A 57671-nucleotide genomic window follows, 5' to 3' on the forward strand; every position below is an offset into this window, starting at 1 on the left:
TCGCCCAACTGATAATCGGGACAAGGGCCCGAACGACCGGCTACAAAAGCGCCCATCGCACTGGCAAACGCGAGGGCTTTCGGCGGGTCCGCACCATCGGCAAATTGCGATAACAAACCGGCCAGAAAGGCATCCCCCGCACCGATAGTATCCGCCAGTTTCACCGCAAAGCCGGGATGTTCATAAATAACCCCATCGTGGTTCAACATCGCGCCATCACCACCCCGCGTCACCACGACATTGGGGATCTTGAACCTGTCCTGCAGCACCCGCACCCGGTCGGTCGCATTTCGATACGGCGCAAACCAGCCGGTGATCAATTCCAGTTCAGCAAGATTGAGCTTCAAGAGGTGGAGACCAGCCATCAGACTTTCAAGCGTCGATAGCTCATAATGCGGGGGACGAAGGTTGATATCGAATACCCTGCGAGGCGCATGCTCCAGCATCCGGTAGAGGGTCTTGCGGCTTACCCGGCTGCGCGAGGCAAGACTGCCAAAAACAAAATAAGTGGCTCCGGTGAGCAACGGAACAAAGCCTTCCTCCCATTGGATATTGTCCCAGGCGACAGGTCGCGGGAAATCATAAGTAACTTCATGGTCTTTACCCACCATCGCATGAACAGTGCCGGTAGGCAGTTCAAAATCTATCTGGAAAAAATCCGTTGTTACCTGGTTGGCTTCCATCAGCCCGACAAGACCCTGCCCATTAGGGTCCTCTCCCACCCTGGTGACAAGGGCCGGCTCAAGGCCTAGCTTCTTCAAATGATAGGCAACGTTCATCGGGGCGCCTCCCGGGAATTTGCCTTGCGGCAGGATGTCCCATAAGATCTCGCCAAAGCAGACTACTGGGTAATGTGGTTGGGTCTGGTTCAAAGCAATCGTTTTTGGTTAGGTTATGTCGATCCGGCGCTGCTCTCAATGCAGCACCAGCGTATGTTCTATCTGTTCCAGCGACCGGCCTTTCGTCTCGGGCATCAGCTTCCATACGAACAGCAGCTGGATACACATCATCAGGCAAAAGAACAGGAAAGTGTTGCCGCCACCGGCCTTCTCGGCTAAAGAAGGAAAAGAAAAAGCAATCATCGCCGCCATGATCCAATGGGTCGTGCTGCCCAGCGTCTGCCCCTTCGCCCGCACCTGGTTGGGGAATATCTCCGAGATGAATACCCAGATGACGGCGCCCTGCGAAAAAGCGAAAAAAGCGATATAAACAAAAAGGAAAACAGGCACGGCCCTGAAATTGGCCGAGTAAAAGGAATAGGAAACAAGGGCCAGCGTGGCGATAAGCCCGAAAGACCCGATCAGCATCAGGGACCGCCTGCCCATCTTGTCGATGAAATTCATGGCCACCAGCGTAAATATAAAATTCACCGCGCCAAGACCGGCCGTCGACAACAGGGCAGAACCCGCCCCAAGACCCGTCATATCGAAGATGCGGGGTGCATAATATATAATAGCATTGATGCCGGAAACCTGGTTGAACACGGCAAACAATACAGCAAGCATCACCGGGGTCCTGAAGCGCTTCGAGAAAAGGGAGGCCTTGGACAGGACAGCCTTCTCTTCCTTGTCCGTCTGCTGGATGTCTTCGATCACCTGTCCGGCCGTGTCGGCATTGATAAGCTCCATAATCTTCTTCGCCTCCGCTACTTTGCCCTTTCTCGTGATCAGCCAGCGGGGACTCTCAGGAACAAAAGGCAACAGCAACAAAAACAACGCAGACGGAATCGCCTGAACACCCAGCATAAGACGCCACGAATGTTCTCCCGTCCGCCCGATGAGATAATTGGAGAGATAAGACACCACAATCCCCAGCACTACATTGAACTGAAACAGCCCGACCAGTCTCCCCCTCCTCGCGGCAGGGGATATCTCCGATATATAAATAGGCGCGGTCACGGAGGATGCGCCAACGCCAAAACCACCCAGAAAACGAAACAGTAAGAAAACAGGCCACGAGCCGGATAGCGCCGTCCCAAGGGAAGACACCAGGTAAAGAAAAGCTATCCCATAGAGTGTCTTCTTCCGCCCCAGTAAATCTGCCGGTATGGCCCCCAGCAACGCACCGATCACCGTACCGATAAGGGCAATAGAAATGGTAAAGCCGTGCTGGACGGCATTGAGGTTCCAGAATTGCTGAATCGATCTTTCCGCGCCGGAGATAACAGCCGTGTCGAATCCAAAAAGAAACCCGCCAAGGGCGATCACGACAGACCAGAGTATTACTTTTTTCCTGTTCATATGGCAACAACTTGGTCCCAAGATAGCCGGAGGAAAAAAGAATCCCTTTTAAAATGATACCGAAATCGACCGAAATCGTATCAACTCATTGTCAGCAGATTAGCAACTGGCCGCAGAAGGCCTGTCTAATATTGTTTCCTGGTTTTTCGATCCTGTTCGGGCTTAAAGTCGCATTCTAAAAAAAATGATACGGAATTGCAGGCCCGATAAAAAAAATAAACCCAACTTTATCTATATGATTGGCTTGCTTAAGAAAACGGGCCGGCTTCGCGTAAAGCCGGCATATTGGTTTATTGTGCTGCTGCCCGCTATTACTATGCTCTTTCCCTCCTGCTCGGGCTCCAATTCCGAAAAAAAATACCGCATCGGCTTCGCACAATGTACCGGCACAGAGAATTGGAAGCAGGCTACCCTGGAAGGGATGCGCCGCGAACTGTCCTTTCACCCGGGCACAGAACTCATTTATAGAAGCGCCAATGACAACAGTGACCTCCAGGTCAAACAGATCAGGGAGCTCATCGCGCAAAACATCGATATCCTGCTGGTCTCCCCCAACGAAGCCACACCGCTCACCGCCGTAGTGGAAGAAGCTTACAACAGTGGCATCCCGGTCGTCATCATCGACCGCAAAATATCTTCTGATCTCTATACCAGCTTTGTCGGCATCAACAACTTCGAACTGGGCAAAATGGCCGGCAACTACGTAGCCCACCTTTTTCATGATACCACCAATATTATAGAGGTCATCGGGCTAAAAGGTTCGACCCCCTCCACCGACCGCCGGTTGGGATTCGAAGAAGGCATCCGCATCAACCCGGCCATCCGCATCAAGACCCGGCTGTACGGCGACTGGCTCAAAGACCCGGCAAAAGAAGAATTCCTCAAAATTCGCGACCGCCTGTCGCCCACCGACGTCGTCTTCGCGCAAAACGACCTCATGGCCCTGGGCGCCTTTGAAGTGTATAAACAGCTGGGCATGGAAAAATCCGTCCGGTTCTTCGGCGTGGACGGTCTGCCTGGGCCGGGTGGCGGGATCCAGCTGGTGTCGGATAAGATCCTCCAGGCCACCTTCCTCAACCCCACAGGCGGGGAGGAAGCCATCGACGTGGCCTTCCGCATCCTGGGAAAACAACCCTTCAACAGGGAAAATATCCTGCCTTCCGTAGTCATCGATTCCACCAACGTCCGGATCATGAAGCTACAGACAGACCGCATCGACAACCAGCAAAAAGACATCGAAAAACAATACGACCTGCTCCAGGAGCAGCAACGCATATACCGCAACCAGCGCAATCTGCTCTATGCCGCCATCGGCGGACTCGTCCTCGCCGTTGTCCTGGGTAGCATCGCCTTCCACTCGCTGCGCAATAACCGCAAGATCAACCGCCGCCTGGAATCGCAGAACCAGGAGATCCTGCTCCAGCAAACCCAGTTATTGGAGATGACGGAGAAGGCAAAGGAAGCGTCTACCGCAAAATTCAATTTCTTCACCAACATCTCCCACGAGTTCAAGACGCCACTCACCCTCATCCTCGGCCCGCTGGAAGACGCCCTGTCCATCCCCAAGCTGCATTTCATGGTAAAAAACGATCTGCAGCTCATCCATCGCAACGTCATGCGCCTCCTTCGGCTCATCAACCAACTAATGGATTTCCGTAAGATCGAAGAGAATAAAATGCGGCTTGCCGCTTCCCGCAACAACCTGGGGGAATTCGTGACGGAGATCGCCAGCTCCTTCCAGACGCTGGCCCGTAAGAAATCCATCTCCTTCAACATCGTCAATAAAGCCCGCGGCCTGGAGGCCTGGTTCGACGTCAACATGCTCGACAAGGTACTGTTCAACCTCCTGTCCAATGCCTTCAAATTCACGCATGACGGCGGCTCCATCGAAGTCACCGTCGATAGGGAGCCCGACGGAAAAACGGCCATCATCATAGTGGAAGATTCGGGAGTCGGGATGACGCACGAAGAGGCCGAGCATGCCTTCGAACCCTTCTTCCAGGGTAATCGATCCGCCATTAACAGCACGGGGCTTGGCCTGTCACTCTCAAAGGAACTCATCTCTCTCCACCAGGGCGATATAATCCTTAGCACCGAAAAGTGGAAAGGTACGAAGTTCACGATCAGACTTCCCCTGGGCAACACGCATCTAAAGTCCGGCGAGATCGTCGAAGAGCAGCCTTCAAACACCGCCTACGAAGATCTCCGCATCTATACGACCGACATCGAACCCGTCGTCCGCGAGGAAGAAACGGCTGTCCGCAACGGCAAGGAACATTCCCTGCTGCTCATCGAAGACAATGAAGACCTCCGCACCTTCCTGAAAGGAAGACTGGGCAACGCCTATGAGATGCACGAGGCAGGCGATGCCGCAACGGGTCTTGCGCTTGCCTATGATATCGTTCCCGATCTCATCATCGCCGATATTATCCTGCCGGGTCAGGACGGCCTCCACCTGACAGAGACACTAAAGCAGGACATCCGCAGTTCGCATATCCCCATCATCCTGCTGACGGCAAAAGGTTCTATGGAAGACCAGATAAAGGGCATCCGGCTAAAAGCAGACGCATTCATCGTAAAGCCTTTCAACCTGGAATACCTGGAAGAGACCATCAACAACCTGTTGAATAACCGGTCCATCCTCCGCGAGCACTACACAAGCGAATTGCCCACCGTATCGAGGTCTAATTCCTCGACAAAGATCGACCGGAAGTTTATCAACGAATTCATCGCCATCGTGGAGAACAACCTTTCGAATGAAGAATTTTCGGTAGATGACATCTGCAGGGAGATCCGGGTGTCGAGGGTACAGCTCTACCGGAAGGTAAAAGCCCTCATCGGGTATAACGTAAACGACTATATCCTCACCGTCCGCCTGCAAAAAGCAAAATTCCTGCTGGCAAAAGAAGACTTGTCCATCGCCGAGATAGCTTTCAAAGTCGGATTCTCATCACAGGCTTATTTTTCGACAGTGTTCAAATCCAAATTCGCACTGACCCCATCGGACTACCGGGAAAGGAAAAAGGGTGGCTGATCCTACAGTTTCTCCAGCAGCACCGCCTGCCTAGGGCCCTCATTTCCCCCAACACTTAAATAATAAATACCAGCCCCAAGCCCCGACATATCCAGCGTCAGATAGTTGTCTCCTGCCACCAGCACAGCGATTCGCTGCCTCACGGGACGGCCGGATGCATCACTAACCACCAGCGCGCACCTTGCAGTTTCCATCATCTTAATATAAACCGTCCTCTTCCCCTCGACGCCTACACTCGGCCATACCGCCAGCTTCCCCGTCGTGGAAGACGTCCGGGCGAACACCACGATCCGACTGTACTGCTCACTGCCGTCATCCAACACACTCAACAGGCGATAATACAACAACCTGCCCGCCGCATTTTCATCGACAAAGGAATACCCACTCTGTCCCGGGCTGGCATCTACCGTCCCGGCGGCTATAAAAGTAACCCCGTCACCCGATCGCTGCACCTGAAACCGGGCAATTTGCCCGTTCGCATCCACCGACCAGGAAAGGCCGGCCGAATTTGTACCGGCAGGAGTAGCCGAAAAGTCCAGCACGGAAAAAGCCAGGACAAAGGCCGGACCTTCATAAGCGCCCATATTCGCATAGGTATTTCCGACATAGGGTCGGTGAACATCCGCAATATCGTCTGCCGGGATGGTAGCCTGGTCCGCGTCTGCCGCAGGCGAGCCGTTACCAAGATGGAGCCCGTCATCGGTCGTAGCCCAGATGCCGTCGCTTCCCGCATAATTACCCGAGTTGTAGAACAGCGGGTTCGACGCGATATTGCCCGTTATCGATCCGCCGGAAAAACCAAGCGCCGCTTGAAAATCATTGTATTTCACCTTGAAGCCACCGGTAGAACCGGCGCCCACGGCAAACCCATCCGGACTGTTGCCCCAGGTAACATTGCCATAGTATTTGGGATTACCCCCACCGGCATCATAGATACCTGCACCCGCAGTCGTCGCACCGTTATTATAGAAAGTACAGTTCTCCATCGTCTCCGAGGTAGCGTTGTTATAGAAACCGCCGCCATAGCCGGTGCAGGAGTTGTCCACGAACACACAGTTGATGATCGATCCCGTCTGCGAATTATGATAGATGGCCCCGCCATTCGAACCGGCGCCCTTGGCGATGTTCGCCTGGAAGACGGTATTGCTGTCAGGGTTGGCAGAGTTATCCCAGATAGCCGCCCCGTTCGATCCATTGGTAACATTACCCAGGAACCAGCAGTGCGAAATGGTCGGGTTCGCCCCGCTGACATCCTCATACAACCCGCCACCGCCATTGCCGCTGCTGGCCGTAGCCGTATTATTGGAAAGCGTATCGTATGCAAGGCTCGGGCTTCCGCCGACGATATACATCCCGCCACCGGAAGGCGCGACATTATTCGATAAATGCGTATTGGTCACGATAAAGGTGTTGCCGCTGGCGCAGGCAAAACCGCCGCCAAACACAGAAGCATTGTTCTGGGAAAAAGTAGTATTCCGCATCACAAAGCTGCTCTGACCGTTGCTCAGAAACCCGCCGCCATAGGAAACCGAGGAATTCTTCGAGAAGGTACAGCCGATCAGCGTATCTCCCGATCCGCTCGAAGCATAAAAACCGCCACCGCCATTGTCGACTGCCGTAGCGCTGGCCGAATTACCTACAAAATTGCAGTAATGAAAGGGAACATTGGAGAGGGAATTGAGGGCGATACCGCCGCCGTTGCCGGTCGCCGTACAGGTATCGAAGGCGCAGCTGGTAAACAGATACGTTCCACTATTGTAGATATATACACCGCCCCCATCACTGGACGTGGAATTATGACTGAAAGTACAATTGGTAAAGGTAGCGGTACTGCTGGTGTTATAGACCCCGCCGCCAGTGCTGGTGGCGACGTTGTTGGTAATAATACAATTGGAATAGGTGACGGTCGTCCCCGAATTGTAGATCCCGCCGCCGGTACTGTTCTGGCCAGCGCCGTTGGCATTCCCGTTCTCGATGGTAAACCCATCCAGAATGGTGCCGGCGGTATTCCCCGTAGAGACCACCACATTGTAGGTGTTATCCGTACTATTCCCAACAATGCCGATATCTCCCGACAAAATGGTGATATTGGTAGCAGCATTTCGCTGGCTCAGCAGTGTTTCCGTCCCGGCAAACCCGCCATAAACAGCTACTCCGCTTTTCAGCACAAAAGAAATTGTCCGGCTGGTCCCGGTGGTAGGGTAATACGTCGTACCGCTGCCACTGCCCACCACCCACACCTGGTCGCCCGAGGCCGCACCGGCAATGATAGTCGCCAATTGGGTGGATGCCGCCGCGTTGGCCCAGCTGCCGCTGCCGGTGCCCGTGCCACCCGGCTTCACATACCAGGTAGTCGCCGCTGCCCTGACACTCATAAGTAAGGTCACGATCATTGCGAATAAGGCCGTTTTCATAGAATTGGTATTTAGGGGTTGATAAAGTCTTACGTAGGTAAAAATAATTACAACCCCTCTCAAACGCAAGCCCACAGAGGGTTTTAACACATAAAAGACTTATCTGGTGTGTCGCGTCCCACCCTTACAGATTTCCTGTCAATTCAACATTTATAAGTCTATAAAGATTATAAATGATTCCCTTATCACCGGATCAAATTACTTTGAGCGCGCATCAAAACATCGGGAATGCAATCGGTTTACAGAATCTCGCATTTTTCACCGAACTTGGCGCCCAAAACCGGACGGAGTCCGGTTTGCCCGAAGGGCCGACATAAAATATCAAATCGACCGCCATGTATCGTTCCAACAAGTTTCGTCTCTTTTTTTTCCTACTCCTCCTGCTCTCTTCAACCACTATCGCCCAACCCCTCCCCTTCCGCGACGCCTCCCTCCCCCAGACAGACAGGGTAAAAGACCTCCTTTCCCGCCTCACGCTCGAAGAGAAAATTTCCCTCCTGGGCTATCGCAGCAAAGCAGTCGACCGCCTCTCCATCCCAGCCTACAACTGGTGGAACGAAGGACTCCACGGCGTCGCCCGGGCAGGCGAAGCCACCGTATTCCCCCAGGCCATCGGCAACGCCGCCACCTTCGACAACGCCCTCCTGCACAAAGCAGGCGATGTCATCTCCACCGAAGCCCGCGCCAAATACAACCTCTCCACCGCCGCCGGCAGGGCAGAACAATACATGGGCCTCACCTTCTGGTCACCCAACATCAACATCTTTCGCGACCCGCGCTGGGGCCGCGGCCAGGAGACCTATGGCGAAGACCCCTTCCTCACGGCGACCATGGGTACGGCCTATATAAAAGGGATACAAGGCAACGATCCGCATTACCTGAAAGCATCAGCCTGCGCAAAACATTTTGCAGTACATAGTGGACCTGAATCAGACCGCCACACCTTCAATGCCATCGTCGACGAAAAAGATCTCCGCGAGACCTATCTCTACGCTTTCAAAAGATTGGTGGACTCCGGCGTGGAGTCCGTCATGTGCGCCTACAATCGCGTCAACGGCGAACCCTGCTGCGCAAGCCCTACCCTCCTTCATCATATCCTGCACGAAGAATGGCATTTCAAAGGGCACGTGGTCACCGACTGCGGCGCCCTCGATGATATTTTCGAAAGACATAAGGCCCTCGCTGGTCCCGTCGAAACAGCCGCCGCCGCGATAAAAGCCGGTGTCGATCTCGACTGCTCGAGCGTATTGCAACAGGACGCGCTAAAGGCCGTCGACGCCGGCCTGCTAACCCGCGAACAAATAGACTCCGCATTGGCGCCCCTGCTCCGCACCCAGCTAAAGCTGGGCTTCTTCGACGACAAGGCTGCCGTGCCCTTTAGCAGCTACGGCGCCGACAGCGTCCGCACACCCGGCCATCTCGCTCTCGCCCGGCAGCTGGCCGCGGAAAGTATGGTCCTGCTGAAAAATGATAAGGGTATCTTGCCCCTGAACAAAGATTCTCTCGCCTCCCTGATGATCGTCGGCCCCAATGCCTTTTCCTTCGACGCCCTCGCCGGCAACTACCACGGAGTCTCCTCCCGCATGGTCACCTTCCTGGAAGGATTGACATCCGCTACGGGCCCCGCCATGCATGTGGAATACGATCAGGGCTGCGATTACAAAGACACCGTCCACTTCGGCGGAGACTGGGCAGCCTCGAATTGCCAGGCGACCATCGCCGTCATCGGCCTCACCCCCGTGATGGAAGGAGAAGAAGGCGACGCCTTTCTGGCCCCTCATGGCGGCGACCGCACCGACCTCAGCCTCCCCGCCGCCCACATCGCTTATATAAAAAAGCTACGGAAAGCCATCCATAACAAACCGCTCATTGTCGTAGTCACCGCCGGCAGCGCCGTCGACCTCACCCCCATTATCCCTTATGCCGATGCCATCCTCCTGGCCTGGTACCCCGGCGAACAAGGCGGCAACGCCCTGGCCGATATTGTCTTTGGCAAGGCCTCACCTTCAGGCCACCTGCCAGTCACCTTCTACCGCGAACTCAGCGACCTCCCTGCATATAAAGACTATAGCCTGAAAGGCAGAACCTATCGGTATTACGACGGCCCCGTCCAATATCCTTTCGGCTACGGGCTCAGCTATACCACCTTCTCCTATGTCTGGCAAAAACAACCGAAGAACAATTACACGCTAAAAGATACCCTGGCCGTTGACCTCACGGTAAACAATACCGGCGACCGGGACGGCGACGAAGTGGTCCAGGCCTATATCGAATACCCCAATGCCGAAAGGATGCCCATAAAAGAATTGAAAGCCTTTCACCGCCTGACGGTGGCAGCACATGGCAGCCAGCAGCTGTCCATCAGTATTCCCATAACCGAACTGCAGAAGTGGGACCTCGCCGCCGGCAAATGGCGGCTATACAAAGGAAATTATAAGGTAGTGCTGGGCAGCCATTCCCGCGATGAAAAGCTGACCGCAGCATTCACCATACACTAGACCGAAAGCCTGATCTTCTTCTTTTCCAGCACCCCGGTGAGCAAAACGATAAGAAAGGCAAAGACAAGCGACTTGCCAACGCCTATCCAGCCCGTGCGCAACACCTCCGGCAACTGCACAGAAGGGCCAAGCAGTTTAAGGATAGCAAAATGAATATCGGGTAGCAAATAACAAGTCAACGTGATCGTACCCGCGGGCCTGATCAGGCGATACCAGTCCTGACGACCCTGCACATCTACAATATAACCAAGCAACACCACACACCCGACGCTGATACCCGTACAGATCAATATCCATGAGGGAGTAACCCCCAGCTTGGCGATCCCCCCGATGGACCGCAGGATAAATCCCGCCACGATCAACACCGGCGTCCAGGCCGTCAGCACAAGCAGTCCCTTCACCGCCTTGCCGCTGTTTGTCATCCGCTGATAATACACCGTAGTCATCACCCCAGCCATGGTAAAGGCCGAAAGCCCGCCGCTACCACCCAGGGAAAGATAATGCATCATTGTGCCTCCTCTCGTATGCGCCAGGATCGCAAAACCAAGAAAATACAGAAAGATCACTCCCAACGCCCACAGCCTGTCACCGATGAAGAAGTACAAAAGCGCGCAGGTGAGATAACACCAGCCGATGAGCCCGAGTATACCCCACCAGGACGGCTCTAACCACTTGGGATGCTCGGGCGTCCCACCCTTGTAAATGATGGCCATGAACACCAGCGCCGCAACGCCGATGCCCCGAAACAACCATTTGCGTGCCACAGACCAGGACTCCGGATAAACAAGCCAGATAAAAAAGAAAGCAATCGTAATGATCAGCAGGAATCCAAATTGCGATACCAGCGCAGGCCCCTGCGTAAACTCTTCATAATTCACCAGGAAAAACCCCATCACCAGCAAGGCAAAGCTCCGGCGCAGGATATGCAGCAACGTCGTCGTCCGCGAAGCGCCCCGCTCCCGCCCAGCCCGGATAGCCAGCGGTATCGAAAGCCCGACGATAAAAAGGAAAGCAGGAAAAACAGTGTCGGCCAGCCCAAGCCGGTCCTCGCCTTCCCGGGCATGCTCCAGCCATTCAGGAACGCGGATGTCAAGGATAAGGTCGTTGACAAAGATCATCAGCAACATCGTTATTGCCCGGAAGGCATCGATGGAAGCAAGGCGACGGGTTATTTTTGTCATAAAAATTTTTTCCAGTAATAAAGCCAGTCGATCATTCTGCTCGTATATCCGTATTCGTTATCAAACCAGGCGATCAGCTTCACCTGCCGTCCCACCACCGAGGTAAGCGTCCCATCCACCACACAGGAATGCGTATCTCCCTTGATATCCAGCGACACCAGATCCTCTTCGGTGTAGTCGAGGATGCCCTTATACTCCTGCCTGGCCGCATTGAAAAAAAGCGCATTTATCTCACTCGCCGGCGTCGCCGTCTTCAATTGCACCGTGAAGTCGGCCATGGCCCCATTGGCAACCGGCACCCGCGTCGACACGGTGGCGATCTTATCCTTCAGAGCAGGCAGCAGTCTCTCCAGCGAGCCGGCAAGATCTATCTCCACCGGGATGATAGACTCTGCTGCGGCCCGGCCCCTGCGGTATTGCTTGTGGGGTGCATCCACCAGCTCCTGCCGGGAAGTATAAGAATGAAGGATATTTGCCTGCACAGATTCAATACCTATCTGATTCAGCAGATACAAAATATGCGTCGAACAATTGGTCATACAGCCACCGGGCGAAACAATGGCGGTGTCGGCGTTAAGCACATGCTGGTTGAACCCGTAGATCAACAGCGGTACATCCGGCGAACCCGTCGTAGACAACAACACCTTACGCGCGCCCGCGGACAGATGAATGGCTGCCGCATCTCCCTTCGTAAACCGGCCCGAACACTCCAGCACGATGTCGATGTCAAGCGCCGCCCACGGCAGTTCCCGCGGGTCTTCCTGTCTGAACACAGCGATCTTCTTGTCCCCGACAGAAAGATGATCGTCCGCATAGCCCACCCGGTAAGGTAAAGTTCCGTAAACGGAATCATACTTCAACAGGTAAGCAAGATTTTCCGGCTCCATAATATCGTTGACGGCGACAAGCTCGATGCCGCCCTCGTTTAATAGCCTCCGGCTCAGCAATCGCCCTATCCGCCCCATTCCGTTGATTGCAACGCGCATGATAATGATTTATTTAGCTTTAAAAGTAGGAACAAATATACAGGTTAACATATACAGGCGTTTCAGGCATTTTTCCGAAATTTGCGCATGTCTATACAACCTCCGACCCACATCCTCGTCATCGACGAGATACCGCTAATCGCTGTTGGACTCCATGAAACCTTCCGTTTCATTGATCCGGCAATCCGGGTGGAACACACCGAAAACGTCTTCACCGCCTTGTCGGCAAAATCGTTCGAAGCTGTCGACTGGCAGCTGATCATCCTTGGCTCAACCGAAGAAAACACCCCCGGCAGCCTCCTGCTGCCCGCCGCCGAACTGAAAGCAAAATTTCCAGGCAGCCATCTCATGATCTACACCGGCACCTATGACCCGCACATCATCGAAAAGATGAAGGAGACCGGCATCGACGCCTATGTCCACAAAGCAGAACCCGTCGACGAGATCCGCAAAGCCTACCAATACATAATGGCCGGCGAACCTTACATCTCCGGCATCTTCCACACCCTGTTCTTCGACTATCGCTATGGAGTAAAAAGGTAGCCTCCCCAAATGCGCGCACGCGGCGCCACGAAAATTTCCCCGTTTTCTGAGCGGAATTTCCTACCTTCGGGAAAGTCATCAGATGATAGGATGAGAAAGCCAACCACTCCCCTTCCACGTCACTCCCTCGCCGATGCCGTCGTCGGCAGGCTCCAGCAACAGCTGTCACTGGGCGTATACAAAGCAGGTGACAAATTACCCTCGGAGCCCGAACTGATGGCCGAATTCGGCGTTGGCCGCAGCACCATCAGGGAGGCCATTCGGATCCTGGCCAATACCGGGCTGGTAACCGTACGCCAGGGCTCCGGCACGATGGTGGAACCCCAGCGGGGCATCGCCGAACCACTGCCGCAACGCCTGCGCCGCGCCGACGCCACCCACCTGGATGAAGTAAGACAACTGCTGGAAATGAAGATCGCCGAGAAAGCAGCCCTTCTCCGCACCCGCAGGGATATTACAAAAATGAAGGCATTGTTACAGGATAGGAACACCGCCGCACAGGCCGGAGATACGGAAGGGGCTATCAACAGCGATATCCGGTTCCATGTCGCCATGGCGGTCGCCGCCCGCAATGACATCCTGGCCGATTTGTATCGCTCCGTCGCCGAACAGATGGGCCGGCATTTCCACCAGACCTATCTGACAACCGATAGATTCATCGAGACGCAGCAGCTGCACGAACTCCTGCTGCAAAGTATTATCGACCAGGACCCTAAAAAAGCCTGGCAATACGCGGCAAAGATCACCGCAGGTTAAATGAATTTGATATGTCCAGCGCCACCACACCAAGACCAGTCACTACCACCGCCGATGCCAACACCCAAAAGGATGCTGTCGTACAAAAGACCGTATTCTCTATCCTCCTCGCGATCAGCTTCTCGCATCTGCTCAACGACACGATGCAATCCCTCATCCCCTCATCCTACCCGCTACTTAAAAAATCGCTCGGCCTGGACTTCAGCCAGGTAGGTCTCATCACCTTCTGTTTTCAGCTCACCGCTTCGCTCCTGCAACCCTTTGTCGGCCTCTACACCGACAAAAAACCACAACCCTATTCCCTCGCGGCCGGGATGTGCTTTACCCTGGCCGGCCTGATCCTGTTGTCAAGAGCAGGCACTTTCCCCCTCGTGCTGGTGGCGGTCGCCCTCGTAGGTATGGGCTCATCGATCTTCCACCCCGAAGCCTCCCGCCTGGCCTATCTGGCATCCGGCGGACGCCGGGGATTGGCTCAATCCATTTTCCAGCTGGGCGGCAACGCCGGCGCAGCCCTCGGCCCCCTGCTGGCCGCTCACATCGTTTCACCCTACGGCCAATCGAATATTATTTGGTTCGGCTTCTTCGCCCTGGTAGGCATCGGTGTCCTCCTTCGGACAGGCGCCTGGTACAGCCACAATCTCGGCCAGCGCAAGAAAAAGGCCGCGACGACAATCACCGCATTACAACCGGGTATCTCCCGGGCAAGAGTAGCCGTTGCCCTTGTCATCCTGCTGGTGCTCATCTTCTCTAAATATTTTTACATGTCCAGCATGAGCAGCTATTATATGTTCTTTCTTATCGACAAATTTCACGTGTCGGAGAAGAGCGCGCAGATGCTGCTCTTCGTCTTTCTGGGTTCTGTGGCAGCCGGCACCTTCATCGGAGGCCCTATTGGCGATCGCATCGGTCGTAAATATGTCATCTGGTTCTCTATCCTGGGCGTGGCCCCCTTCACTCTCGCGCTGCCCTACGCCAACCTCTTCTGGACTGCCGTACTCTCTGTCTTCATCGGACTCATCCTCGCCTCCGCCTTCTCCGCCATCCTCGTCTATGCCCAGGAACTCCTACCGGGAAAAGTAGGCCTCATCTCCGGGCTGTTCTTCGGCCTGGCCTTTGGTATGGGCGGCATCGGCGCCGCCGTCCTGGGCCGCCTCGCCGACAGGACAAGCATCCAGCATGTATTCCATCTCTGCTCCTTCCTGCCCATCCTGGGCCTGCTCACCGCCTTCATCCCCGACACCCGCACCCAAACCCCCAAAAACTAAAAAGAGCCTCCGACCGTCTGGTCGAAGACCCAAACCCCCAAAAACTAAAAAGGGCCACGGGCCCTTTGGCGCAAAACAAAACCGGACCCGCCAGCGGCAGATCCGGTCTATAACTTGCCTATAAAAAACTTATTTCTTCGTAGCGGTATCTTTCTTGGTAGTATCAGCAGCCATCTTCGAAGTGTCAGCAGCCATCTTGGAGCTGTCTGCGCCCATCTTGGAAGAATCAGCCATCTTGGTTGCGGAAGAATCAGTTGCCTTAGCTTCAGAACCTGAGTTGTTACAAGCTACTGCGAAAGCGGCGATCGCGGCTACAAAAAAGAACTTTTTCATTGATTTTTTTTTTACGTTAACGTTAATTGAATGGTTTCGAGTTTAATACTAGCGTCTCCAAAAAGTAACCCACACAAATCAATGTTTTTTACATATTAATTATACTAATACGTATACGCTGGCTTTTGAACGCCAAAAACGCTTTTTTTGAATTATTTCCCATTCCTTTGGGTTACGAATGGTTAATTTGGGTATTAAATATAGCACAAGCGTGAGGACAGAGACCAACGAACAAAAGTTACTCGAAGGACTGGCACACAACGACCGTAAGGCCATAGAAGCCATCTACAAGCAGCACTATAATATGGTGCAGTCCCTGATACTCAGCAACAACGGCTATCCTGAAGATGCCCGTGACATTTTCCAGGAAGCCATGATCGTTCTGTACGAAAAAGCAAGATCCGGCTCTTTCGAATTGAACAGTCAGCTCAAGACCTACCTCTATTCCGTATGCCGAAGGCTCTGGCTCAAACGCCTGAACCAACAACAAAGATTCTCCTCGGAAGTGGAGAACCTGGAAGAAACCGTACCTGTGGAAGAAGAATTGGAGCGCCACGAACAACGCAACCAAGACTTCCAGGTCATGGAACAATCCCTGAAAAACCTCGGCGAACCCTGTAAAAGCCTTTTAGAGGCCTACTATCTGGAAAAGAAGAGCATGATCGATATAGCCACGGATTTTGGCTATACCAACGCGGACAACGCAAAGAACCAGAAATACAAATGCCTGATGCGATTGAAAAAGATCTTTAATTTGACCAAAAAATAAGTGAGTAAGATGCAAGATGCTGCCCTATTAGATGCCGTCGAACGTTACCTCCGGGGTGAAATGCTCCCCGAAGAAAAACAGTTCTTCGAACATATCCGGCAAACAAACCCGGAAGTCGATGCGCTGGTGGTCGAACACGCTGCGTTTCTGAACCAGCTCACCCAATACGGCGAGACCCGCCAGCTGAAAACACAACTCAACGAGGTACACCAGCAACTGTCCCGTGAAGGCCATATCGACCCGCCTCCCGCCAGCGCCAAAGTGGTGATGCTCTGGAAGAAATACAAGCGCACCGTCTTCGTTGCCGCCTCCATCGCCGGCATCACCGCCCTCTTTATCAGCGGGCTCATCTCCCTCGTTACACCAAAGGTCAGCCAGTCGAGTATCGACCAGTTAAGCCGCCAGCTCAACGATCAGGCGCGAAAACTGAAAACGGTAGACACCAAACTGGACAACGCCGTGGCCGCGACCACTACCTTCACCCGCGGGGGCACCGGTTTTCTCATAGATGGTAAGGGCTACCTGCTCACCAACGCACACGTCGTAAAGAATGCCACTATCGTCGAAGTACAAAACACCCTCGGCGCCTACCAGGCCCGCATCATCCAGCTCGACCACCAGGCCGATCTGGCCCTGCTAAAGATAGAGGACACCTCCTATCATGCCTTCAACGGCCTGCCCTACGGTATCAGCAAGGCGAGCGCCGATCTCGGTGAAGATGTCTTTACCCTTGGCTACCCCCGGCCCGATATCGTTTATGGCAAAGGATATTGCAGCGCCGAAACGGGCTACCAGGGCGACACCACCGCCTTCCAGCTCACCATCGCCGCCAACCCCGGTAATAGTGGTACACCCGTTCTCAACAACGACGGGGAAGTAATCGGAGTCGTCACCTCCAGCCAGCAAAACGCCCAGGGCATGGTCTTCGCCGTCCGTTCGAAGAACATCTTCAACGCCCTCGACGCCATGAAAGCCGATAGCACCCTGCAAAAGACGGATACCACCCTCAGCACCCTGAAGATCCCGGTCAATTCCTCCCTTAAAGGAATGGATCGCAAACAACAGATCAAACGCATCCGCGACTACATCTTCATCGTCAAATCTAACTAAGTAAAAGGCCCACTACCGTGGGCCTTTTACATTTTTATTTCCACAAATTCGAAGGATACTCCCCCTTCGCGATCAACGCATTTAAACTCGCCTGCACCTCCGGCGCATCCTCCTTATACGTCACTCCAAACCATTTCGCACCGGTGGGGATCACCTTTATACTCCCCTTCCCTTCCTTGATGAATTTGTCCCCAATGATCGGAATAAAAAACTCCGCTTTCGGATTCGACCCCTGCTCCGCTAAAAACTCCTTGAATATTTTCTCCGTATACGCAAAAACCGAAGGATCGAAAGCCCAGAAATTCATAGAAACCTTCGAATCATAAGGTACCTCAAATTTTTTATCGCCTTCCTCATATGTGATCTTTCCGTCTTTCTCATAGATCTTCGTCCGCTCAGCAATCGACACCAGGTTGCCAGCTGCATCCACCTGGCAAACCCCACGGCTCACCGTCCCATTATCGGACAGCGTCTTGGCCAATTCATACCCGATGATACAATATACATTGGGGCTCACAGGTCCCGTCAGAAAGGCATAAGCCTTTTCAAACGAATCACGGCCATAAAAATCATCCGCATTGATCACCGCAAAAGGCTCCTTTATCGCGTCTCTCGCACACAATACGGCATGGGCCGTACCCCAGGGCTTCGACCGATCGGCCGGCACCGGAAAATCACCCGTAAAAGAATGCAGATCCTGGTAGACATAGTCTATCGCGACCTTCCCCTTCAATTTCGGCTCGAAAATATTCTTGAAATCCTCCGCAAAATCCTTCCGGATAATGAACACTACCTTTGTAAACCCCGCACGGATGGCATCATATATGGAATAATCCATTATTGTCTCTCCACTGGGGCCAAAGCCCTGAATTTGTTTCATACTCCCATATCGGGAAGCCATACCGGCAGCTAAGATCAAAAGGGTTGGTTGCATTACTAGTATTTTTATATTTATGACACGAAAATAAAACATTACAGTGAATCATCAAGCATCCCTGATACAACGATTGCAGCTTCCGGCATTCACTGCTTCGCAAATCCATGTGGATGTCATGCGGCTGGATCAACTACACCCCATCGTATCAGGGAACAAATGGTTCAAGCTGCAAAAACATCTCGCCCTCGCTTCCCCCGGCCGGCCCATTCTCACCTTTGGCGGCGCATGGTCGAATCATCTTGTCGCAACCGCCTATGCCGCAAAACAAGCCGGCTTCCCCGCCATCGGCATCATCCGCGGTGAACAACCTTCATCCCCTTCCGCTACATTGACGGACGCTGCCGCCTATGGCATGCAACTGGAATTCGTCTCCCGCGAACAATACGGCCAAAAAGAAAACCCCACTTTTCTGCAACAGCTGACACACCGCTATCCCGGCGCTTATATCATCCCGGAAGGCGGTGGCGGCATCCCAGGCATCACCGGCAGCCAGGACATCCTCCAACTCGCCGACACCACCGCCTACACCCACATCTGCTGCGCCATCGGCACAGGCACTACTTTCCTTGGCCTCCACCGCGCTTCGACCCCGCAGCAGACGATCATCGGCGTCCCTGTCCTCAAAGGTTTCGACACCTCGTCGTTGTCGGGTCCCCGCACACTGTTCCTACCTCAATATCACTTTGGCGGCTACGGCCGGCACCCACAGATCCTCCTCGACTTTATGAATGACTTCCATCGCGATACCGGCATCCCCACCGATATCGTTTATACCGGCAAATTATTCTATGCCATCCGGGAAAGCATCCGCCAACATCTCTTCCATGCCCATTCCCGTTTATTGATCATCCACAGCGGCGGACTGCAAGGCAACCGTTCGCTCCCACCCCGAAAATTGGATTTTTAGGCCCGGAATTTGTACCTTCACACAACCTATGTACAAAACCGCGGGATCCCTGTTGTTCATCTGCTTCGTTTTTTCCCTTGTCCTCAGGGCGCAGGATACCCTCCCCCGATTCTCCGTCACCGTCCGTGGTCCAGGTAAGATCCTCATCAGCTGGCATAATAAATATCCCGTCGTTTCCCAGATCAGTATCCAACGCTCGGCAGATAGCCTCAGAAATTTTAATACGCTGATCACCGTTCCGGATCCCCGGCTTCCGGAAAATGGCGCCACCGACAACAAAGCGCCACACCCCAATTTTTATTATCGCCTCTTCATCGTCCTCGACAACGGTAAATATCTTTTCACTCCATCCAGACGGCCGCATTCCCAGTCCGAAGAACCCGTCATCGCACAGAAAGAAACACAAAAAGAAAAACAAGACGACGACACGGATGAATCCATCGCTCGAGCCGCCGATGCCCGGATGCTCGTCCTCTCTCCGGCGTCCGACAAAGAACGATCGCGCATCAAAACGCCATCCACTATCCACACCCTCCCGGCATTAGCCTTGTCTAATACTATATATGTCCGTAAAGGAGATGAGATCATCGGCCAGCTGTCCAGCACGCGGATACAGGCCTTCAGGGATTCCGTGCTGCGACGTACTAAAGATACCCTGGTCTTCATTAATGGCGACACCCTCCTCATAAAACCCTTTATCGCCAAAGAAGTATACAAACCTTCGCCTTATATATTTACAGGAAAATATGGCAACATCGAGGTGAAGCTCCCCGAAGCGCCACGGAAACATTATGCCGTGAAATTCTTTGATGAGAACGATAAGCTGCTTTTCGAATTGTCGGAGATCAAAGACCCCTCCCTCACCCTCGACAAAACAAATTTCCACCACTCGGGGTGGTTCCACTTTGAATTGTATGATGGCGATCAGCTGAAAGAAAAGAACAAATTCTTTATCCCTAGAGAATTCTAGCCCCGCATCAGCACCCCTCCGCGGCCGGCTCATACAGCACCGCACCAAACACTTCTTCAAACCGGCTCTTCCAACGGGCCTTTACTTCCTCCACATCGACAGTCCGCCCGAGCTCCCGTTCCAGCGATGTCACCTGCTTGTCCGGGATACCACAGGGGATGATATTCCCAAACCAGGACAGATCGGTATTAATATTCAACGCAAAACCATGCATCGTGATCCAGCGGCTGCAACGTACCCCCATGGCGCAGATCTTCCTCTCCCGCCCTTTGATCCCCGGCTCGATCCAGATCCCGGTCTCCCCCGGAGAACGATCACCCGGGATTCCATATTCGGCCAACACCCGGATGCCCACCTCCTCGAGACTTCGAAGGTACCAGCCCAGATCGGTACGAAACTTCTCCAGGTCGAGTATCGGGTAGCCGACCAATTGGCCAGGGCCATGAAAAGTGATATCACCGCCACGATTGGTGCGGAAAAATTCTACCCCCTTCTCGGTCATGGTAGCATCGTTAAGCAGGACATTTTCCATGTGCCCGCTCTTGCCAAGGGTGTACACGGGCGGATGCTCCACAAACAACAACCGGTGAACGGTCCCTCCCGCCCCATCCCCGTTCTGCCTGGTCTCCGTCTTCACCCGGACATTCTCCCTGAGCAAAGCCTCCTGGTAATCCCAGGCTTCCTGATAACCCATCCTGCCCAGATCTTCAAAGATGACTCTTTCCATGGCCCGCAAAGTTACGCAAACGAGCCGATTTAGTACCTTTGCCCAAATGGCTACCATGCACCAAGGACAGGACAACGATAGAGAGCTGGACGAAAGTCCATCCGTCGACGGCTCGGAAGAGTTGTACGAACGCCTGAATCTCAAAGTAGATAAAGGACAGGAACCGCTGCGCATCGACAAATTCCTGGTACAGCGCATCGAACACGCCTCCCGCAACAAGATCCAGAAAGCCCTCGAAGCCGGAATGGTCCTGGTCAACAACAAACAGGTCTCCCCCAACTATAAGATCCGGCCCCTCGACGAGATCATCCTCTATTCGGATAAGGAAGCCCCTGGGGAAGAGATCATCCCCGAAGAGCTGCCCCTTAACATCCAGTACGAGGACGAAGACGTGATGATCATCAACAAACCCCCTGGTATCGTCGTCCATCCCGCCAGCGGCAACTACTCCGGCACCCTGATCAACGGCGTCGCCTGGTATCTCACCCAAAAGAACAGCGCCATCAACGAACAAAATCTGCCCCGTTTCGGCCTGGTGCACCGCATCGACAAGAACACCAGCGGGCTGATGGTGTTGGCCAAGACCGAAAAGGCCGTTCGCAGCCTGGCAAAACAATTCTTCGACCATACGGTGCACCGGCAATATATGGCACTGGTATGGGGCGATCTCGTAGAGGATTCCGGTACCATCGTGGCTCATGTCGGCCGCCACCTGCGTTTCCGCAAACTCTTCGACGCTTACCCCGACGGCGATCACGGAAAAGAAGCCATCACCCACTACAAAGTTTTGGAGCGCTTTGGCTACGTCACCCTTATCCAATGCGTACTCGAGACCGGGCGTACCCATCAGATCAGGGTACACATGCAGCACATCGGCCACCCGCTCTTTAATGATGACACTTACGGCGGCGACAAGATCGTAAAGGGCACCGTTTTCAGCAAGTATCGCCAATTCGTCGACAATTGCTTCGCCATCTGCCCACGGCATGCCCTGCACGCAAAGACCATCGGCTTTATCCACCCGGGCACAGGAAAAGAAATGCTTTTCGAAAGCGAACTGGCCGACGATATGAAAGAGGTTATTGCGAAATGGCGCGCCTACACCACCAACAACGGACTGCGCAGGTAACGCCTCATCAAAATTGGTTCGAATGCCAACGGTAAAATTCACCTATGCTTTAAAACGGCATTTCCCTGGCATAAAGGACACCCCCGCCAGGGGAAGCACGCTTGCAGATATTCTCCGGGAAATGGATGCAAACTATCCCGGGGTAAAAAGCTACATACTCGACGAACAGGGTAACCTGCGCAAACACGTCAATATCTTCATAGACGGCACGATGATCAACGACCGTGTACGACTCAGCGATCCGTTCAGCGAGAACAGCGAGATTTATATTATGCAGGCCTTGTCCGGAGGATAGATCATAATAGATCATAAAAACGATTGTATATGAACTCATCGACGATCCTGTTGGGCACCCGCAAAGGGCTGATCGCCTATCGAGCGACAGACCACCGCTGGACGGTGGAAAACCTCTCCTTCGAGGGAGAACCCGTCTCCATTGCCTATGCCGACCCCCGCAACGGAATGTGGTGGGCCTGCCTCGACCACGGACACTGGGGCGTAAAACTGCATCGGTCACCGGACAGGGGCGCCACCTGGGAGGAAGTTACCGCCCCCGCCTATCCCGAAGGCGAAGAAGTAAGAGATGGTATGCCCGCCACTACCCGCTACATCTGGTCGATGGCGCACGGCGGCCGCCATTATCTTTCCAAGCTGTGGCTCGGCACCGATCCCGGCGGATTGTTCCTCAGCGAAGACGGCGGCGACAGCTTCCGGTTAGTAGAGTCATTGTGGAAACACCCCACGCGAAAAACGCTATGGACAGGCGGCGGACGCGACCTCCCGGGCATTCACTCGATAGTCCTCGATCCACGGGATGAAGATCACCTCTACATCGGCATCAGCTGCGCCGGTGTATTCGAAACCGCCGATGGCGGCCGCAACTGGGAGACCCGCAACAAAGGCCTGCGCGCCGACTTTCTCCCCGACCCCGCCTCGGAAGTAGGACATGATCCGCATATTCTCGTCGCCGCGCCATCAAATCCCGATACACTCTGGCAACAGAACCACTGCGGCATCTTCCGGTCGACCGACGGAGCGAAAAACTGGCAGGACGTAAGCCAGAGCGAAGGCCCCGCACGCTTCGGATTCGCCATCGCCGTCGCTGAGGATGACCCCGCACAGGCCTGGGTCGCACCGGCCAACGCCGATGTAAACCGCACAGCTGTCAAAGGCGCGCTTTGTATTTGCCGAACCGACGATGGAGGAAAAACCTGGAAAGACTTCAGAAAAGGATTGCCACAGGAGAATTGTTTTGATATCGTCTATCGCCACGCGCTGGTCAGCTCCGGCGACGCGGTGGCTTTCGGCACCACCACCGGTAATCTGTTCTTTTCACCCGACAGAGGAGAAAGCTGGCAAACGCTAAACAACTACCTGCCGATGATCTATTCCGTACAGTTCACGGACTAACGCGGAAAACTCATTTTATAATCTACATTCACCTTACCCCGGGTAATGTCGTCCAGCTTGCTCTTAAGCAACTTGCGTTTCAGCGGCTTAAGATAATCGATAAACAGCTTCCCTTCGATATGGTCATATTCATGCAAGATGATCCTCGCCGAAATGCCGTTGAAGGTCGAGACATGCGGCTCAAAATTCTCATCTACATATTCGATCGTCACCTCTTCACTGCGAAAGATATCCTCCCTGATCTTTGGAATGCTCAGACAGCCTTCATTATAAGCCCATTCTTCCCCATTAAGCGCCGTAATATGCGCATTGATAAACACCTGCTTGATCCCCGGGCCATCGGGATACTTGTCCTTCTCATCTTCCTCGAGATTAATAAAGATCTGCTGTGAATCCACCACAAAAAGCCGGATGTCCCGGTTCACCTGCGGAGCCGCCAACCCTACTCCGTTGCTCGAATACATCGTCTCCCACATATCCGCGATCAGTTGTTCCAGATTCGGATAATCAGGCGTGATATCCTTGCTCACTACCCGGAGGATTGGCGTTCCATATGCCACAATAGGTAAAATCATACTATACTTTGCTTTTATTTTTATTGCCCCGATCTGCCCAGGTATTCCTGGAGCATGATCGTAGCCGCAATCTCATCAACCAATGCCTTGTTCTGCCGTTGTTTCTTCTTCATCCCCATCTCCACCATCGCCCGGGACGCCAGCTTGGACGTAAAACGCTCGTCCACCGGCTTCAACGGAATCGCCGGAAATTCTTTCTGCAACCGCACCATCACCTCCCTCACCAGCGGCGTAGCATGCGTATCGCTGTCATCCCAGTTCTTCGGCTCCCCTATCAATATCAGCTCCACCGCCTCCGTTTTCATATACTCCTTCAAAAAAGCAATCAGCTTTGGCGACTCCACCGTCGTAAGCCCGGTAGCAATTATCTGCAACGGATCGGTCACCGCTATCCCCGTCCGCTTGAGCCCATAATCTATCGCCATGATCCGTGCCATATACCGTTGATTTTCAAAAAGTTGTCCGCACGACTAGGTCCGTGATAACAAACACGGCAAAAACAACACTCGCAATCCCATTGGCCGTCATAAAGGCAAGATTCACCCGGCTAAGATCATTAGGCTTCACCAGAAGATGCTGATACACAAGCATCCCCATAAATACAGCCACCCCGGCCCAATACCACAGCCCAAATCCCCCATACCAACCCGCGGCAACGACACAGGCCGTACTCAGCACATGCAGCAGCTCAGACACCCGCAACGCCTTCACCTTCCCCAGCCACGAAGGCATGGAATACAGCTGCTGGCTCCGGTCGAACTCCTCATCCTGCAACGCATAGATAATATCGAAACCGCTGACCCAGAAGATCACCGTAAAGGAAAAAAGTATCGGCAACACCGCAAACCGGCCGGTCACCGCCAGATAAGCCCCGATCGGTGCCAGCGATAGCCCCACCCCCAGCACCAGGTGGCACAACGGCGTGAACCGTTTGGTATAACTATACCCCAGCACCACCGCCAGCGCCACAAAAGACAACCCAAAACACAGCGGATTGATGAACCAGGTACAAACAATAAAGGCCAGGCAATTAAAAATAACAAACCGCAGCGCGCTGCTCTTCGAAATAATTCCTTTGGGTATCTCACGGATAGCCGTACGCGGATTCCGCGCATCGAACTCCACATCCAGCCAGCGGTTGAACGCCATCGCCGCACTGCGCGCAAAAACCATACATCCCAACACCAACAAAAAAGTCACCCACAACGGTTGATGCCTCGCCTGGGTGCCGAAGGCGCCCAACGCAAACCCGATCATCGCAAACGGCATCGCAAAAATGGTATGCGAAAACCTGATCAAACTCAAATAATTCTTTACTTTACTCATATACGCTTTTTAGTTCGAACCAATTCCCATAATACAATTCCCGCCGCTATAGATATATTCAACGAATGCTTCATCCCCCACTGTGGTATCTCGATCCCTCCATCACAAAGCGCCAAAACCTCTTCCCCCACTCCACTCACCTCATTTCCAAACACAACGGCAAGTGGCCCGATACCTCGTCCTGCGAACTCCTGCAACGCCACACTCCCCTCCGCCTGCTCGACAGCATATACCCTAAACCCTGCCGATCGAAGCGCACGAACCGCCTCAGGAGCCGAAGCAAAATACTTCCACTCCACCGTCTCCGTCGCCCCAAGCGCCGTCTTATGGATATCCCGGTGCGGCGGCTGCGGGGTATAGCCGCAAAGATAGATCGCCTGGATGAGAAAGGCGTCCGCCGTCCGGAATACACTACCCACATTGTGCATGCTCCGGATATTATCCAGCACGACTACCACCGGCGTCTTCTCCGACTCCCTGAATTCATTCACCGATTTGCGGTTCAGCTCATCCATCCCCAATTTGCGCATGCGCAAAGGTAATTTACCTTTAAGTAAAAACCGCTCATGAGAAAACAAACCCGCTTCCGGCCGGCGGCCTGGTCAGCCGTCCTCATTCTCGCCGGACTGCTGCTTCCGCGAGCCACCGCTTTTTCCCAGGATGAGAAACTGGACACGGCTGCCATCCGGAAGATCCGCCTCGAAGGCCTCACCCGCTCCCACGTCATGGATATCGCCTTCCATCTGACGGACGCCAGCGGCAACCGCCTCACCGCCTCCCCCGGCTTCAACAGGGCCGCCAACTGGGCCAGACAACAGCTCACCGATTGGGGCCTCACCGGCGCCACCCTCGACCCCTGGGGTGAATTCGGCAAGGGATGGGAACTCCAAAAGTCCTATCTGGCCATGACTGCCCCATATTATAAGCCGCTTATCGCCTACCCAAAGGCCTGGTGCGAGGGCACTAACGGACCTAAATCCGCCTCCGTCCTGCTCATCAGCGCAACCGACTCCGCCGGCCTCGAAAAATACAAAGGCCAGCTCACCGGCAGGATTCTCATCCCTGCTATCGATGAAGTCTATCAGCAGAGCTTTAAACCCGACGCCACCCGCTATACCGACGAACAGCTGGACTCGATGTCAAAAGTCGAGATGAAACCCGTCGACACCGCCGAATTACGCCGCCGCCGCGCCGCCTTCAACCGGGGGCCCATGGCCTTCCTCAACACGCTCCGCGCCGAAGCCCTGAAAGAAGGCGCCATTGCCATCCTCAGCCAGTCCCCTCGCGGTCATGACGGGACCCTCTTCGTACAGGGCGGCGGACCCTACCAGGCGACCTCACCCGCCAATTTCCTCGATATGGTCATCCCGCTCGAAGACTATACTACCATCCAACGGCTGCTGAAAGCTGGCATCCCTGTTACCCTCGACGCCGATGTAAAGACAAAATTCTATACCGACGACACAAAGGGATACAACGTCATTGCCGAAATAAAAGGCACCGACAAAAAATTAAAGGACGAAGTCGTCATGCTCGGCGGCCACCTCGACTCCTGGCATAGCGCCACCGGCGCCACCGACAACGCCGCCGGCTGCACCGTGATGATGGAGGTCGTCCGCATCCTGAAGACCCTCGGCATCCAACCCCGCCGCACGATCCGCATCGCATTGTGGAGCGGTGAAGAAGAAGGCCTCCTCGGAAGCCGGGGCTATGTAAAAAAGACCTTTGCCGACCCGGCTGTCATGCAACTGCTACCCGCACACGCAACGTTCGACGCCTATTTCAACATCGATAACGGTACAGGTAAGGTGCGCGGCATCTACCTGCAAGGCAACGAAGCCTGCCGGTCTATCTTCACCCAATGGCTGCAACCCTTCCATGATCTTGGCGCCACGACAGTCACCATCAGCAACACCGGCGGCACCGACCACCTGTCCTTCGACGCCGTAGGCCTGCCCGGCTTCCAGTTCATCCAGGATGAGATCGAATACAGCACCCGCACCCACCATACCAACATGGATTCCTACGAACACCTGCGTGAAGACGATCTCAAGCAGATAGCCACCATCGTCGCCGCCTTTGTCTACAACACCGCCCAGCGCGACGAGAAGCTACCGCGGAAACAATTACCCGCACCCCGTCCCGCCGGCCGCGGCTTCTAAAAATAACCGAAGTCCGAATCAACAACTTATCCCCACACAGCAGCCCCGGCAACCCATTTGTCGGGGCTTTCTTACATTTGTCCCCCACCCATGGCAAAAGCTGGTACCGATACTCCTCTCATGCAACAACACCGGGCTATCAAACAACGATATCCCGATGCCATTCTCTTGTTCCGCGTGGGAGATTTCTACGAGACCTTTGGCGAAGACGCAATCGTCGCCTCAAAGGTGCTGGGTATCACCCTGACAAAACGCAACAACGGCGCCGCAGCCTCTTCCGAACTCGCAGGTTTCCCGCACCATTCACTGGACACCTATCTGCATAAATTAGTAAAAGCAGGCCACCGGGTCGCCGTCTGCGATCAGCTGGAAGACCCCAAATCGGCAAAGGGCATCGTAAAAAGAGGGGTCACCGAAATGGTAACACCAGGCGTCGCCACCCATGACAAACTCCTGGAAGGCAACAGCAACAACTTTCTCGCCGGCATCTATTTCCCCGAAGACTGGCCCGCCACCAACGCAGCGCTCGGCCTCTCCTTCCTGGACATCTCCACGGGCGAATTCTTCCTGGCGGAAGGCAATACGGAATATGCCGACAAGCTCCTGCAGACCCTTCGCCCGGCTGAGGTCATCTTCCAGCGCAGCTTCCAGAAACATTTCAAGGAAGTGTTCGGCAGCAAGTTCTACACGTACACGATGGAAAGCTGGCTCTTCGAAGCCGGGTTCGCCACCGAAACGCTCCTGAAACATTTCCAGACCCATTCCCTGAAAGGATTCGGGGTCGAAGAAATGACCGCCGGTATCATCGCCGCGGGCGCCGTCCTTTACTATCTGAAGGACACGGAGCATCCACACCTGCAACATCTTTCCTCCATCCAGCGCATCGACCGCGAAGACTATCTCTGGATGGATAAGTTCACCATCCGCAATCTTGAACTGCTGGGCCCCACAGGCGGTGAACAGGGCCAAAGCCTGCTGAAAGTGCTCGACAATACGGTATCTCCAATGGGAGCGCGCCTGCTGAAGCGGTGGCTGCTCATGCCGCTGAAAGACGCCCAACGTATTCACCAACGGCTCGACTCCGTAGAATTCTTCATCAAGACTCCCGACCTGCGCAGCGCCCTCGCCCAACATATCCACCAATGCGGCGATATCGAACGGCTCGTCAGCAAGATCCCCACCCGCAAGATCGGCCCCCGCGAGGTCCTTCAATTGGCGCGAGGCCTCGAACATGTCAAGAAGATAAAAGACACGGCGGAAGCCTTCCCCGAAGGCTGGCTCCGCACCGCCGCAGCGCAGCTCGACCCCTGCCCGCAGGTACGCGAACGCATCCTGGCCACCATCGCCGACAATCCTCCCGCCGCCGCGACAAAAGGCGACACCATCCGCGCCGGGGTCAGCGCAGAACTCGATCGGCTCCGCAGCATCGCCACCGGCGGCAAGGAATATCTCGTCCAACTACAACAGAAAGAGGCCGAACGCTCGGGCATCTCCTCGCTAAAGATCGGCTTCAACAACGTATTCGGCTACTATCTCGAAGTCACCAATACCCACAAGAACCGCGTTCCCGCGGACTGGATGCGCAAGCAGACACTGGCCAACGCCGAACGCTATATCACTCCCGAACTAAAAGAATACGAAGAGACGATCACGGGCGCCGAAGAAAAGATCCTGGCGCTAGAAGCAGAACTCTACGAGCAATTGCTTGGAGCCCTCCAGGAATCCATCGCGCCGATGCAGGCCAACGGTCACCTCCTGGCCGAGTTCGATTGCCTGCTTTGCTTCGCCGCCAACGCGCTCCACTATAACTATAAGAAACCACAGCTGCACGAAGGCCGCGATCTGCACCTCACCGCAAGCCGCCATCCTGTCATCGAACGCCAACTGCCGGTCGGCGAAGCCTACATCCCCAACGACCTGCTCCTCGACCCCGCAACCCAGCAGATCATCATTCTCACCGGCCCCAACATGAGCGGTAAGAGCGCCCTGCTGCGACAAACCGCCCTTATCACCCTGATGGCGCACATGGGCAGCTTCGTCCCCTGCGACGCCGCCCAGATCCCGCTCACCGACAAGATATTTACCCGCGTCGGCGCCTCCGACAACCTCAGCGGCGGCGAATCGACCTTTATGGTGGAAATGAACGAAACCGCCAGCATCATCAACAATATCACGCCAGCCAGCCTTATTCTGCTCGATGAGATCGGCCGGGGAACAAGCACCTATGACGGCATTTCCATCGCCTGGAGCATCGCCGAATATTTACACAACTCCCCCTTCGCGCCAAAGACGCTGTTCGCCACACACTACCACGAGCTCAACGAACTGGAATTCAAAATGCCCCGCATCCGCAACTATCATATCACCAACAAGGAAGTGGGCAACAAGGTAGTCTTCCTCAGAAAGCTGGCGCCCGGCGGCAGCACACACAGCTTCGGCATCCACGTCGCAAAGATGGCCGGCATGCCGCCCTCCCTGCTCCAAAGGGCAGAAGAGATTCTCAGGCAACTCGAAGTCAAACCCGTAGGCGCCCCCACCGAAGAGGCATTAAAAAAGGTAAGCGCCCCAAAGCTGCAGCTCTCCATCTTCGACGCACATACCGAAACCTTCCATCGCATCCGCCAATTGCTGGAAGATACCGACATCAACCGCCTTACCCCCGTGGAAGCCCTGCTCAAACTACAAGAAATAAAATCGGCTCTCCAATAGAGTCCCGCCGCCCTCATCATCGCCCCTCATCCGGCCCTCGCGCACTGCGACCCTATCCGTCCGCACAAACCGACATTTTATCCCCGCCCGATTGCTATACGTCCTTGAAAACGGAAGAGGTCTTTTCGTTGGCTATTTTACGTTAGCTATGATCAGATTTGCGTATCAACTGCATGATTTCCGCCACTGGCTCACCGATCTCAGCACCCTGCTCAACCTGCCGATAAAAGGCGGCACAATGGAATTCCCCTCTGCCATGGGCGAAGGCATCATCCGCGCAGCCAGCCTGCCCAGCGGCTTCTCCTATGTCGTGATGAATTTCAGCCTGAAGGATGATCTCGTATTCTTCAATCGCGAATCCTCGCCCAGGGGACTATGCCTCTTCTTCAACCCTGCTCCCTTCCTCTCTTCCACCACACGCGAGCAGGAAACCACCTTTGGACGGGAAACGCTCGTCAGACGCATCGGCATTTTCTTTCCCGCCGAATTCCTCCGGCAACACCTCCGCAAAGACATCCTCGCCGATCTCTTCCAGTACACGGAGAACAACCCCACTCCCACCACAAAAGAATCCGCTCCCTACGAATACCGGTCGCTTATCGAAGACATCTTCGCCGTCGATGGCAGCTCCGTGCTCTCCCATCTCATCCTCCACAACCGCATCCTGCTGCTGGCCGAGAAATTTCTCAACGCCTTCCTCACAAAAGCCCCTTTCTCACTACCCATTGGAAAAGGCTGGGCAAAAGGCAAGGAAAAAGACCTCGACGCATTGAAGACCATCGTTCAATTGCTCAGTGACTCCCAACTCAACAAATTCCCCTCCATCGAAACACTCTCCAAAACAGCGATGATGAGCTCCACCAAGCTCAAAACACGTTTCAAACAGATCTACGGCATGAAGCTGTATGAGTTCTACAACCGCAACCGCCTCGAACAAGCCAAAGAAATGCTAAAGACCGGCGACTACTCCGTAAAACAGGTCGGTATCAACATCGGCTTCTCCAATCTTAGTAACTTTGCAAAAGCTTTCAAGAAAGAATTCGGCATGTTGCCCAAAGAAGTTCTTAAGAATAAGTAAGTTTCTTACCGATCGCTAAGTACCATCTTATAAATACTCTTGAAAGTTTTGTTAAATAGCCTTTACAGCTATCAAAAGAGACTTTCCAGCCTGTGCCGTACGTTTTTTGTAGTAACTTTGCGCCCTTGTTCGGCCAATCGATCCCCCTGCCCTCACCGCGCGACTAAATTGCCATTGAGAAGTGAAAGCGGACCACAGGTCCGTCGGCCGCGAGGCCAATCATTAGTGAAGTAGTTAATAGTGTTAAAACAGGTGAATATGGTAATGTACTCTTTCCAACTGGAAAATTTTGAAAAATGGCTGGAGGGTCTTGCTGCCCGGCTCAATTCGACGGTCACCAATCGCTCGCTCTCCATCCCCGCTCATCTGGGCTCGGGTACCATTCATGCCCAAAACATTAATCCGCACCTTTCTTATGCTGTCATGAACTTCAAATTGGACAGCGATCTCGAACTCCACCGCGAATCCGGCGCCACCGGTTTTGTCATCTCTTTCAACATGGTGGAAGTTCAAAAAGAACTCCTGGTAGGCCATCGGCAACAGATCATCAGCGACAAACGCCCCTTCCGTAACGACATCTTCCTCACCGATGCCCGCGACAGCGCCTTTGTCCGCATGACCACCGGCAGCACGGTCAGGAGACTGCTCATCTTCTGTTCGCACGAACTGGCCATGCAATATCTGCCCCAGGATATCTTTACCAAACTTTCCGTATTCGCCCGGGAGAACAGCATCAGCGACCACCCGCTCTTCATCAATCTCTCCCATCGCACCATGCTCAAGGAAATATTCGAGCTCAAAGAGAACGATCCGCTGATGCCCATCCGGCGCCTGTCAGGCATCATCCACCTGATAGAAAAATTCCTCCACTCCTTCCTCCGCCAGGAACAGGCAGCGCTTCCCCGTACGGTCAAGAAGAACGATCTGGAAAGCATGCAACACGTCGAACATATCCTCAGCAGCCGCCTCGAAGGCTTCCCCTCGCTGGAATCCCTCGCACAGGAAGTATTTATGAGCACCAGTAAGTTGAAGAATCTTTTTAAACAAGTATACGGACATACCCTTTACGACTACTACAACAAGAGCCGCTTACAAAGAGCCAAAGACCTGCTCATCACCGGCCAGTGCAGCATCAAACAGGCCGGCAGCGAAATTGGCTTCAGCAACCTCAGCCACTTTGCTAAAGCCTTCCGTAAAGAGTTTGGCATCCTACCCAGAGACCTCGTAAAAGGCCGCTGACACAGCTATCAGGCCGTCCGATACGACTACTCATTGTCCTTTAGGAGGCATATTCCTGGCGTATAGAGGTATTAAAACGTTTTTGTAAATGTTATATTTACAATTAATATCAAGCCCGTTTTTGGTCCAATTATCCTGCTAAATTTTCAGTCATTCAGGCATGCGTAGCAACCGGCGATCCGTCTAATTGGGGGATCGCCGTTTTTCTTACATCAAATCCTTCAACCGGCGGTACAGTTCCGTATAAACAGCATAATTCTTCTGGTACACCTGCCCCCGTCCCCCATCGGGCTCATAGGTCGACACCACCTTCACCAGCGAACCCGTTGCGTCACCAAGCGCCGGGATGATCCCCAACGCATAAAACCCCATCTGGGCCGCCCCGATGGCCGATGCATCCGCCGACGCCGTAACAGATACCTTTTTCTGAAAAATATCGGCTATCATCTGAAGCCATAAGGTACTGTGCGTAAACCCGCCGCTGGCATAGATATGCCGGACATCCCCAATGGTCTCCTCCAACGAAGCCCCGATCTGGCGCAGCGAGAAGCTGACGCCTTCCAGCACCGCCCGCAAGAAATGCCGCTCGCCATGGATACTCCGGAGCCCAAAGAACACCCCCCTGGCATTGGCATCCCAGACAGGCGCCCGCTCACCAAGCAGGTAGGGAAGAAAGACCAGCCCATCCGCCCCCGGCGCAATAGCCTCCGCCTCCGCCACCAGCCTCCCGAATTCGCTGGCATCGGCGTCATTCCGCCCCAGCACCTGCCGGGCATACCATTGCAGGACATTACCGCCATTGTTGGTGGCCCCGCCGCAAACATAGTGGTCCTCGCTAAGGATATAGCTAAATATCCGTTCCTGCGGGTCCGGCTCCGGTTCGGGGGTCGTCATCCTGATCGCCCCGCTGGTGCCGATGGTCAGGGCCGTATCGCCCGGATGCACTGCCCCGCTCCCAAGATTGGCAAGACAGCCGTCACTGCCGCCAATAACAAACGGAAGATCAGCCGGCAACCCCAGCGACTCCCAGCCGTGGCACAACCCCGCTTCCCAATACGTACCGGCCACCGGTTCGGACAACCGGTCTGCATCGATACCCGCCAACTCTAGCGACTCGGCATTCCACACGCGACGCCGGATGTCAAATAACCCCGTCGCCGAAGCAAGGGAATGATCCACCCGGTATTCGCCAAAGAGGTGCCACCAGATATATTCTTTGATGGAAATAAATCGCGCCGCCCGGCCAAAGATCTCAGGCTGCTCTGCCTTCATCCACAACAGTTTACAAAGTGGGGACATGGCGTGAATGGGAGTCCCCGTGACGGCATATATCCGGCTTCCTGCCTCGCTGCCCTTCAAATCCCTGGCATATCGCTCGCTCCGCGTATCGGCCCAGGTAATAGCCCTCGTCAGCGACCGCCCATCCCGGTCAACAGCGATAAGGCTGTGCATGGCGCAGCTGAAACTGATGCCGGCGACCGCCTTCCCCACCTTTCCATATACTTCCTTTAATACAGCCGTCACCGCCCCCAGCAGTTGGTCAGGATCCAGTTCATGCCGCCCCCCGGCATCCGTATACACCGGGTAGGACGCACCGGCGCTCGCCAGCACCTCTCCGGTGGAAGCAAAAGCCACAGCCTTGGTATTAGTGGTACCAATATCGATTCCGATAACAATAGACTTCATATTAGTTCCTTCAGCCGGCCGACCACCGCATCCACCTCTTCCCGGGTATTATGCTTGCAAAACGAGAACCGCACCGTCACCTGGTTGGGATTGTGATTTATCGCCCGGATGACATGCGACCCCTGCTCAGCCCCGCTGGTGCAGGCACTGCCACCGGATGCGCAGATATGATGGATGTCAAGATTGAACAGCAGCATCTCGGACTTCTCCGTCTTGGGGAAAGAAACACTCAACACAGTATACAAACTCCTGCCCAGCGGATCTCCATTGAAAGCAATGCCTTTCAGGTTTTTCTTCAACTGCTCCATCATGTATATCTTCAACCCTTTTATATAGGCGCTGTCCGCCTCGAAGCCCGCGGTCGCCAGCTCCAGCGCCTTGGCAAAACCAACTACTCCATACAAGTTTTCCGTTCCGGCCCGCATATTCCGCTCCTGCGATCCACCATGAATATACGGGCTGATCCGTACGTTCTCGTTAATATACAACAACCCTACACCCTTAGGGCCATGAAACTTGTGCGCTGAGCCCGTAATGAAATGCACGGGAGTGTTGCGGAGATCGAAGGGGAAATGGCCAACCGTCTGCACCGTGTCCGAATGAAAGATGGCGCCATACAATTTGCACAGCTCACCCACCCCATGCATGTCGAGCAGGTTACCGATCTCGTTATTGGCATGCATCAACGTCACCAGTGTCTTGTCGGCCGTGTTGGCTAACTGATGCTCCAGGTCTTCCAGGTCGATATGCCCGTTGGGCAATAGATTGACATAGCTGAGGGACGCATCGCCGCGTTTGTGCAGATGCTCGACGGTATGCAGGGTAGCATGATGCTCCAGGGGGGAGGTGATGATATGCGTACAGCCAAGGTCATGTACGGCTGCCGAGATAGCCGTATTCGAGCTCTCCGTGCCGCAGGAAGTAAAGAAGATCTCCGCCGGATGGGCGTTGAGGATCTTTGCCACGGATTTTCGTGCCGTCTCTATCGCCAGCCGGGACTCGCGGCCATAAGAATAAATGGAAGAAGGGTTGCCAAACTTTTCCGTGAGATAGGGCATCATCGCTTCCAACACCTGCGGGTCGAGAGAGGTGGTAGCGGCATTGTCAAAATAAATTCTTTGCATAGCTATATTTAGGGGGCACTAAACTCCTTGATATCCTGCATAAGCCGGAGTGCGATATTATTGGCCGTCGTTTCAAAACTGCTTTCCGCATAGATGCGGATGATGGGCTCGGTATTGGACGACCGGAGATGTACCCAGTCATTATCGAATTCTATCTTCAGCCCGTCGTCCGTATTAACAGGATGATTCTTGTATTTTTTCCTGATCTTCTCCAGCACGGCCGGCACATCGATACCCGTCCGAAGCTCGATCTTGTTCTTGGAGATAAAATAATCCGGATATTTAGTCCGGAAAGACTTGATACCGCTCTTCGAATGGGCCAGGGCGCTGAGAAAAAGCCCGATGCCGATCAGCGCATCGCGACCATAATGCAGGTCGGGTACAATGATCCCGCCATTACCTTCTCCCCCGATGACGGCGTTGATAGCCTTCATGGTATTGACCACATTCACCTCACCCACCGCCGAAGGATAATACTCACCGCCACGGCTAAGCGTTATCTCTTTCAACGCCTTCGTGCTGCTCATGTTGCTGACGGTATTACCAGGGCGTTTGCTCAGCACATAATCGGCCACCGCAACAAGGGTATATTCCTCCCCGAACATACTTCCGTCCTCATTGACAAAACAAAGCCGGTCGACATCCGGGTCAGTGGCAATCCCAAGATCAGCCTTCGACTTCTGGACCTTGGCGCTCAGCCCAGCCAGGTTCTCCGGCAGCGGCTCCGGGTTGTGGGCAAACCTGCCGCTTATTTCCTCGTTTATCAGGATCACCTCAACCACCCCAAGCGCCTTGAGCAAGGGCGGGATGAACAGGCTGCCGGTGGAATTGATGGTGTCGACAACTATCTTATACTTCTTCTGCCGGATGGCGGCAACATCGACCAGCGGATATTTAATGATGGCGTCGATGTGCTTTTGTAACCAGGCGTCCGTCTGGGTATAGGTTCCAAGCCGGTCGACAGTGGCAAAGACAAAATCTTCCTTCTCCGCTTTCTCCAGCACGGCACGCCCTTCCTCGGCGCTGATAAATTCACCATCACTGTTCAGCAATTTCAGGGCATTCCATTCCTGCGGATTGTGGCTGGCCGTCAGAATAATACCACCCGCTGCCTTTTCACCCGGCACGGCAAGCTCCACCGTTGGCGTCGTAGAGAGGCCAAGGTCGAGCACATCCAGTCCAAGTCCCAGCAACGTGTTGACCACCAGGCCGCTGACCATCTGCCCGCTGACCCGGCCGTCCCGGCCGATCACCACCTTCTTACCCTTATTGTTCTGCAGGATGCTACTGCCAAAAGCAGCGGTAAACTTAACAACATCCAGTGGAGAAAGGTTTTCCCCCGGCTTTCCCCCTATTGTCCCCCTTATACCGGAGATGCTTTTGATCAATGCCACAGCTCTATAGATTAGAGTACAAAAATAAGGTTTCCTGCAACATCCGCCGAAAGGGTTTTGCCCTAATTTTACTCAAAATCAACACCCCAATTTACTCAAAAGCAATACCCCATGTCATTAGTTTCGGCAGACAGCTCCCCGGTCAACAGGTCCGTACCCCGTGACTGGTTCCGGGAATGGTTCGACTCTCCTTATTACCACAAACTTTATTTCCAACGGGATAAAGCAGAAGCTGCAGTTTTCATCATCCGCCTGCTGCAGTTGCTACAGCCGCCTCCCGGCTCGCAGATGCTCGACGTGGCCTGCGGAAGAGGCCGGCATGCCCGCGTACTGGCCGCACATGGCTACGACGTCACTGGTATCGACCTGGCCCCCGGAAGCATCGCCTACGCCCGTCAGTTCGAGAACGACCATCTTCATTTCTATGTCCACGACATGCGTCAGCTGCTTTGCACCAACTGCTTCCAGTATGCCTTCAACTTCTTCACCAGCTTCGGTTACTTCGAAACAGCCCGGGAAAATAACAATGCCGTCCGTGCGGTCAGCATCGCCTTACAGCCCAATGGCGTCTTCGTACTGGATTATCTCAATGCGGAGTACACGGAAAAATGCCTCATCCCCCACGAACAAAAGATCATCGACGGGGTCACCTACACCATCACACGGTGGTGCGACGGAAAACATTTTTATAAGAAGATCGTCATCAGCGAAGACAAATTACCCCAGCCGCTGGAATATACCGAGCGGGTGGCCGTCCTGACGCCGGAAGACTTTGAAACGCTCTTTCATCCTAACGGCCTGCATATCCGCCAATTCTATGGCAACTACGACCTGAAACCGTTCGACCGGCAGCACTCCCCGCGCCTCATCGTCGTAGCGTCTAAAGCCCCCCAATAATCTGCATCAAAACACCCCATTTTTGGTATATTTGGAAAAAATTGGCGCCGAGCTGAACTATCTTTATACCATGACTTTACTTGACGCGGGCCCTCATCATCCGGGTATTTTACACGCGATTTTACAGGGTGACTACTGGCTCTTTTCCCGTATCAACCAGGTCTGGACCAGTCCCTTTCTGGATACGGTTCTTCTCTTTATGCGGGAGCAGGAATTATGGTATCCTTTTTATCTTTTCCTGTTGGTATTTGCTACCCTCAATTTTCGCAAAAAAGGCTGGATCTGGACCCTCTATCTGGCAATGACCGTCATCATCAGCGATCTGATCAGCAGCCATCTCATCAAGGAGCACGTGTTTCGCCTTCGTCCCTGCAACAACCCGGCCTGGGCGGATTCGATGCGTTTCATCGCCAATTACTGCCCCATCGGCTCCAGCTTCACCTCATCCCATGCCTGTAACCACTTTGCAATGGCTTTTTTCATCTATAGAACGCTAAAACATACAAGCCCCTGGTGGCGGCTCCTGTTCGTCTGGGCCTTCCTCATTTCCTACGCCCAGGTCTATGTCGGTGTCCACTACCCGCTGGACGTAACCTGCGGCGCTTTGCTGGGTTCGCTCATCGGCTGGCAGACCGCCCGCGTATTCCGCTATCAGGCCGGTACCCTGCATTTACCATCCCACAATCCATCCCATGCTTGAGTTGATCATCTTATTGTTCCTGATCTTTCTCAACGGGTTATTCGTTATGGCGGAGATCGCCCTGGTATCAGCCCGGAAGACGCGCCTCGAGAACCTGGCCGATGACGGCGACGAAAAAGCCCGTGCGGCCCTCAAGCTCGCGGAAAAACCCGAACTATTCCTTTCCACCGCCCAGATAGGCATCACCCTTGTCGCCATCATCACCGGTTTTTATTCCGGCGAGAAATTCAAGGCCGATCTGCAACCCTACCTGGAAAGGATACCCTTTCTCCGGCCCTATGCCGCCAACATCTCCACCGGCGTCATCCTGGTCTGCGTCACCCTGCTGTCCATCACCTTCGGCGAACTGATCCCCAAACGCATCGGCCTGCTGCGGGCAGAACAGATCGCCCGCCTCGTCGCCAGACCCGTCAGGACCCTCTCCCTTATCACTCATCCCATCGTATGGCTGCTCAACAATACGAGTAACCTTTTCTTCGACTTCTTCCAGATCAAGCCCTCGGAAGACAGCGCCGTCACCGAAGATGAGATAAAAGTCCTCATCAACGAAGGTACCGAACAAGGCACGATCGAAGAAGCCGAACAGGAGATCATCGAACGGGTGTTCCACCTCGGCGACCGCAATATCACCTCCCTGATGACGCATCGCAGCGACATCATCTGGTTCGACCTCAACGAGAACGAAGAGACCATCAAGGAAAAGATCATCCGCGAACCCCATTCCGTCTATCCCATCTGCGACGGGGAGATCGACAACATCAAAGGCGTAGTATCTATCAAAGACCTCTATGTCACCGATGACAATATCCCCTTCAAGGATATCATGACCCCGGCCCTCTTCGTACCGGAGAACAATACCGCCTATATGGTGCTCGAGCAGTTCAAGCAATCCAAGATACACTGCTGCTTCATTGTCGACGAATATGGCAGCCTCCTGGGCCTCATTACGCTAAATGATATCCTCGAAGCCATCATCGGCGAGATCGCCCAGCCCGATGTCCCGGATTACGAGATAAAAGAGCGGGCTGACGGCAGCTTCCTGGTAGACGCCCAGATCCCTTTCTACGATTTCCTCGCCCGGTTCTACAAGGGGGACTGGCTCACCGATAGCGATAACGATTTCGATACCCTGGCAGGCTTTATCCTTAGCGAACTCGAACGCATCCCAAGCACCGGAGAAAAACTCGAATGGCGGGGCTTCACCTTCGAGATCATCGATATGGACGCCCAACGCATCGACAAGGTCCTCGTCACGCTGTCGGAAGACATGAAAAAAGAACTAAAAGAAGAGGAAGAAGGATAACCTCGCTTAAAACTCGAAGGAAGCATTGGCATCGGGGCAGTCCAGCCGCGTACTCTTCCGCTGGCCTCCGACGGTCACATGCATGATATTGATCTGTTGGTTGAAGCTGTCATATAGCAATTCATTCACCGCATCGATGCGTTTCACCGCCGCAACACCGTTCACCTGGAAATAGCTCCAGGTTCCGTCATTCTCTTTCTCACTGCCGACAAATTGCAGCTGCACCGGTTTCCCGTCCAGTTTCAGGCGAAGATGCTTCTCCACATAGACGGAGATCAGTTTGTCCGAAGCCGCCTTATCCTTCGCGGCAGAGAGGTCGACATGACTCCCCGACATCTTTTCCAGCGCTGTTTCCAGGTCGTTGGTAAACATCTTACAACTGACTTCCAGTATCTTATCCTTGGGATTGTGATTCAGCTCCGTAACGCTGATATAGAGGGGATGGGTTCCGGCCGGCGCTTTCCCCACAAAAACAAGGGAAAAAATCACCACCCCAAACCATTTAAATAATGATGCAGCCATTTAACAAGTAAATTTCGGTAGTACAAAAGTCTGAATAATTTTACAATTTCCAGCACACGACCCCCCGGTTCGTCCGGCACATCAAATATGCAAGACTTCAAACTCTACTTCGGCGTAGGTATAGAACATATCCTTAATCCGGAAGCCCTGGACCACATTCTCTTCGTAACGGCCCTTTGTCTTCGCTACCAGTGGAAGGACTGGAGAAAAGTAGTCGTCCTGGTCACGGCCTTTACCATCGGGCATTCCGTTACCCTGGCCCTTAGCGCCCTGGGTCTGGTACATTTCGCTACCCGCTGGATTGAATTCTTCATCCCGCTGACCATCGTCGCAACGGCCATCAACAACCTGATGCAAAAGCCCGACCGGATCGAACACCCGTCCCGGTTGCCCATCATTTATTTTTTCGCCCTTTTCTTCGGCCTGATCCATGGACTGGCCTTTGCCAACTCCCTGCTCAGCCTCATCGGAAAGGACAACCTGATCCTGCCCTTGCTGGCTTTCAACCTGGGCATCGAGGCCGCCCAGCTCGTCATCGTTGCCGTCATCCTGGTGATTTCCTTTATATTCGTGCGGCTGATCCGCCTCCGCCGGTTATGGTGGCTAAAAGGCGCATCGGCCCTGGTGCTGCTGGCCTCATTGAAAATGGCATTCGAACGCTGGCCCTAGTCATTGTCAGTTATTATCAAAACATACACACATGAAGTACAGACTGCTTATTTTATTGAGTATCATCTGCACCGCCACAACCATGAAGGCGCAGAATATTCAAAACAACCCGTCTTCGAACCACGGTAATAAGTTCGAAGCCCTGGGTACCATCCTCCCGTCACCGAACGAATACCGTACGGCCAGCGGGGCGCCGGGACCGAAATACTGGCAGCAACGCTGCGACTACGACATCACCTGTTCGCTCGACGAGGACAAACAATGGCTCACCGGCTCTGAGACGATCACCTATTTCAACAATTCCCCCAACGAACTCACCTACCTCTGGCTGCAGCTGGACGAGAACCAGCACAACTCGAAGAACAACGCCAACTACCAGGACGGCAGCAGCATGCCCAAAATAGCCAGCGACCAGCTGCTCGACCGTCTGTCGGAGAACAACCAGACCAACGACTACGGCGACAACATCGTCAAGATCACCGACGCCCTGGGCAAGCCCCTCCAATACATGATCAACAAGACCATGATGCGGGTCGAACTGCCGGCCGTATTGAAACCCGGCCAGAAATTCATCTTCAAGATCGACTGGAACTATCATATCTCCGATCGCTTCAAGCTCGGCGGCCGCGGCGGTTATGAATATTTCCCCGAAGACGGCAACTATCTCTTCACGATGACCCAGTGGTACCCCCGGCTTTGCGTCTACAGCGATTTCCAGGGCTGGCAGAACAACCAGTTCACGGGCCGCGGGGAATTTGCCCTCACCTTCGGTAATTTCAAAGTGCAGATGACCGTGCCGGCTGACCATATCATCGGCGCCACCGGCGAATGCCAGAACTACCAGCAGGTGCTCACCCCCACCCAGTTCGCCCGCTGGCAGCAGGCCCAGACGGCAAAAGAACCCATCGAGATCGTCACCCTGGCCGAAGCAAAAGCATCCGAAGTAAAGAAGAGCAAGGCAAAGAAGACCTGGATATTCAAGGCAGACAATGTCCGCGACTTCGCCTGGGGCTCCTCCCGGAAATTCGTCATGGACGCCATGCCCGCCTATGTGGAAGGAAAGAAAGTGATGTGTATGAGCTATTATGGCAAGGAGGCGTATCCCCTCTATCGCCGCTTCTCTACCAAGGTCGTCGCGCATACCATCAAGACCTACTCCCATTTCACCATTCCCTTCCCCTACCCCGTAGCGCAGAGTGTGGAAGCCGCCAACGGGATGGAATACCCGATGATCTGCTTCAACTTCGGCCGCACCGAAAAGGACGGGACATACAGTGAAGCCACTAAATACGGAATGCTGGGTGTCGTCATCCATGAGGTCGGCCACAACTTCTTCCCCATGATCATCAACAGCGACGAGCGCCAGTGGAGCTGGATGGACGAAGGCCTCAACTCCTTTGTGGAATACCTCACCGAAGAATTGTGGGACAACCATTTCCCTGTCCGCGGCAAGGGTCCGGCCTGGGCCATAGTGGATTACATGAAGCTGCCGAAAGATCAGCTGGAGCCCATCATGACCAACTCCGAGAATATCGTCAACTTCGGCCCCAACGCCTATACAAAACCCGCTACCGCCCTTAACATCCTTCGCGAGACGGTGATGGGCCGCGAACTCTTCGACTACGCCTTTAAGGAATATGCGAGACGCTGGGCCTTCAAACATCCGACGCCTGCCGACCTGTTCCGCACAATGAATGACGCCAGCGCCGAAAATCTCGACTGGTTCTGGCGCGGCTGGTTCTATGGCATCGAACCCGTGGACCTCTCCCTCGACAGCGTCAGGCACCTCACACCCGACTTCAGCCATGTCCCCGCCCATACCGATAGCACGGTAGTGAAGAGCATTGACAAACCCATGCCCGACGGCAAATTCCCGACGGACATCTCCAAGGTAAGGAACCGCGAGGACAAGAACATCGTGTTCCCCACGGATGCGGACACCTCGCTGCATGACTTCTATTGGAAATACACCCGCGGACAGATCCCCTACGATACGACAAAATATACCGTTCAGTCCACCTTTGTCAACGGCAGGGAGATGAATAACTTCACCAGCGAGCCCCTGGACGATGCCGGGAAGACAAAACTGCAATCCAAACAATTCTACGAACTGCAGTTCAGCAACAAAGGCGGCCTGGTGATGCCCATCATCATCGAGTGGACGTATAAGGATGGCACAAAGGAGATCGAACGCATCCCCGCACAGGTATGGCGCAAGAACGAAAGCCATCTCACCAAACTCTTTATAAAGGATAAGGAAGTGGCCAGCATCAAGCTCGACCCCAACCGCGAAACCGCCGACATCGACGAAAGCAACAACAGCTGGCCGGTCGTTCAGACGGAAAGCAAATTCGAGCTCTTCAAAGCAAAACAACTGGGCCCCCGCGCCATCCCCCAGACCAACAACCCGATGCAGCTGACGGGCAAGGACAAGAAGGCCTTCTAGCCTCCCCCGCCCCAAAATATATAAGCCCCGGCTTGCGCCGGGGCTTTTTTAATCGAATTGATCCTTACAATCTGAGGACAGCGCCTTCAGGATGCGCGGGATTGACGATCAGCTCCTGCCTGTTGGGATGGACCAACACATCCATCGCTTCCATGGGAATAAGTCCGAGCAAAGGCTCACTATCCCCCGGTAACACCAAAGCATCGCATCTCGTATCCCTGTTGGCGAACCTTACCTCTACCGGTCCCACAATGTCACACTTCATCAATTTTCCATCAGCCAATTGAAATACCTGGCTTCTGATGAAAGGAAGCCCCAGATAACTCTGGATATTCTCATTGATGCACATTAAAAAGGCTCCGGTATCTACCAGCATGGTCACCGTGATACGCCTGATCTCTTCCTCGCCGATTTTGAAGGTCCTGGCATTCGCCATATCCCCTCCATTGATCAACTCTATTTCTGCATGTACTGTTCCCATAAAAAACTAGGATTTTAACTCAATAACAAAATTGTTACTTACCCTTTTTACAGTACAGCAAGGAAGCCTCAAGGGCACGAGAAAGGCACTATAACAAATATAATTATTTCCTACATTCACCGAATGAAAAAATCCTCCATCTTTTTCTTGCTCATCCTCTGCATCTGCACCCGCACCCTCGCCAGCCCCGTCGACACCATCCTCGTCCACAGCATGGCGATGAACAAAGACATCAAATGCGTCATCATCACCCCCGCTAACAAACCTGCCCCGGGAACCCACTGGCCCGTCGTCTACCTCCTGCACGGCTACAGCGGCAACTATGCCCAATGGATACAGACAGCCCCCCAACTGTCCCGGGAAGCAACGGAATACGGCATCCTCTTCGTCTGCCCCGACGGCGGCTATGACAGCTGGTACTTCGACAGCCCCATCGACCCTTCCATCCGCTACGAGACCTTTATTACCCACGAACTGATCCCCTATATCGACCACCAATACCCGACCTTCGGCGACAAGACCCACCGCGCCATCACCGGACTCAGCATGGGTGGACACGGTGCCCTCTACCTGGCCATCCGCCATCGCGACCTCTTCGGCGCAGCAGGCGCTACCAGCGGCGGCGTTGACTTCCGCCCTTTTCCCAATAACTGGGGGATAAAAAAAGACCTCGGCGACTATGATACTCACCAGGCCGGCTGGGAGGCCCATACCGTCATCCACGCTGTAGATGACCTGCACAACGGCGAACTAAAGATCATCTTCGACTGCGGCATCGATGATTTCTTTCTGGCCGTCAACCGCGCCCTCCATCAAAAATTAGTGGAACAAAAGATCAACCACGACTACATCGAACGGCCCGGCGGCCACGACGGCGCCTACTGGCGCAACAGCATCGACTACCAGGTTTTGTTCTTCAATAAATATTTCCGCTAATACACGCTCCCGTCCTGCACCTTAACCTTCTTCTTGCCGATCTTCTTTTCGAAGTCGAGCACTTCCTTTGGTTTGGCGACTGTCTTGGGAGCCGTTGAAGCAGCTGTCTGCTGCCCACTGGGCTTCTCCAATTTTCCCAGCGTATAGGTTTCCTGCCGGGAGATCGTCCCGGTCATGGGATCGTAGAATTTCCAAACGCCATCCTTTATGGCGGCGCCTTCATTCTTGATGATAACGGTCTTATAATGATCGAGATGCTCTACGTCTTCCACCGTTATGGTATCATACAGCTTGTCGGGGTTCAGCGCCCGCCAGCTCTCTTCTCTCTGCAGGCTTCCGTTCATGCCGAAATACTGGCAAACTCCATCCTTCAACCCCCATTTATAATACTCTACCCCGGAGAGGTCGCCCATCAGCGTATACAACCGCCAGGTTCCTTCCTTCCGGTCGTCCTTGTAAATACCCTCTTCCTCATAACCCGGTTCGCCCCGCACCTCATCGAAATGGTTCACCCAGGGGCCCTGTTTCTTGCCCTGCTGATCCACACAATTCAAGGTATCACCCTTTGGGCTGATGATATAGCTCTTCCACTTCGACTGCGAATACGCCTCGCTCAAAGACATCGCCAGGATTATAAAAAATAAGATTCGTCGCATTACTCTAAAATTAACGAAAATCGTTCCAATTTATGATATTTGCCTATCGAATTGATTGACATGAAAATACACATAGTCTTACTCTTCACGCTGGGGATTGCGCTAAATCTCCATGCCCAGAAAACCCCTACCACCGTTCAACCCTCCACATCCGTCCCCACGACAATCCCCCAGATAAAGGCCGAACTGGAAAAATCACCCAACCCCATCCTGTACACCCGGGATATCCTCAAAAAGAAATTCAGGATCGATACCATCATCGTCAGCCGCACCCGTACCTTCAGCGGCATCGCCGACAGCCTGGCCTACCATGGCAAGGAAAAAATGGTCTATGGCCCTTATGGCCCCGCAGGCAAACGGTTCCTGGTGCAGCTGCTCAGCAAAGCCCCCAATCAATTCTACCATATCAGCCAGATATTTATCGACACTGCTCTCTTCCGCTACCACGTCGCCGATTCCTTGGGTAACCTCATCATCACAAAGATCCGCAGCGGCAAGGCCACCTTCGGGCAACTAGCGGAAACCTATTCCATGGGGGGAGAAGCGTCGACAAAAGGCGACCTGGGATGGATCGCCCGCGGTATCCTCCTGCCCACCATCGAGCACGAGGTCCTGGTCCATAAAAAAGGAGATGTTTTTAAGATCTGGAGCGCCAGCGGCCTGCACATCATCCAGAAGATGGACGAACCCAAACAGGACACCGGCTTCGCCCTGATGCTACAGGTATTCTTATAGCCTGCAAAGCCCGGCCCGTCAAGCCGGCAGGAAATAGCGTACCGCCAACTCGTATCCCTTCAACCCCAGGCCGGCAATGGTTCCCTTCGCCTTCGCAGAAACATGAGAGATATGACGAAATGCTTCCCGCGCATGTACATTACTGATATGCACTTCTATCACCGGCGCAGGAATAGCCGCAATGGCATCCCCGATCGCTACGGAAGTATGCGTATATCCCCCGGGATTTAGAATAATACCGTCGGAAGAGAACCCGGCCCGCTGCAATTCATTGATCAGCTCCCCCTCCACATTGCTCTGGAAGTACTGGAAGCTCACCTCGGGAAATTGCTTTTGCAGCTGCCCAAAATACTGCTCAAAGGTCTGGCTGCCGTATACCTCAGGTTCCCGGGTGCCCAGCAGGTTCAGGTTAGGACCGTTGATGATGGTTATTGTCATACCGGGATTTTTTCTGCTACGAGACTCTTCTTTATCAGATGAATAAACTCATCAAAGAGATAACGGCTGTCATGGGGGCCCGGTGTAGCTTCGGGGTGGTATTGCACGGAAAAGGCCGGCCGGTCTTTCAACCGGATGCCTTCTATCGATTCGTCATTAAGGTTGACATGGGTGATCTCGATGTTGGTCGCCTTGCGCACCGCTTCCGGGTCCACGCCAAAACCGTGATTCTGCGTCGTGATCTCACAGCGGCCCGAAACCAGGTTCTTTACAGGATGGTTCAGCCCGCGGTGGCCGTGATGCATTTTAAAGGTGGGAATGCCGTTGGCAAGCGCCAGCAGCTGATGCCCCAGGCAGATGCCAAAAAGCGGCTTCTTTTCCCGGAGTATCTCTTTTACCACAGGGATAGCATAATCCATGGGAGCGGGGTCGCCCGGACCGTTGGAAAGAAAATAACCGCTCGGCCGGAATTCCTTCAGTACGGAAAGCGGGGTCTTAGCCGGGAAGACCTTTACAAAAGCCCCTCTGTCAACCATACACTGCAGGATATGCTTCTTCACCCCAAAATCGAGGACAGCCACCCGCACCGGTGAGGTGGGATCGCCCAACTCATATGCTTTCTCTGTGCTCACCACGGAGGCTAATTCCAGTCCATCCATATTGGGGGTCTTCTTCAATATTGCCTTCAGCTCCTCCAGGTCGGTGGTCTCCGACGAGATAACACAGTTCATAGCGCCCTTCACCCGGACATGCGCCACAAGACTCCTGGTGTCTACCCCTTCGATACACACGATATTATTCGCCTTCAGGTATTCATCCAGCGAACCCTTTGCCTGCATCCGGGAGAACTGCTCTTCCAGGTTACGACCGATAAGCCCGCGGATCTTGACACTCTCCGACTCTACATCACTCTCCTTTACCCCATAATTGCCGATATGAACGCTGTTCATAATCAGCACCTGGCCAAAATAGCTGGGGTCCGTAAACACCTCCTGGTACCCAGTCATTCCGGTGTTGAAACAGATCTCACCCGAAGTCGTGCCTCTCTTACCGAATGCCTGGCCATAGTGAACAGTGCCGTCTTCGAGCAAAAGGACGGCAGGAATGTGTGAAGTAGTATGGGACATGTGGAGCGAAAAATTTGGCAAAAGTACAAAAAAAACGGACCCGGCATATGCCGGGTCCGTGAAATTTATCCTCAATGCCCTGAGTACTACTCAGCAGCCTTGTCTTCTTTCTTCTTGCCTTCCTTGGCCGCGGGAGCTTCAGCAGCAGCCTCTTCAGCAGGCGCAGCAGCCTTCTTCCGGCCACCAGCCCGGCGGGTCTTCTTACCAGCCGCTTCCTTGGCCTCACCTTTACCCTTACCGTAGATCTCGTTGAAATCCACCAGCTCTATCAGGGCCGTTTCGGCGTTGTCACCAACACGGGTGCCTAGCTTGATGATCCGGGTATAACCGCCGGGACGGCCACCAATCTTCTCGGCTACCGGGCCAAACAGCTCGGTAACGGCTTCTTTGTCCTGCAGGTAGCTGAAAACTACCCGGCGCTGGTGCGTGGTGTTGTCCTTGGCCTTCGTGATCAGGGGCTCCACATAGGTGCGCAGTGATTTCGCCTTTGCCAGGGTGGTAACGATCCTCTTATGAGCGATCAGTTGGATGGCCAGGTTGCTCAGCAGCGCTTTACGATGCGAGGCCGTACGGCCGAGATTGTTGATCTTGTCTCCGTGACGCATGACTATTAGATTTAAACCTTACACCGTGTCAGGAATTGTAAGGCTATATGAATAAAAAAAGCCGGCCGCAAAGCTGGCCCGGGCCAGCTGGCCGAAGGCCCATCATTAGCACCCGCGACCGACCATAACAAAAAACTTATTCATCATCAACCTTGAGCTTGCCGAGGTCCATACCGAAGTGCAGACCACGCTCACCCAGCACCTGCTCGATCTCAGCCAGGGATTTCTGACCGAAATTGCGGAACTTCATCAGGTCTTCCTGCTCATAGGTCACCAGTTCGCTAAGGCTATTGATCTTGGCGGCTTTCAGACAGTTGAAGGCTCTAACGGAAAGATCCAGGTCTTCCAGCGGAGTCTTCAGTATCTTGCGCAATTGCAGCGTCTGCTCATCCACCAGGTCTTCCTTCTTCTCTTCTTTATTGTCGAAAGTGATATTCTCGTCGGTGATGATCATCAGATGCTGGATCAGGATGCGTGAAGCCTGTTTTACAGCCTCTTCCGGATGGATTGTCCCGTCCGTAGACACTTCCATGATCAATTTCTCGAAGTCCGTGCGCTGCTCCACACGCGTATTTTCGATGGAGTATTTCACGTTCTTGATAGGAGTGAATATAGCATCGGTCGGGATATAACCAAACGGCGCATCTTTCGGCTTGTTGTCTTCTGCCGGAACATAACCACGGCCCTTGCCGATGGTGATCTCGATATCGAGCTTGGCAGAAGAATCCAGGGTACAGATGAGCAGGCCCGGGTTCATCACCTCGAACGAAGGAGTAGCTTCTCCAAGCGTTCCGGCAGTGAATTCCGTCTTGTTCTTCAGGCTCAACGTGATCTTTTCCTGAGCCACTTCATGCTCAACCTTCTTCTTGAAACGTACTTGTTTCAGGTTGAGGATGATTTCCACCACGTCTTCCGTCACGCCCTTCAGGGTAGCAAACTCATGATCGGCTCCCTCGATTTTGACCCCAATGATCGCATACCCTTCCAAAGAGCTGAGCAACACCCGGCGAAGGGCATTCCCGATGGTGACACCATAACCCGGCTCTAAAGGGCGAAATTCGAATTGGGCTTCGAAATCGGTAGCCTTCTGAAGGATGATCTTATCTGGTTTCTGGAAATTTAAAATGGCCATATTTAAATTTACGATTTAACAGTTTGTTACTTAGAATACAATTCAACAATCAATTGCTCCTTAATGTTCTCAGGTACGCTTTCACGCTCGGGAAGGGCGATAAAAGTCCCCTTGAACTCGGCTTCGGACCAATCCAACCAGTTGAATTTGGCATTCTTTCCACGCATTTGGCTGGTAATACCCGTGTTTCCCCGGGTGCTTTCCTTCAGACTGATGACATCCCCGGGACGCAGTTCGAAAGAAGGAACATTGACGACTTCTCCGTTGACAGTAATATGCTTATGTGTCACCAACTGACGGGCAGCAGGACGGGAAGGGGCAATGCCAAGGCGGAAAACCGCGTTATCCAGACGGGCTTCCAGCAGCTTGATGAGGTTTTCACCGGTAACACCTTTGCGCCGGACAGCTTCTTCAAAAGTCTTGCGGAACTGGCGTTCGAGCAACCCATAGGTATACTTTGCCTTCTGCTTTTCCTTCAGCTGAAGCGCATATTCCCCGGGAGCTTTACGCTTTTTGGTTCCGCCATGCTGACCCGGAGGGTTGCTGTTCTTGGTCAAATACTTACCGTTGCCTAAGATAGGCTCGCCGAAAATGCGGGAAATTCTGGTCTTCGGACCTGTGTAACGTGCCATGATGTACTTTGTTAGATTTTTGAGTTACCCGGATAAGATTATTCAAAAATCTTAAAATTGAATCTTACCCAGCTTTTAAAATATATATCCAATAAACCCGGCTCCCATGAAGACTATCCATGAAGCCGGTTAACTATACCCTACGTTTCTTGGGCGGACGGCAACCGTTGTGCGGCAGCGGAGTACAATCCTTGATCATAACCACTTCGATGCCGTTGTTGGACAACGCCCGAATGGCGCTCTCCCGGCCCGAACCCGGTCCCTTTACATAAACATCTACTTTTTTCAACCCTGCGTCGACAGCCGCCTTTGCAGCATCCGATGAAGCCATCTGGGCAGCATAAGGGGTGTTCTTCTTCGAACCCTTAAAACCCATCTTCCCGGCACTGCTCCAGGAAATAACCTGACCGTTCTTGTTGGTGAGGCTGATGATGATGTTGTTGAAGCTGGCGGTGATATGCGCATCACCGTAGACATCTACTTTTACGATCCTTTTCTTAGCAGCGGCTTTTGCGCTGTTTGCTTGTGCTTTCGCCATGATAGGTAATCTTCTGTTGTTTAAAATATTCCCGCTTCCGGGACCGGATCAACCCTCCGCCTGCACCCGACATCTGGCGCTGATCCAAATCAATAGTGCAAATAAAAGCCGCCGCTGTAGGCAAATACAACGGCAGCTTTCAACTATTTCTTGGCTACCTTCTTCTTGCCGGCAACCGTCTTACGCTTACCTTTCCTGGTACGGCTGTTGGTACGGGTACGCTGACCACGAACAGGCAGACCCTTACGATGACGCAGCCCACGATAACAGGCGATATCCAACAAACGCTTGATATTCATCTGTACCTCGGAGCGAAGCGCACCTTCCACCTTGAACTCATTCGTAATGATATTACGGATGGCATTCAGCTCTTCGTCATTCCACTGATGCACTTTCTTGTCGAAATCGATCCCCGCCTTGGTCAGGATGTACTGAGCAGTCGAACGGCCAATACCGAAGATATAGGTAAGTCCGATCTCCCCTCTTTTATTTTTTGGTAAGTCTACACCGGCAATACGAGCCATATTCTTAATTTATAATTTTTTCAATTAGAGATTTCGCCTCTGGCCTCCTGCTGAATATAGGCCCTCGGCGAAATCCAGCTAATGATTGGCCTTCGGCCGGCGCCCCCGTGGGCCGCCTAGCCCTGACGTTGCTTAAAACGCGGGTTCTTCTTGTTAATTACATACAGCTTGCCCTTCCTTCTCACGATCTTACAATCGGCGCTGCGCTTTTTGATGGATGCACGAACTTTCATAACAATTTATTATTTGTATCTGAATATGATTCTTCCTCTCGTCAGGTCATAAGGGCTCATCTCAACCCCTACCTTGTCCCCAGGCAATATCCGTATGTAATTCATCCTCATTTTCCCCGAGATGGTTGCCAAAATCTCATGCCCATTTTCCAACTTAACTTTGAACATAGCATTGGATAAGGCTTCCAGAATGATACCATCTTGTTTAATGAGTGCTTGTTTAGCCATACAGTTTTTGGGAGCGCAAAGATAGGAATAATTATAACTGCGTCAAAATTTAGCAATAAATATATAATTTCCGGCTTTCACCGGAAAACAAAAGATCGTCACCGGCACCACCATTTTCGCCCGTCACCCGCCATCCAACCCATCTAATGGGCACTTACAGCCCTGATAAGGTCGATCTTGGTCATCCCATGGTAGTGATTCTGCAGCTGATGCACCGCGATCGGCTGCGTAATATGCCGCCGGTCTTCCCGATACCACATCTCAAAATCGGAAAAATTCCCTTTTCCGGAGATCAGGATGCGAAACGGCCCCTTCAGATACTTCACCCCACCGCCCGGCTGGTCCTGCTTCTCAAATCCGAATTTTAGCAGTTGGTTTTCATCTAAGGGTATGGGATACAGTTCATTAGGATCATACCAGAAATCCTGGACATCCGTCTGTACCTGTGTTTTCCTCTCCTCGCGGTCCAAACCTATAATCTCCCCTTCCCTGCTCGTGCCATCAAACTGCACCAGCAGAAGATCCCCCATCCGTAATTCGTGCATTTCAATCATATGACATCGTTTTTATGTGGTTATGTTCCAAATTAAGGATTTTAACAATAAATCCCAATAGCAGATTACCCCCATCCACCCGGCTTCCCCGCCTCCAGACTCCCGATCTCCTTCTCCAGACAATCCGCCTTCGCCGCCCAGATCGTCATCCCCCCTTATCGCCTCCTCCCGCGTCAAGGCATTCTCCGGCTGAAACCCGCCCGCCGGAAACCCTTTCGCATCCACCCGGAAAACAGCCGCCAGAAAAGTCTTGAACGGACTGATATCCTCCACCGGGAAATCGGTCCCCAATGGCAGCCAGCCATTCTCCCCAAGCAACCGCTTATAGGCAAAGGCGCCCTTCAACCGCACCGGCCCAATATCCAGGCCAGCCCCGGATGTGCACCGGCAAACTGCTTCGCCCGCTGTACCGCCTCACCCTTGGAAAAGGCGCTGTCTACAGCATATATTTTTCCATGAAAAAGCACCAGGTCGGCCGCCTGCCTGGAATGACTAATAAAAACGACCGCCCCCGCAAATATTCATAAAAGCTGTCCCATCTCATTCCGCCCAACTCATCGTATACCCCGGGTTCTCGATCTCCAGCGCCTCCACCGTAAGCGAAAGGGGATGAAAAGTATCCACCATCACTGCCAGTTCCTTAGTCTCTTTCGCCCCGATGCTCCGTTGCACGGCTCCCGGATGCGGCCCATGCGGGATACCACTGGGATGCAGCGTGATCATCCCCCGGGTGACATTCTTCCTGCTCATGAAGTCTCCGTCTACGTAATAAAGCACTTCATCGCTGTCGATATTACTGTGGTTATACGGCGCAGGGATCGACATCGGATGATAGTCGAACAGCCGCGGACAAAACGAACAGACCACAAAGTTGCGGCCCTCAAACGTCTGATGCACCGGCGGCGGCTGATGGACGCGCCCCGTTATCGGCTCGAAATCATGTATGCTAAACGCAAACGGATAACAACACCCATCCCACCCGATCACATCGAAAGGATGATGCCCGTAATGGATTCCATACATCCGCCCCTTCTTCTTGGTGCGGATCAGAAAATCCCCTTTCTCATCCCTGGTAGCCAATGATTGCGGCCCCCGGATATCCCGTTCGCAATACGGCGAATGTTCCAACAACTGCCCGTAAGGGCTCAGATATTTCTTTGGATACCGGACAGGGCTAAAGGATTCAACTATGAAAAGCCTGTTGTCGGCATTATCAAATCGCAGTTGATAAATAGTCCCCCTCGGCACCACGAGATAATCCCCATACCCAAAACTCAATTCTCCATACATCGTCTTCATCACCCCGCTGCCCTGGTGCACAAAGATCACTTCATCGGCATCCGTATTCTTATAAAAATAATTGTCCATACTACCGGTCGGCGAAGCGAGCACGATATGACAATCATTGTTCACCAGCACCGGTATCCGGCTGTGCAAATAATCCGCTTCCGGCTTGATCTTAAACCCCTCGAAGCTGCGATGCTTCAGCATTTTTTCTTCCGCGATGCGCGGCAAGACATCATACGGTTCGTCTGTCCCGATGATCTGTGTAGGTGGAGAAATATGATAAAGCAGGGAATAATCATTCGAAAAACCTTCCGTGGAAAACAGCTGCTCGGAATAAAGCGAGCCGTTCGGCTGATGGAATTGGGTGTGACGTTTATGAGGGATCGTCCCCATCGAAATATAATGCGGCATAGTGCAGATCGTTGGGTTAAAATTACTTAATTCCTCCCTGACATGCGCTGTTTACCACTACCTTTATAGAAAAATAATTACCCCGGTGCCCAACACCCCTCTTCGATTGTTTTGGCTCTTTCTTGTCTTATGCAGCGCCGCCTGTAACCAACGGCCAAAATTCATAAGCTTCTACTATTGGCGGACCACCTTTGCCCCCGACAGCACAGAGCAAACAACCCTAAAGGACAATTCCGTAGCTACATTATATGTCCGCTATTTCGACGTTAACTGGCCCGACACCAGCTCCGCTCCCGCTCCGGTAGCGCCCGTTCACTTCGACAGTATCCCTGCCGGTTATACGATCATCCCGGTCGTCTTCTTCCGCAACCGGGTTTTTGAAAGATCCACCCCCGCCACGCTGCCGGCGCTCGTCGATAAAATATGGGCGCTCGTCCGCCGCATCAACGCTTCCGCACAGACGCACCCAAAAGAGATCCAGTTCGACTGCGACTGGACGGAAAAGACAAAGGACAATTATTTCGCCTTTCTCCGCGGCTATAAACAACGATCAGGCGACATCATCTCCTGCACCATCCGGCTTCATCAGATAAAATATCCCGATCGCACCGGCATCCCACCCGTCGACCACGGCGTACTGATGTTCTACAACATGGGCAACATCGATGCCGGCCCCGGCAGCTCCATCTACGACCGGTCGATAGCCCACCGCTATACGCCATCCCTCCGTACTTATCCACTGATGCTAGACCTGGCCTTGCCCATCTTCGCCTGGAGCCTTCAGATCCGTGACGGCAAGGTCATCCAGCTGCTGGATAAGATGAATGCCCGTTCCTTTGAAAAAGACACTAATTTTATCTCCACCGGTCCACAAGGGTTTTCCACCCGGCATGCCTGCTTCCGCGGCGGCTATTATTTCCAGGAGAACGACGTCATAAAGATCGAATCGGTCTCCCGGGACGGTCTGCTGGAAATAGTTTCGGAAGTCAACCGCCACACCAATCACCGGATACGCGATCTTATTTTCTTTGACCTCGATCGTCAAAACCTCGAGCAATATGACAAGAACCTCTTTAAAGAAATCCTGGATCATACTGACTAGCGCCTGCACCATCGCCGCGACCATTGTCCTCGCCTGCGCCGACATGGGGCCCGAATACGGAACATCAAACTTCACCCCCGAGATCTTCGTGGACAGCGCCTACAGTCCCTTCTTCTACTCCAACCAGTTCTATTACGGCATCGGCCACGACGAAGCTCATATCACCCGGTGGAAATACGACAACATCGGCGACTGGGGCGCCTGGCTCGACAAGACCCTCTCCTATGAGACGCTCGACTATCTTCTCGACACGGCCAGCGAAGCCACCCTCGACAGCGCAAAGGCCTGGTTCCTCGCCAAACCCGAATACCGCCCCGCCTGTCTATCCGCTGCAAGGCTGACCCCGAAGTTGATTGCCTTTATCCACTACCTCGCTTACGCCAAAAAATGCGAAGCCTTTGCCCTCACCCCCATCATCCCCGCCTGGGAGCAGGACAGTACAAAGCCCAAACCCCATTTCAACGCCACCACACTCAACCGGCAGTTACAAGAGAGTCTCAACACTACCCCCGACCCGTTCCTCCAAGAACGCTACTGGTTCCAGCTGCTCCGCAGTCAGTTCTTCAACGGCACACCCCGGGAGACCATAAGCCTTTTCGACACCTACAGCCCCCAATTCCCACACAACAAGATATGGTATCGCAGCCTCGCCTACACCGCCGGCGCGTATTACAAACAAAAACAATATAGCAAGGCCAACTACTATTATAGCCGCGTCTTTGAAAGCTGTGCCGAATTGCGCACCGTGGCTCACTACAGCTTCCATCCCCAGGAAGAAGCCGACTGGCAGGGTACCCTCGCCCTCTGCCGCAACACCGAAGAAAAAGCAACCCTCTGGCAAATGCTGGGCATCTTCTATTCCGATCCCCAACGGGCCATCACCCGCATCTATGAACTCGATCCCCACTCGGAAAAGCTCTATCTGCTTCTGTCCAGGGCCATCAACACCTCCGAACAACGCGGCGTCTGGGCGGATGAAACGCCGGGCAACCACTCCGCCGGCGAAAACAACTCCTTGCTCGCACTGGTCACCCGCATCGCTACGGCAAACAACACATCCAAGCCCTGGGTCTGGCAACTCGCCGCAGGCTATCTCAACATGCTCGCCCGCCACTATACCACCGCCACCGGCTATTTTACAAAGGCCGAGACCACCGTCCCGCACCAACGCCTTCCCCAGGCCCAGTTCCGTCTCCTCAACATGCTCAATACCGTCTACGCCGCCCACACCATCGACTATGCGCTGGAACAAAAACTACTGCCCGATATCGAATGGCTGGAAAGCTGTCAGCAGGATCAAAGTTTTCGCAACGACGACGCCTGGGAATCGGTGAAAAGAACGATGGCCGCCAACTACCTGCTCACAGGCGACAAGGTCAAGTCCGAGTGTTTCTCCTCCCGATCGGCCTTCTACACGGATAACCACAACGTCGAAGCGCTGAAAGCCTTTCTCTCCAAACCCGATAAAACCCCATACGAACAACGCTGTACCCATCTTTCCGCTATCCAAAGGGAAGACATCTTCGAATACCAGGCCGTCATACTCTGCCTCAACGACCACATCGACGAGGCGCTGGCTGCCATGCAGCAGGTTCCTTCCGCCAAAACCACGGTCCTCCCTGGCAACCCCTTCAATGCCCGCATCGTAGACTGCCACGACTGCGACCACGAGGCCACCCAAAAGGTCAAATACACCAAACTCACCTTCCTGCAAAAGCTAAAGGAACTGAAAGACAAGATAGCAGCCAACTCTGACGTCTACACCAACGCCATCCTCCTGGGCAACGCCGAATACAACATCACCCACTTCGGCAACGCCCGCGTGTTCTACGAATGCAAAGTCCTCGGCTCCGGCCACGGCATGCCCGAAATGATCGACTCCGTCTTCCGCGCCCCGCTCACCAGCATGAGCACTGCTATTAAATACTACACCCTTGCCCTCAACGCCGCGCAAACCGACGAACAACGCGCCAAATGTCAATACCTGCTTTCCAAATGCCAGCGCAACACCTGGTATAACAACACCATCTTCAAGACCCGCGGTTATGAATACGGCGATTACAAAGGTCCCGACTTCATCGCCTGGGACGGCTTCAAAGCCCTCAAACAATATCCCAACTCCAGCTACTATAAGGAAGTACTAAAGGAATGCGGCTATTTCCGAACGTATATCCAGAAAAACAAATAACATGTTACGGATCGGTCTGATCTCCGACACTCATCATTTCCTCGACGAAAACGTCTTTAGACATTTCGAATCATGTGACGAGATCTGGCATGCCGGAGATTTCGGTACGATAGAGCTGGCCCGCCGCCTCAGTGACTTCAAACCGCTAAAAGGCGTCTACGGCAATATCGACGGCGCCGATATCCGCAGCATCTATCCCGAAAAATTACGCTGGCAATCCGAAGGAGTAAAGGTCTTCATGACCCACATCGGCGGCTACCCGCCGCGCTACAACCCCGCCGTCAAAAAAGCGCTGGAAGCCGATCCGCCCCAACTCTTCATCTGCGGCCACTCCCATATCCTAAAGGTGATGTATGACGAAAAGCTGCACTGCCTCCACATGAACCCCGGCGCCGCCGGCCGCCAGGGCTGGCACACCGTCCGAACGATGATCCGCTTTACCATCGACGGCAGCAATATGAAAGATTGTGAAGTGATCGAACTCGGCACCCGCGGCTGACCCTACAGATAATCCAGCAGCTTACTCCGCAGCTCATTCGGCTTGAACGGCTTGCTCACAAAATCATTCATGCCGCACGCCATTATCTCAGCGATGATCTCATTCTTCGGCGATGCCGTTATCGCCAGAATAGGCACGTCCCTGAAATGCTTGCGGATCTTCCGCGTACAGGAAAACCCGTCCAGCACCGGCATCTGTATATCCATAAGGATGAGATCATACTTCCGGCGGGAGACAAATTCCAGCGCCTGCCGGCCATCCACTACGACCTCCAGCTGCGCCCCCCACCCGGTGATAAACCGGCGCGCAATATTCGCATTGAATGT

The 57671-nt window shown here is 53.6% G+C and carries 57 protein-coding genes (2 of these 57 cut by a window edge); 26 read left to right on the plus strand and 31 right to left on the minus strand.

Annotated elements, in window-relative coordinates; all coding sequences use genetic code 11:
* Both IEY39_RS06365 and IEY39_RS06370 read right to left on the minus strand, forming a co-directional pair.
* On the minus strand, positions 1–872 hold the 5' portion of the coding sequence (locus IEY39_RS06365) for a carbohydrate kinase family protein (RefSeq protein WP_188929603.1). 31 nt of this gene lie to the left of the window's left edge; only the first 872 of its 903 coding nucleotides appear in the window; its start codon is at positions 870–872; the stop codon falls past the left edge of the window.
* A gap of 42 nt (positions 873–914) precedes the next feature.
* The gene (locus tag IEY39_RS06370) at positions 915–2240 is read right to left on the minus strand and encodes a sugar porter family MFS transporter (RefSeq protein WP_188929605.1); all 1326 of its coding nucleotides are present in this window, start codon (positions 2238–2240) and stop codon (positions 915–917) included.
* 235 nt (positions 2241–2475) lie between these two features.
* On the opposite strand from IEY39_RS06370, the gene IEY39_RS06375 reads away from it, so the two are divergent.
* Positions 2476–5274, plus strand: a complete 2799-nt coding sequence (locus IEY39_RS06375; RefSeq protein ID WP_229688796.1) for a hybrid sensor histidine kinase/response regulator transcription factor — start codon at positions 2476–2478, stop codon at positions 5272–5274.
* 2 nt (positions 5275–5276) lie between these two features.
* On the opposite strand, the gene IEY39_RS06380 is transcribed toward IEY39_RS06375, so the two are convergent.
* Positions 5277–7688, minus strand: coding sequence for a right-handed parallel beta-helix repeat-containing protein (locus IEY39_RS06380; RefSeq protein WP_188929606.1), 2412 nt, complete (start codon positions 7686–7688; stop codon positions 5277–5279).
* Positions 7689–8023: 335 nt separating this feature from the next.
* Between IEY39_RS06380 and IEY39_RS06385 the strand changes: the two genes are divergently transcribed.
* Positions 8024–10186 carry a glycoside hydrolase family 3 N-terminal domain-containing protein gene (locus IEY39_RS06385; RefSeq protein ID WP_188929608.1) on the plus strand — a complete coding sequence of 721 codons (2163 nt, stop codon included), beginning with the start codon at positions 8024–8026 and terminating at the stop codon, positions 10184–10186.
* Here IEY39_RS06385 and IEY39_RS06390 read toward each other — a convergent pair.
* Together IEY39_RS06390 and IEY39_RS06395 are read right to left on the minus strand one after the other, a co-directional pair.
* Positions 10183–11367 carry a DUF5009 domain-containing protein gene (locus IEY39_RS06390; protein ID WP_188929610.1) on the minus strand — a complete coding sequence of 395 codons (1185 nt, stop codon included), beginning with the start codon at positions 11365–11367 and terminating at the stop codon, positions 10183–10185. The two genes, IEY39_RS06385 and IEY39_RS06390, sit on opposite strands and share 4 nt — an antisense overlap.
* Positions 11364–12353: a type I glyceraldehyde-3-phosphate dehydrogenase gene (locus tag IEY39_RS06395; protein ID WP_188929613.1), complete on the minus strand. Its 990-nt coding sequence runs from the start codon at positions 12351–12353 to the stop codon at positions 11364–11366. The genes IEY39_RS06390 and IEY39_RS06395 overlap by 4 nt, the downstream gene beginning before the upstream one ends.
* Before the next feature lie 87 nt (positions 12354–12440).
* On the opposite strand from IEY39_RS06395, the gene IEY39_RS06400 reads away from it, so the two are divergent.
* From IEY39_RS06400 to IEY39_RS06410, 3 genes are all read left to right on the plus strand, one after another.
* Complete coding sequence (locus IEY39_RS06400) at positions 12441–12896, plus strand: helix-turn-helix domain-containing protein (RefSeq protein WP_188929615.1); 456 nt, start codon at positions 12441–12443, stop codon at positions 12894–12896.
* A 90-nt stretch (positions 12897–12986) separates the two neighbouring features.
* The gene (locus tag IEY39_RS06405) at positions 12987–13652 is read left to right on the plus strand and encodes a FadR/GntR family transcriptional regulator (protein WP_188929617.1); all 666 of its coding nucleotides are present in this window, start codon (positions 12987–12989) and stop codon (positions 13650–13652) included.
* Between the two features lie 11 nt (positions 13653–13663).
* Positions 13664–14917, plus strand: coding sequence for an MFS transporter (locus tag IEY39_RS06410; protein WP_188929619.1), 1254 nt, complete (start codon positions 13664–13666; stop codon positions 14915–14917).
* A gap of 129 nt (positions 14918–15046) precedes the next feature.
* Here the strand turns inward: IEY39_RS06410 and IEY39_RS06415 are convergent, their stop codons facing one another.
* On the minus strand, positions 15047–15250 hold the full coding sequence (locus IEY39_RS06415; protein ID WP_188929621.1) for a hypothetical protein: 204 nt from the start codon (positions 15248–15250) through the stop codon (positions 15047–15049).
* 211 nt (positions 15251–15461) lie between these two features.
* Between IEY39_RS06415 and IEY39_RS06420 the strand changes: the two genes are divergently transcribed.
* The gene (locus IEY39_RS06420; protein WP_229688797.1) at positions 15462–16019 is read left to right on the plus strand and encodes an RNA polymerase sigma factor; all 558 of its coding nucleotides are present in this window, start codon (positions 15462–15464) and stop codon (positions 16017–16019) included.
* 9 nt (positions 16020–16028) lie between these two features.
* The gene (locus IEY39_RS06425) at positions 16029–17129 is read left to right on the plus strand and encodes a S1C family serine protease (RefSeq protein ID WP_188929625.1); all 1101 of its coding nucleotides are present in this window, start codon (positions 16029–16031) and stop codon (positions 17127–17129) included.
* 34 nt (positions 17130–17163) lie between these two features.
* Here IEY39_RS06425 and IEY39_RS06430 read toward each other — a convergent pair whose 3' ends face one another.
* Positions 17164–18063, minus strand: coding sequence for a sugar phosphate nucleotidyltransferase (locus IEY39_RS06430; protein ID WP_188929628.1), 900 nt, complete (start codon positions 18061–18063; stop codon positions 17164–17166).
* A 43-nt stretch (positions 18064–18106) separates the two neighbouring features.
* Here IEY39_RS06430 and IEY39_RS06435 point away from each other — a divergent pair, with 43 nt between their 5' ends.
* Together IEY39_RS06435 and IEY39_RS06440 are read left to right on the plus strand one after the other, a co-directional pair.
* A complete protein-coding gene (locus IEY39_RS06435; RefSeq protein ID WP_229688798.1) occupies positions 18107–18973 on the plus strand; it encodes a 1-aminocyclopropane-1-carboxylate deaminase/D-cysteine desulfhydrase in 867 nt (288 codons plus the stop codon).
* A 28-nt stretch (positions 18974–19001) separates the two neighbouring features.
* Entirely contained in the window at positions 19002–19943 is a 942-nt protein-coding gene (locus IEY39_RS06440) for a hypothetical protein (RefSeq protein WP_188929630.1), read from the plus strand.
* Positions 19944–19950: 7 nt separating this feature from the next.
* On the opposite strand, the gene lipB is transcribed toward IEY39_RS06440, so the two are convergent.
* Positions 19951–20670 carry a lipoyl(octanoyl) transferase LipB gene (gene lipB / locus IEY39_RS06445; protein ID WP_188929631.1) on the minus strand — a complete coding sequence of 240 codons (720 nt, stop codon included), beginning with the start codon at positions 20668–20670 and terminating at the stop codon, positions 19951–19953.
* A 55-nt stretch (positions 20671–20725) separates the two neighbouring features.
* Between lipB and IEY39_RS06450 the strand changes: the two genes are divergently transcribed.
* The 3 genes from IEY39_RS06450 to IEY39_RS06460 are packed head-to-tail and all read left to right on the plus strand — an operon-like array spanning position 20726 to position 23209.
* Entirely contained in the window at positions 20726–21799 is a 1074-nt protein-coding gene (locus tag IEY39_RS06450; RefSeq protein WP_188929633.1) for an RluA family pseudouridine synthase, read from the plus strand.
* A gap of 22 nt (positions 21800–21821) precedes the next feature.
* Positions 21822–22094 carry a MoaD/ThiS family protein gene (locus tag IEY39_RS06455; RefSeq protein WP_188929635.1) on the plus strand — a complete coding sequence of 91 codons (273 nt, stop codon included), beginning with the start codon at positions 21822–21824 and terminating at the stop codon, positions 22092–22094.
* Positions 22095–22123: 29 nt separating this feature from the next.
* Positions 22124–23209: a WD40/YVTN/BNR-like repeat-containing protein gene (locus IEY39_RS06460; protein ID WP_188929637.1), complete on the plus strand. Its 1086-nt coding sequence runs from the start codon at positions 22124–22126 to the stop codon at positions 23207–23209.
* On the opposite strand, the gene def is transcribed toward IEY39_RS06460, so the two are convergent.
* Genes def through IEY39_RS06480 form a run of 4 tightly spaced genes read right to left on the minus strand, consistent with a single transcriptional unit; the run spans position 23206 to position 25640 of the window.
* Positions 23206–23784, minus strand: coding sequence for a peptide deformylase (gene def, locus IEY39_RS06465; RefSeq protein ID WP_188929640.1), 579 nt, complete (start codon positions 23782–23784; stop codon positions 23206–23208). The genes IEY39_RS06460 and def overlap by 4 nt on opposite strands.
* A 20-nt stretch (positions 23785–23804) precedes the next feature.
* Positions 23805–24221, minus strand: a complete 417-nt coding sequence (gene ruvX, locus IEY39_RS06470) for a Holliday junction resolvase RuvX (RefSeq protein ID WP_188929642.1) — start codon at positions 24219–24221, stop codon at positions 23805–23807.
* Positions 24222–24234: 13 nt separating this feature from the next.
* Positions 24235–25110 carry a UbiA-like polyprenyltransferase gene (locus IEY39_RS06475; RefSeq protein ID WP_188929644.1) on the minus strand — a complete coding sequence of 292 codons (876 nt, stop codon included), beginning with the start codon at positions 25108–25110 and terminating at the stop codon, positions 24235–24237.
* Positions 25107–25640 carry an RNA methyltransferase gene (locus IEY39_RS06480; protein WP_188929645.1) on the minus strand — a complete coding sequence of 178 codons (534 nt, stop codon included), beginning with the start codon at positions 25638–25640 and terminating at the stop codon, positions 25107–25109. The genes IEY39_RS06475 and IEY39_RS06480 overlap by 4 nt, the downstream gene beginning before the upstream one ends.
* 36 nt (positions 25641–25676) lie before the next feature.
* On the opposite strand from IEY39_RS06480, the gene IEY39_RS06485 reads away from it, so the two are divergent.
* From IEY39_RS06485 to IEY39_RS06500, 4 genes are all read left to right on the plus strand, one after another.
* Positions 25677–27272 carry a M20/M25/M40 family metallo-hydrolase gene (locus IEY39_RS06485; protein WP_188929647.1) on the plus strand — a complete coding sequence of 532 codons (1596 nt, stop codon included), beginning with the start codon at positions 25677–25679 and terminating at the stop codon, positions 27270–27272.
* Positions 27273–27362: 90 nt separating this feature from the next.
* On the plus strand, positions 27363–29981 hold the full coding sequence (mutS, locus tag IEY39_RS06490; protein ID WP_188929650.1) for a DNA mismatch repair protein MutS: 2619 nt from the start codon (positions 27363–27365) through the stop codon (positions 29979–29981).
* Positions 29982–30129: 148 nt separating this feature from the next.
* A complete protein-coding gene (locus IEY39_RS06495; protein ID WP_188929652.1) occupies positions 30130–31059 on the plus strand; it encodes a helix-turn-helix domain-containing protein in 930 nt (309 codons plus the stop codon).
* A gap of 258 nt (positions 31060–31317) precedes the next feature.
* Positions 31318–32298 carry a helix-turn-helix transcriptional regulator gene (locus IEY39_RS06500; protein ID WP_188929654.1) on the plus strand — a complete coding sequence of 327 codons (981 nt, stop codon included), beginning with the start codon at positions 31318–31320 and terminating at the stop codon, positions 32296–32298.
* A gap of 207 nt (positions 32299–32505) precedes the next feature.
* On the opposite strand, the gene IEY39_RS06505 is transcribed toward IEY39_RS06500, so the two are convergent.
* From IEY39_RS06505 to glmM, 3 genes are read right to left on the minus strand one after another with little or no spacing between them, the layout of a single operon-like run.
* Positions 32506–33984: a gluconokinase gene (locus tag IEY39_RS06505; RefSeq protein ID WP_188929656.1), complete on the minus strand. Its 1479-nt coding sequence runs from the start codon at positions 33982–33984 to the stop codon at positions 32506–32508.
* Entirely contained in the window at positions 33981–35108 is a 1128-nt protein-coding gene (locus IEY39_RS06510) for a cysteine desulfurase family protein (protein ID WP_188929658.1), read from the minus strand. Before IEY39_RS06510 ends, IEY39_RS06505 begins: the two co-directional genes overlap by 4 nt.
* Before the next feature lie 8 nt (positions 35109–35116).
* Entirely contained in the window at positions 35117–36502 is a 1386-nt protein-coding gene (glmM, locus tag IEY39_RS06515; RefSeq protein ID WP_188929660.1) for a phosphoglucosamine mutase, read from the minus strand.
* Between the two features lie 111 nt (positions 36503–36613).
* On the opposite strand from glmM, the gene IEY39_RS06520 reads away from it, so the two are divergent.
* From IEY39_RS06520 to IEY39_RS06530, 3 genes are all read left to right on the plus strand, one after another.
* The gene (locus IEY39_RS06520) at positions 36614–37399 is read left to right on the plus strand and encodes a class I SAM-dependent DNA methyltransferase (protein ID WP_188929662.1); all 786 of its coding nucleotides are present in this window, start codon (positions 36614–36616) and stop codon (positions 37397–37399) included.
* A gap of 70 nt (positions 37400–37469) precedes the next feature.
* Positions 37470–38099, plus strand: coding sequence for a phosphatase PAP2 family protein (locus tag IEY39_RS06525; RefSeq protein WP_188929664.1), 630 nt, complete (start codon positions 37470–37472; stop codon positions 38097–38099).
* Entirely contained in the window at positions 38092–39402 is a 1311-nt protein-coding gene (locus tag IEY39_RS06530; RefSeq protein ID WP_188929666.1) for a hemolysin family protein, read from the plus strand. Before IEY39_RS06525 ends, IEY39_RS06530 begins: the two co-directional genes overlap by 8 nt.
* Before the next feature lie 6 nt (positions 39403–39408).
* Here IEY39_RS06530 and IEY39_RS06535 read toward each other — a convergent pair whose 3' ends face one another.
* Positions 39409–39924, minus strand: a complete 516-nt coding sequence (locus tag IEY39_RS06535; RefSeq protein ID WP_188929668.1) for a DUF6702 family protein — start codon at positions 39922–39924, stop codon at positions 39409–39411.
* Positions 39925–40011: 87 nt separating this feature from the next.
* Here IEY39_RS06535 and IEY39_RS06540 point away from each other — a divergent pair, with 87 nt between their 5' ends.
* On the plus strand, positions 40012–40593 hold the full coding sequence (locus tag IEY39_RS06540; RefSeq protein WP_188929670.1) for a HupE/UreJ family protein: 582 nt from the start codon (positions 40012–40014) through the stop codon (positions 40591–40593).
* Positions 40594–40624: 31 nt separating this feature from the next.
* The gene (locus IEY39_RS06545; protein ID WP_188929672.1) at positions 40625–43039 is read left to right on the plus strand and encodes a M1 family metallopeptidase; all 2415 of its coding nucleotides are present in this window, start codon (positions 40625–40627) and stop codon (positions 43037–43039) included.
* Between the two features lie 64 nt (positions 43040–43103).
* On the opposite strand, the gene IEY39_RS06550 is transcribed toward IEY39_RS06545, so the two are convergent.
* On the minus strand, positions 43104–43520 hold the full coding sequence (locus IEY39_RS06550; RefSeq protein WP_188929674.1) for a retropepsin-like aspartic protease: 417 nt from the start codon (positions 43518–43520) through the stop codon (positions 43104–43106).
* Between the two features lie 123 nt (positions 43521–43643).
* Between IEY39_RS06550 and IEY39_RS06555 the strand changes: the two genes are divergently transcribed.
* Complete coding sequence (locus IEY39_RS06555; protein ID WP_188929676.1) at positions 43644–44456, plus strand: alpha/beta hydrolase; 813 nt, start codon at positions 43644–43646, stop codon at positions 44454–44456.
* Here IEY39_RS06555 and IEY39_RS06560 read toward each other — a convergent pair.
* Complete coding sequence (locus tag IEY39_RS06560; RefSeq protein ID WP_188929678.1) at positions 44453–45112, minus strand: toxin-antitoxin system YwqK family antitoxin; 660 nt, start codon at positions 45110–45112, stop codon at positions 44453–44455. The two genes, IEY39_RS06555 and IEY39_RS06560, sit on opposite strands and share 4 nt — an antisense overlap.
* A 60-nt stretch (positions 45113–45172) precedes the next feature.
* Here IEY39_RS06560 and IEY39_RS06565 point away from each other — a divergent pair, with 60 nt between their 5' ends.
* Positions 45173–45847 (plus strand): peptidylprolyl isomerase, encoded by a 675-nt coding sequence (locus IEY39_RS06565; RefSeq protein ID WP_188929680.1) that lies wholly within the window; start codon positions 45173–45175, stop codon positions 45845–45847.
* Positions 45848–45865: 18 nt separating this feature from the next.
* On the opposite strand, the gene aroQ is transcribed toward IEY39_RS06565, so the two are convergent.
* The 12 genes from aroQ to IEY39_RS06625 all read right to left on the minus strand — a co-directional run bounded on the left by aroQ (position 45866) and on the right by IEY39_RS06625 (position 53556).
* The gene (gene aroQ, locus IEY39_RS06570; protein ID WP_188929683.1) at positions 45866–46285 is read right to left on the minus strand and encodes a type II 3-dehydroquinate dehydratase; all 420 of its coding nucleotides are present in this window, start codon (positions 46283–46285) and stop codon (positions 45866–45868) included.
* Positions 46282–47412 (minus strand): glutamine-hydrolyzing carbamoyl-phosphate synthase small subunit, encoded by a 1131-nt coding sequence (carA, locus tag IEY39_RS06575; protein WP_188929692.1) that lies wholly within the window; start codon positions 47410–47412, stop codon positions 46282–46284. Before carA ends, aroQ begins: the two co-directional genes overlap by 4 nt.
* Positions 47413–47498: 86 nt before the next feature.
* Positions 47499–48017, minus strand: coding sequence for a 50S ribosomal protein L17 (gene rplQ / locus IEY39_RS06580; RefSeq protein WP_188929694.1), 519 nt, complete (start codon positions 48015–48017; stop codon positions 47499–47501).
* A gap of 136 nt (positions 48018–48153) precedes the next feature.
* Positions 48154–49149, minus strand: coding sequence for a DNA-directed RNA polymerase subunit alpha (locus IEY39_RS06585; protein ID WP_188929696.1), 996 nt, complete (start codon positions 49147–49149; stop codon positions 48154–48156).
* Between the two features lie 26 nt (positions 49150–49175).
* On the minus strand, positions 49176–49781 hold the full coding sequence (rpsD, locus tag IEY39_RS06590) for a 30S ribosomal protein S4 (protein ID WP_188929701.1): 606 nt from the start codon (positions 49779–49781) through the stop codon (positions 49176–49178).
* Positions 49782–49914: 133 nt separating this feature from the next.
* Positions 49915–50319, minus strand: coding sequence for a 30S ribosomal protein S11 (gene rpsK / locus IEY39_RS06595; RefSeq protein WP_188929706.1), 405 nt, complete (start codon positions 50317–50319; stop codon positions 49915–49917).
* 143 nt (positions 50320–50462) lie between these two features.
* Positions 50463–50843 (minus strand): 30S ribosomal protein S13, encoded by a 381-nt coding sequence (gene rpsM / locus IEY39_RS06600; protein ID WP_188929707.1) that lies wholly within the window; start codon positions 50841–50843, stop codon positions 50463–50465.
* A gap of 116 nt (positions 50844–50959) precedes the next feature.
* Positions 50960–51076, minus strand: coding sequence for a type B 50S ribosomal protein L36 (gene ykgO, locus IEY39_RS06605; protein WP_038084689.1), 117 nt, complete (start codon positions 51074–51076; stop codon positions 50960–50962).
* Positions 51077–51085: 9 nt separating this feature from the next.
* Positions 51086–51304, minus strand: a complete 219-nt coding sequence (gene infA, locus IEY39_RS06610; RefSeq protein ID WP_188929708.1) for a translation initiation factor IF-1 — start codon at positions 51302–51304, stop codon at positions 51086–51088.
* Between the two features lie 143 nt (positions 51305–51447).
* Entirely contained in the window at positions 51448–51858 is a 411-nt protein-coding gene (locus IEY39_RS06615; protein ID WP_188929709.1) for a hypothetical protein, read from the minus strand.
* Positions 51859–51870: 12 nt separating this feature from the next.
* Positions 51871–52209: a hypothetical protein gene (locus tag IEY39_RS06620; protein ID WP_229688799.1), complete on the minus strand. Its 339-nt coding sequence runs from the start codon at positions 52207–52209 to the stop codon at positions 51871–51873.
* A gap of 189 nt (positions 52210–52398) precedes the next feature.
* On the minus strand, positions 52399–53556 hold the full coding sequence (locus IEY39_RS06625; RefSeq protein WP_188929710.1) for a homogentisate 1,2-dioxygenase: 1158 nt from the start codon (positions 53554–53556) through the stop codon (positions 52399–52401).
* 85 nt (positions 53557–53641) lie between these two features.
* Here IEY39_RS06625 and IEY39_RS06630 point away from each other — a divergent pair, with 85 nt between their 5' ends.
* The 3 genes from IEY39_RS06630 to IEY39_RS06640 are packed head-to-tail and all read left to right on the plus strand — an operon-like array spanning position 53642 to position 57345.
* Positions 53642–54658, plus strand: a complete 1017-nt coding sequence (locus IEY39_RS06630) for a hypothetical protein (protein WP_188929712.1) — start codon at positions 53642–53644, stop codon at positions 54656–54658.
* Positions 54615–56846, plus strand: coding sequence for a hypothetical protein (locus IEY39_RS06635; protein WP_188929713.1), 2232 nt, complete (start codon positions 54615–54617; stop codon positions 56844–56846). Before IEY39_RS06630 ends, IEY39_RS06635 begins: the two co-directional genes overlap by 44 nt.
* A gap of 1 nt (position 56847) precedes the next feature.
* The gene (locus IEY39_RS06640) at positions 56848–57345 is read left to right on the plus strand and encodes a metallophosphoesterase family protein (protein ID WP_188929716.1); all 498 of its coding nucleotides are present in this window, start codon (positions 56848–56850) and stop codon (positions 57343–57345) included.
* Between the two features lie 2 nt (positions 57346–57347).
* Here the strand turns inward: IEY39_RS06640 and IEY39_RS06645 are convergent, their stop codons facing one another.
* Positions 57348–57671 carry the end of a PAS domain-containing hybrid sensor histidine kinase/response regulator gene (locus tag IEY39_RS06645; RefSeq protein WP_188929718.1) on the minus strand. Its footprint extends 1992 nt past the window's final position, so only the last 324 of its 2316 coding nucleotides appear in the window; its start codon lies off the right edge, out of view — the gene reads right to left on this strand; its stop codon occupies positions 57348–57350.

It is taken from the genome of Puia dinghuensis (genome assembly GCF_014642875.1).
GTDB lineage: Bacteria > Bacteroidota > Bacteroidia > Chitinophagales > Chitinophagaceae > Puia > Puia dinghuensis.

Coding starts and splice junctions, on each gene's coding strand:
- IEY39_RS06390 (WP_188929610.1), bottom strand. CDS start 11,367: ATGACAAAAATAACCCGTCGCCTTGCTTCCATCGATGCCTTCCGGGCA.
- IEY39_RS06545 (WP_188929672.1), top strand. CDS start 40,625: ATGAAGTACAGACTGCTTATTTTATTGAGTATCATCTGCACCGCCACA.
- IEY39_RS06520 (WP_188929662.1), top strand. CDS start 36,614: ATGTCATTAGTTTCGGCAGACAGCTCCCCGGTCAACAGGTCCGTACCC.
- IEY39_RS06485 (WP_188929647.1), top strand. CDS start 25,677: ATGAGAAAACAAACCCGCTTCCGGCCGGCGGCCTGGTCAGCCGTCCTC.
- IEY39_RS06370 (WP_188929605.1), bottom strand. CDS start 2,240: ATGAACAGGAAAAAAGTAATACTCTGGTCTGTCGTGATCGCCCTTGGC.
- carA (WP_188929692.1), bottom strand. CDS start 47,412: ATGTCCCATACTACTTCACACATTCCTGCCGTCCTTTTGCTCGAAGAC.
- IEY39_RS06495 (WP_188929652.1), top strand. CDS start 30,130: ATGATCAGATTTGCGTATCAACTGCATGATTTCCGCCACTGGCTCACC.
- IEY39_RS06625 (WP_188929710.1), bottom strand. CDS start 53,556: ATGCCGCATTATATTTCGATGGGGACGATCCCTCATAAACGTCACACC.
- IEY39_RS06475 (WP_188929644.1), bottom strand. CDS start 25,110: ATGAGTAAAGTAAAGAATTATTTGAGTTTGATCAGGTTTTCGCATACC.
- IEY39_RS06405 (WP_188929617.1), top strand. CDS start 12,987: ATGAGAAAGCCAACCACTCCCCTTCCACGTCACTCCCTCGCCGATGCC.
- IEY39_RS06410 (WP_188929619.1), top strand. CDS start 13,664: ATGTCCAGCGCCACCACACCAAGACCAGTCACTACCACCGCCGATGCC.
- def (WP_188929640.1), bottom strand. CDS start 23,784: ATGATTTTACCTATTGTGGCATATGGAACGCCAATCCTCCGGGTAGTG.
- ruvX (WP_188929642.1), bottom strand. CDS start 24,221: ATGGCACGGATCATGGCGATAGATTATGGGCTCAAGCGGACGGGGATA.
- IEY39_RS06530 (WP_188929666.1), top strand. CDS start 38,092: ATGCTTGAGTTGATCATCTTATTGTTCCTGATCTTTCTCAACGGGTTA.
- IEY39_RS06375 (WP_229688796.1), top strand. CDS start 2,476: ATGATTGGCTTGCTTAAGAAAACGGGCCGGCTTCGCGTAAAGCCGGCA.
- IEY39_RS06560 (WP_188929678.1), bottom strand. CDS start 45,112: ATGCGACGAATCTTATTTTTTATAATCCTGGCGATGTCTTTGAGCGAG.
- IEY39_RS06400 (WP_188929615.1), top strand. CDS start 12,441: ATGTCTATACAACCTCCGACCCACATCCTCGTCATCGACGAGATACCG.
- IEY39_RS06585 (WP_188929696.1), bottom strand. CDS start 49,149: ATGGCCATTTTAAATTTCCAGAAACCAGATAAGATCATCCTTCAGAAG.
- ykgO (WP_038084689.1), bottom strand. CDS start 51,076: ATGAAAGTTCGTGCATCCATCAAAAAGCGCAGCGCCGATTGTAAGATC.
- IEY39_RS06455 (WP_188929635.1), top strand. CDS start 21,822: ATGCCAACGGTAAAATTCACCTATGCTTTAAAACGGCATTTCCCTGGC.
- IEY39_RS06510 (WP_188929658.1), bottom strand. CDS start 35,108: ATGCAAAGAATTTATTTTGACAATGCCGCTACCACCTCTCTCGACCCG.
- infA (WP_188929708.1), bottom strand. CDS start 51,304: ATGGCTAAACAAGCACTCATTAAACAAGATGGTATCATTCTGGAAGCC.
- lipB (WP_188929631.1), bottom strand. CDS start 20,670: ATGGAAAGAGTCATCTTTGAAGATCTGGGCAGGATGGGTTATCAGGAA.
- IEY39_RS06395 (WP_188929613.1), bottom strand. CDS start 12,353: ATGCGCGTTGCAATCAACGGAATGGGGCGGATAGGGCGATTGCTGAGC.
- IEY39_RS06430 (WP_188929628.1), bottom strand. CDS start 18,063: ATGCAACCAACCCTTTTGATCTTAGCTGCCGGTATGGCTTCCCGATAT.
- IEY39_RS06460 (WP_188929637.1), top strand. CDS start 22,124: ATGAACTCATCGACGATCCTGTTGGGCACCCGCAAAGGGCTGATCGCC.
- IEY39_RS06565 (WP_188929680.1), top strand. CDS start 45,173: ATGAAAATACACATAGTCTTACTCTTCACGCTGGGGATTGCGCTAAAT.
- IEY39_RS06480 (WP_188929645.1), bottom strand. CDS start 25,640: ATGCGCAAATTGGGGATGGATGAGCTGAACCGCAAATCGGTGAATGAA.
- IEY39_RS06500 (WP_188929654.1), top strand. CDS start 31,318: ATGGTAATGTACTCTTTCCAACTGGAAAATTTTGAAAAATGGCTGGAG.
- rpsK (WP_188929706.1), bottom strand. CDS start 50,319: ATGGCGAAAGCACAAGCAAACAGCGCAAAAGCCGCTGCTAAGAAAAGG.
- IEY39_RS06440 (WP_188929630.1), top strand. CDS start 19,002: ATGTACAAAACCGCGGGATCCCTGTTGTTCATCTGCTTCGTTTTTTCC.
- IEY39_RS06415 (WP_188929621.1), bottom strand. CDS start 15,250: ATGAAAAAGTTCTTTTTTGTAGCCGCGATCGCCGCTTTCGCAGTAGCT.
- IEY39_RS06385 (WP_188929608.1), top strand. CDS start 8,024: ATGTATCGTTCCAACAAGTTTCGTCTCTTTTTTTTCCTACTCCTCCTG.
- IEY39_RS06525 (WP_188929664.1), top strand. CDS start 37,470: ATGACTTTACTTGACGCGGGCCCTCATCATCCGGGTATTTTACACGCG.
- mutS (WP_188929650.1), top strand. CDS start 27,363: ATGGCAAAAGCTGGTACCGATACTCCTCTCATGCAACAACACCGGGCT.
- IEY39_RS06505 (WP_188929656.1), bottom strand. CDS start 33,984: ATGAAGTCTATTGTTATCGGAATCGATATTGGTACCACTAATACCAAG.
- IEY39_RS06640 (WP_188929716.1), top strand. CDS start 56,848: ATGTTACGGATCGGTCTGATCTCCGACACTCATCATTTCCTCGACGAA.
- rpsD (WP_188929701.1), bottom strand. CDS start 49,781: ATGGCACGTTACACAGGTCCGAAGACCAGAATTTCCCGCATTTTCGGC.
- aroQ (WP_188929683.1), bottom strand. CDS start 46,285: ATGACAATAACCATCATCAACGGTCCTAACCTGAACCTGCTGGGCACC.
- IEY39_RS06450 (WP_188929633.1), top strand. CDS start 20,726: ATGCACCAAGGACAGGACAACGATAGAGAGCTGGACGAAAGTCCATCC.
- IEY39_RS06540 (WP_188929670.1), top strand. CDS start 40,012: ATGCAAGACTTCAAACTCTACTTCGGCGTAGGTATAGAACATATCCTT.
- IEY39_RS06555 (WP_188929676.1), top strand. CDS start 43,644: ATGAAAAAATCCTCCATCTTTTTCTTGCTCATCCTCTGCATCTGCACC.
- IEY39_RS06615 (WP_188929709.1), bottom strand. CDS start 51,858: ATGATTGAAATGCACGAATTACGGATGGGGGATCTTCTGCTGGTGCAG.
- IEY39_RS06550 (WP_188929674.1), bottom strand. CDS start 43,520: ATGGGAACAGTACATGCAGAAATAGAGTTGATCAATGGAGGGGATATG.
- IEY39_RS06535 (WP_188929668.1), bottom strand. CDS start 39,924: ATGGCTGCATCATTATTTAAATGGTTTGGGGTGGTGATTTTTTCCCTT.
- IEY39_RS06380 (WP_188929606.1), bottom strand. CDS start 7,688: ATGAAAACGGCCTTATTCGCAATGATCGTGACCTTACTTATGAGTGTC.
- rpsM (WP_188929707.1), bottom strand. CDS start 50,843: ATGGCTCGTATTGCCGGTGTAGACTTACCAAAAAATAAAAGAGGGGAG.
- IEY39_RS06425 (WP_188929625.1), top strand. CDS start 16,029: ATGCAAGATGCTGCCCTATTAGATGCCGTCGAACGTTACCTCCGGGGT.
- IEY39_RS06635 (WP_188929713.1), top strand. CDS start 54,615: ATGACAAGAACCTCTTTAAAGAAATCCTGGATCATACTGACTAGCGCC.
- rplQ (WP_188929694.1), bottom strand. CDS start 48,017: ATGCGTCACGGAGACAAGATCAACAATCTCGGCCGTACGGCCTCGCAT.